Origin of the sequence: Glycomyces sp. MUSA5-2, assembly GCF_037034145.1 — a bacterium.
GTDB classification, from domain to species: Bacteria; Actinomycetota; Actinomycetes; order Mycobacteriales; family Micromonosporaceae; genus Glycomyces; species Glycomyces artemisiae.
In genome coordinates, this window is sequence record NZ_JBAGKG010000012.1 from 1 (window position 1) to 56,138 (window position 56,138).

Annotated in this window: 50 protein-coding genes and 1 tRNA gene (1 of these 51 running past the window's edge); 28 read left to right on the forward strand and 23 right to left on the reverse strand. The window is 71.2% G+C overall.

The genetic code is table 11. The features are described 5' to 3' along the window. The first annotated feature begins 238 nt into the window (after positions 1-238). Positions 239-1,090, forward strand: a complete 852-nt coding sequence (locus WA640_RS25690; protein WP_335991698.1) for a siderophore-interacting protein — start codon at positions 239-241, stop codon at positions 1,088-1,090. An 86-nt stretch (positions 1,091-1,176) separates the two neighbouring features. Here WA640_RS25690 and WA640_RS25695 read toward each other — a convergent pair whose 3' ends face one another. The 4 genes from WA640_RS25695 to WA640_RS25710 form a co-directional block, all read right to left on the reverse strand. Next, positions 1,177-2,286, reverse strand: a complete 1,110-nt coding sequence (locus tag WA640_RS25695) for an LCP family protein (RefSeq protein WP_335991699.1) — start codon at positions 2,284-2,286, stop codon at positions 1,177-1,179. A gap of 68 nt (positions 2,287-2,354) precedes the next feature. Continuing rightward, entirely contained in the window at positions 2,355-3,470 is a 1,116-nt protein-coding gene (locus tag WA640_RS25700; protein ID WP_335991701.1) for an LCP family protein, read from the reverse strand. Positions 3,471-3,551: 81 nt separating this feature from the next. Continuing rightward, positions 3,552-4,691 (reverse strand): LCP family protein, encoded by a 1,140-nt coding sequence (locus WA640_RS25705; protein ID WP_106364223.1) that lies wholly within the window; start codon positions 4,689-4,691, stop codon positions 3,552-3,554. A gap of 178 nt (positions 4,692-4,869) precedes the next feature. Continuing rightward, positions 4,870-5,817, reverse strand: a complete 948-nt coding sequence (locus WA640_RS25710) for a hypothetical protein (RefSeq protein ID WP_335991704.1) — start codon at positions 5,815-5,817, stop codon at positions 4,870-4,872. 162 nt (positions 5,818-5,979) lie between these two features. On the opposite strand from WA640_RS25710, the gene WA640_RS25715 reads away from it, so the two are divergent. After that, on the forward strand, positions 5,980-7,548 hold the full coding sequence (locus tag WA640_RS25715; RefSeq protein ID WP_335991705.1) for a GGDEF domain-containing protein: 1,569 nt from the start codon (positions 5,980-5,982) through the stop codon (positions 7,546-7,548). Here the strand turns inward: WA640_RS25715 and WA640_RS25720 are convergent. Both WA640_RS25720 and WA640_RS25725 read right to left on the reverse strand, forming a co-directional pair. Then, complete coding sequence (locus WA640_RS25720) at positions 7,530-8,447, reverse strand: endo alpha-1,4 polygalactosaminidase (RefSeq protein WP_335991706.1); 918 nt, start codon at positions 8,445-8,447, stop codon at positions 7,530-7,532. The genes WA640_RS25715 and WA640_RS25720 overlap by 19 nt on opposite strands. 138 nt (positions 8,448-8,585) lie before the next feature. Beyond that, the gene (locus tag WA640_RS25725; RefSeq protein WP_335991707.1) at positions 8,586-9,410 is read right to left on the reverse strand and encodes a P1 family peptidase; all 825 of its coding nucleotides are present in this window, start codon (positions 9,408-9,410) and stop codon (positions 8,586-8,588) included. A gap of 326 nt (positions 9,411-9,736) precedes the next feature. On the opposite strand from WA640_RS25725, the gene WA640_RS25730 reads away from it, so the two are divergent. Then, on the forward strand, positions 9,737-9,955 hold the full coding sequence (locus WA640_RS25730; RefSeq protein WP_106364218.1) for a hypothetical protein: 219 nt from the start codon (positions 9,737-9,739) through the stop codon (positions 9,953-9,955). A 301-nt stretch (positions 9,956-10,256) separates the two neighbouring features. Here WA640_RS25730 and WA640_RS25735 read toward each other — a convergent pair whose 3' ends face one another. Next, positions 10,257-11,834 (reverse strand): LPXTG cell wall anchor domain-containing protein, encoded by a 1,578-nt coding sequence (locus WA640_RS25735; RefSeq protein WP_335991708.1) that lies wholly within the window; start codon positions 11,832-11,834, stop codon positions 10,257-10,259. Positions 11,835-12,007: 173 nt separating this feature from the next. Continuing rightward, positions 12,008-13,282, reverse strand: a complete 1,275-nt coding sequence (gene glyA, locus WA640_RS25740) for a serine hydroxymethyltransferase (RefSeq protein WP_335991710.1) — start codon at positions 13,280-13,282, stop codon at positions 12,008-12,010. A 190-nt stretch (positions 13,283-13,472) separates the two neighbouring features. On the opposite strand from glyA, the gene WA640_RS25745 reads away from it, so the two are divergent. Beyond that, positions 13,473-14,753 carry a DMT family transporter gene (locus WA640_RS25745; RefSeq protein ID WP_335991711.1) on the forward strand — a complete coding sequence of 427 codons (1,281 nt, stop codon included), beginning with the start codon at positions 13,473-13,475 and terminating at the stop codon, positions 14,751-14,753. Positions 14,754-14,867: 114 nt separating this feature from the next. On the opposite strand, the gene WA640_RS25750 is transcribed toward WA640_RS25745, so the two are convergent. After that, positions 14,868-16,364, reverse strand: coding sequence for a glutamate--cysteine ligase (locus WA640_RS25750; RefSeq protein ID WP_335991712.1), 1,497 nt, complete (start codon positions 16,362-16,364; stop codon positions 14,868-14,870). A 248-nt stretch (positions 16,365-16,612) separates the two neighbouring features. Between WA640_RS25750 and WA640_RS25755 the strand changes: the two genes are divergently transcribed. Beyond that, positions 16,613-17,317: a CDP-alcohol phosphatidyltransferase family protein gene (locus WA640_RS25755; protein ID WP_335991714.1), complete on the forward strand. Its 705-nt coding sequence runs from the start codon at positions 16,613-16,615 to the stop codon at positions 17,315-17,317. A gap of 41 nt (positions 17,318-17,358) precedes the next feature. On the opposite strand, the gene WA640_RS25760 is transcribed toward WA640_RS25755, so the two are convergent. Further along, positions 17,359-18,519 carry a glycosyltransferase gene (locus WA640_RS25760; protein ID WP_335991716.1) on the reverse strand — a complete coding sequence of 387 codons (1,161 nt, stop codon included), beginning with the start codon at positions 18,517-18,519 and terminating at the stop codon, positions 17,359-17,361. 186 nt (positions 18,520-18,705) lie between these two features. Between WA640_RS25760 and WA640_RS25765 the strand changes: the two genes are divergently transcribed. From WA640_RS25765 to WA640_RS25780, 4 genes are all read left to right on the forward strand, one after another. Continuing rightward, positions 18,706-20,277 (forward strand): sugar transferase, encoded by a 1,572-nt coding sequence (locus WA640_RS25765; protein WP_106364209.1) that lies wholly within the window; start codon positions 18,706-18,708, stop codon positions 20,275-20,277. Between the two features lie 82 nt (positions 20,278-20,359). Next, on the forward strand, positions 20,360-21,328 hold the full coding sequence (locus WA640_RS25770; RefSeq protein ID WP_335991718.1) for a UDP-glucuronic acid decarboxylase family protein: 969 nt from the start codon (positions 20,360-20,362) through the stop codon (positions 21,326-21,328). A gap of 69 nt (positions 21,329-21,397) precedes the next feature. Beyond that, the gene (locus WA640_RS25775) at positions 21,398-22,558 is read left to right on the forward strand and encodes an LCP family protein (protein ID WP_335991720.1); all 1,161 of its coding nucleotides are present in this window, start codon (positions 21,398-21,400) and stop codon (positions 22,556-22,558) included. A gap of 205 nt (positions 22,559-22,763) precedes the next feature. Continuing rightward, on the forward strand, positions 22,764-23,582 hold the full coding sequence (locus WA640_RS25780) for an SAM-dependent methyltransferase (protein ID WP_335991721.1): 819 nt from the start codon (positions 22,764-22,766) through the stop codon (positions 23,580-23,582). Positions 23,583-23,696: 114 nt separating this feature from the next. Here WA640_RS25780 and WA640_RS25785 read toward each other — a convergent pair whose 3' ends face one another. Together WA640_RS25785 and WA640_RS25790 are read right to left on the reverse strand one after the other, a co-directional pair. After that, a complete protein-coding gene (locus tag WA640_RS25785) occupies positions 23,697-24,575 on the reverse strand; it encodes a helix-turn-helix domain-containing protein (protein WP_335991722.1) in 879 nt (292 codons plus the stop codon). A 117-nt stretch (positions 24,576-24,692) separates the two neighbouring features. Beyond that, positions 24,693-24,935, reverse strand: a complete 243-nt coding sequence (locus tag WA640_RS25790) for a DUF397 domain-containing protein (protein WP_106364204.1) — start codon at positions 24,933-24,935, stop codon at positions 24,693-24,695. 545 nt (positions 24,936-25,480) lie between these two features. Between WA640_RS25790 and WA640_RS25795 the strand changes: the two genes are divergently transcribed. After that, positions 25,481-25,771 (forward strand): hypothetical protein, encoded by a 291-nt coding sequence (locus tag WA640_RS25795; protein WP_335991724.1) that lies wholly within the window; start codon positions 25,481-25,483, stop codon positions 25,769-25,771. A gap of 128 nt (positions 25,772-25,899) precedes the next feature. Here the strand turns inward: WA640_RS25795 and WA640_RS25800 are convergent, their stop codons facing one another. Genes WA640_RS25800 through WA640_RS25810 form a run of 3 tightly spaced genes read right to left on the reverse strand, consistent with a single transcriptional unit; the run spans position 25,900 to position 28,657 of the window. Then, positions 25,900-26,106, reverse strand: coding sequence for a hypothetical protein (locus WA640_RS25800; RefSeq protein WP_106364202.1), 207 nt, complete (start codon positions 26,104-26,106; stop codon positions 25,900-25,902). Beyond that, positions 26,103-27,725, reverse strand: coding sequence for a hypothetical protein (locus WA640_RS25805; RefSeq protein WP_335991725.1), 1,623 nt, complete (start codon positions 27,723-27,725; stop codon positions 26,103-26,105). The genes WA640_RS25800 and WA640_RS25805 overlap by 4 nt, the downstream gene beginning before the upstream one ends. Further along, a complete protein-coding gene (locus WA640_RS25810) occupies positions 27,722-28,657 on the reverse strand; it encodes a 5'-methylthioadenosine/S-adenosylhomocysteine nucleosidase family protein (RefSeq protein WP_335991726.1) in 936 nt (311 codons plus the stop codon). Before WA640_RS25810 ends, WA640_RS25805 begins: the two co-directional genes overlap by 4 nt. 150 nt (positions 28,658-28,807) lie before the next feature. On the opposite strand from WA640_RS25810, the gene WA640_RS25815 reads away from it, so the two are divergent. Then, positions 28,808-29,503, forward strand: a complete 696-nt coding sequence (locus tag WA640_RS25815) for an NUDIX hydrolase (protein ID WP_106364199.1) — start codon at positions 28,808-28,810, stop codon at positions 29,501-29,503. Positions 29,504-29,560: 57 nt separating this feature from the next. Here the strand turns inward: WA640_RS25815 and WA640_RS25820 are convergent, their stop codons facing one another. From WA640_RS25820 to WA640_RS25835, 4 genes are all read right to left on the reverse strand, one after another. Continuing rightward, positions 29,561-30,760: a hypothetical protein gene (locus WA640_RS25820; protein WP_335991727.1), complete on the reverse strand. Its 1,200-nt coding sequence runs from the start codon at positions 30,758-30,760 to the stop codon at positions 29,561-29,563. 93 nt (positions 30,761-30,853) lie between these two features. Then, the gene (locus WA640_RS25825; protein ID WP_335991728.1) at positions 30,854-31,570 is read right to left on the reverse strand and encodes a glycoside hydrolase family 11 protein; all 717 of its coding nucleotides are present in this window, start codon (positions 31,568-31,570) and stop codon (positions 30,854-30,856) included. Between the two features lie 209 nt (positions 31,571-31,779). After that, positions 31,780-31,855, reverse strand: a tRNA-Arg gene (locus tag WA640_RS25830). Positions 31,856-31,869: 14 nt separating this feature from the next. Next, entirely contained in the window at positions 31,870-33,627 is a 1,758-nt protein-coding gene (locus WA640_RS25835) for a glycerol-3-phosphate dehydrogenase/oxidase (protein ID WP_335991729.1), read from the reverse strand. Between the two features lie 69 nt (positions 33,628-33,696). Here WA640_RS25835 and WA640_RS25840 point away from each other — a divergent pair, with 69 nt between their 5' ends. The 7 genes from WA640_RS25840 (at position 33,697) to WA640_RS25870 (ending at position 39,034) form a co-directional block, all read left to right on the forward strand. Continuing rightward, a complete protein-coding gene (locus WA640_RS25840) occupies positions 33,697-34,422 on the forward strand; it encodes a hypothetical protein (RefSeq protein WP_335991730.1) in 726 nt (241 codons plus the stop codon). 81 nt (positions 34,423-34,503) lie between these two features. After that, positions 34,504-34,869 (forward strand): dihydroneopterin aldolase, encoded by a 366-nt coding sequence (folB, locus tag WA640_RS25845; RefSeq protein WP_106364194.1) that lies wholly within the window; start codon positions 34,504-34,506, stop codon positions 34,867-34,869. Then, positions 34,866-35,387, forward strand: a complete 522-nt coding sequence (gene folK, locus WA640_RS25850; protein WP_335991732.1) for a 2-amino-4-hydroxy-6-hydroxymethyldihydropteridine diphosphokinase — start codon at positions 34,866-34,868, stop codon at positions 35,385-35,387. Before folB ends, folK begins: the two co-directional genes overlap by 4 nt. Further along, entirely contained in the window at positions 35,380-35,934 is a 555-nt protein-coding gene (locus WA640_RS25855) for a DUF3180 domain-containing protein (protein WP_106364192.1), read from the forward strand. The genes folK and WA640_RS25855 overlap by 8 nt, the downstream gene beginning before the upstream one ends. A gap of 75 nt (positions 35,935-36,009) precedes the next feature. Continuing rightward, the gene (locus WA640_RS25860) at positions 36,010-37,284 is read left to right on the forward strand and encodes a hypothetical protein (RefSeq protein WP_335991733.1); all 1,275 of its coding nucleotides are present in this window, start codon (positions 36,010-36,012) and stop codon (positions 37,282-37,284) included. A gap of 36 nt (positions 37,285-37,320) precedes the next feature. Then, entirely contained in the window at positions 37,321-38,631 is a 1,311-nt protein-coding gene (locus WA640_RS25865) for a hypothetical protein (RefSeq protein ID WP_335991734.1), read from the forward strand. A gap of 73 nt (positions 38,632-38,704) precedes the next feature. Then, the gene (locus WA640_RS25870) at positions 38,705-39,034 is read left to right on the forward strand and encodes a nucleoside triphosphate pyrophosphohydrolase family protein (RefSeq protein WP_106364186.1); all 330 of its coding nucleotides are present in this window, start codon (positions 38,705-38,707) and stop codon (positions 39,032-39,034) included. Here the strand turns inward: WA640_RS25870 and WA640_RS25875 are convergent, their stop codons facing one another. Next, the gene (locus WA640_RS25875; RefSeq protein WP_106364185.1) at positions 39,035-39,820 is read right to left on the reverse strand and encodes a DeoR/GlpR family DNA-binding transcription regulator; all 786 of its coding nucleotides are present in this window, start codon (positions 39,818-39,820) and stop codon (positions 39,035-39,037) included. It abuts the gene before it with no gap. Positions 39,821-40,008: 188 nt separating this feature from the next. Between WA640_RS25875 and WA640_RS25880 the strand changes: the two genes are divergently transcribed. Continuing rightward, entirely contained in the window at positions 40,009-41,127 is a 1,119-nt protein-coding gene (locus WA640_RS25880) for an N-acetylglucosamine-6-phosphate deacetylase (RefSeq protein ID WP_442904834.1), read from the forward strand. A 60-nt stretch (positions 41,128-41,187) separates the two neighbouring features. Here the strand turns inward: WA640_RS25880 and WA640_RS25885 are convergent, their stop codons facing one another. Beyond that, complete coding sequence (locus WA640_RS25885; RefSeq protein WP_335991737.1) at positions 41,188-41,814, reverse strand: DUF4190 domain-containing protein; 627 nt, start codon at positions 41,812-41,814, stop codon at positions 41,188-41,190. A gap of 508 nt (positions 41,815-42,322) precedes the next feature. Here WA640_RS25885 and WA640_RS25890 point away from each other — a divergent pair. Together WA640_RS25890 and WA640_RS25895 are read left to right on the forward strand one after the other, a co-directional pair. Further along, positions 42,323-43,195 (forward strand): RDD family protein, encoded by an 873-nt coding sequence (locus tag WA640_RS25890; protein ID WP_335991739.1) that lies wholly within the window; start codon positions 42,323-42,325, stop codon positions 43,193-43,195. Then, entirely contained in the window at positions 43,192-44,247 is a 1,056-nt protein-coding gene (locus WA640_RS25895) for a histidinol-phosphate transaminase (RefSeq protein WP_335991741.1), read from the forward strand. The genes WA640_RS25890 and WA640_RS25895 overlap by 4 nt, the downstream gene beginning before the upstream one ends. Positions 44,248-44,289: 42 nt before the next feature. Here the strand turns inward: WA640_RS25895 and WA640_RS25900 are convergent, their stop codons facing one another. Continuing rightward, entirely contained in the window at positions 44,290-44,631 is a 342-nt protein-coding gene (locus WA640_RS25900) for a helix-turn-helix domain-containing protein (protein WP_335991742.1), read from the reverse strand. A gap of 217 nt (positions 44,632-44,848) precedes the next feature. On the opposite strand from WA640_RS25900, the gene WA640_RS25905 reads away from it, so the two are divergent. From WA640_RS25905 to pknB, 7 genes are all read left to right on the forward strand, one after another. Beyond that, a complete protein-coding gene (locus WA640_RS25905) occupies positions 44,849-45,583 on the forward strand; it encodes an FhaA domain-containing protein (RefSeq protein WP_106364180.1) in 735 nt (244 codons plus the stop codon). A gap of 187 nt (positions 45,584-45,770) precedes the next feature. Further along, positions 45,771-46,253: an FHA domain-containing protein FhaB/FipA gene (locus WA640_RS25910; protein WP_335991744.1), complete on the forward strand. Its 483-nt coding sequence runs from the start codon at positions 45,771-45,773 to the stop codon at positions 46,251-46,253. A 70-nt stretch (positions 46,254-46,323) separates the two neighbouring features. Further along, a complete protein-coding gene (locus tag WA640_RS25915; protein ID WP_335991745.1) occupies positions 46,324-47,604 on the forward strand; it encodes a PP2C family protein-serine/threonine phosphatase in 1,281 nt (426 codons plus the stop codon). A 78-nt stretch (positions 47,605-47,682) separates the two neighbouring features. After that, positions 47,683-49,611 carry an FtsW/RodA/SpoVE family cell cycle protein gene (locus tag WA640_RS25920; RefSeq protein WP_335991746.1) on the forward strand — a complete coding sequence of 643 codons (1,929 nt, stop codon included), beginning with the start codon at positions 47,683-47,685 and terminating at the stop codon, positions 49,609-49,611. Then, positions 49,608-51,074, forward strand: coding sequence for a penicillin-binding transpeptidase domain-containing protein (locus WA640_RS25925; protein ID WP_335991747.1), 1,467 nt, complete (start codon positions 49,608-49,610; stop codon positions 51,072-51,074). Before WA640_RS25920 ends, WA640_RS25925 begins: the two co-directional genes overlap by 4 nt. Positions 51,075-51,266: 192 nt before the next feature. Next, positions 51,267-52,550 (forward strand): serine/threonine-protein kinase, encoded by a 1,284-nt coding sequence (locus tag WA640_RS25930; RefSeq protein WP_335991749.1) that lies wholly within the window; start codon positions 51,267-51,269, stop codon positions 52,548-52,550. A gap of 70 nt (positions 52,551-52,620) precedes the next feature. Next, a complete protein-coding gene (pknB, locus tag WA640_RS25935) occupies positions 52,621-54,519 on the forward strand; it encodes a Stk1 family PASTA domain-containing Ser/Thr kinase (protein WP_335991750.1) in 1,899 nt (632 codons plus the stop codon). Positions 54,520-54,755: 236 nt separating this feature from the next. Here pknB and WA640_RS25940 read toward each other — a convergent pair whose 3' ends face one another. Further along, positions 54,756-56,138: the 3' portion of an ABC transporter substrate-binding protein gene (locus tag WA640_RS25940; protein ID WP_106364173.1), read on the reverse strand. Its footprint extends 402 nt past the window's final position; only the last 1,383 of its 1,785 coding nucleotides appear in the window; the start codon falls outside the window, past its right edge; it ends in the stop codon at positions 54,756-54,758.

Consider the following 56,138-nt stretch of genomic DNA (forward strand, 5'->3'; position numbering starts at 1 on the left):
GTTGTGGATAACTTTTGTCTGTGCTGGTGGCGGGGGTTTTGGGGTGGATGTGCCTACTAATGGCTTCTGGTCGGGGAGATTGGGGCGGGCGCGGCGGGCATGCGGGTGGGGCGGCGGGGTACAACTGATGGGGTGAGGGTTAGGTTCGCCTAACCATGCTTCTCCAGGCGGGGCCGGTGTTGCGGCTCGGGGGTCCTGCCGCATGGAGTCGTTGAGCCGCTTGACCGAAGGAGCCCGAATGGCTGAACGTCGTGAGCGCAGGAGCCCCATCCTCAGGACCGCCGAAGTGGTGCGGACCGAGCGGGTCACGCCGCACATGATCCGCGTGGTCCTCGGCGGCGAGGGCCTCGCGGACTTCCAGTGCGGCGACTTCACCGACCACTACCTGAAACTCCAGTTCCCGATCGAGGGCGTCGACTACCCCGAGCCCTTCGACCTCGCCAAGGTCCGCGAGGAGCTCCCGCCCGAGCAGTGGCCCGTCACCCGCACGTACACCGTGCGCCGCTGGGACCCCGCCGTCCGCGAGCTGTGGATCGACTTCGTCTACCACGGCGACGAGGGCGTCGCCGGCCCCTGGGCCGCCAACGCCCGCCCCGGCTCGCTCCTGCGCTTCGCCGGACCCGGCGGCGCCTACGCGCCCGCCCCCACCGCCGACTGGCACCTCCTCGCCGGAGACGCCAGCGCCCTCCCCGCGATCGCCGCCGCCGTCGAGAGCCTCGCGCCCGGGGCGCGGGCCCACGTGTTCCTCGAAGTCGACGGGCCCGACGAGGAGCAGCAGCTCAAGTCCGTCGGGGACGTGACCGTGACCTGGCTCCACCGCGGCTCGGAAACCCTGGGGCGCAAGCTGGTCGACGCGGTCCGCGGGTTCGAGTTCCCGGCCGGGGACGTGCACGCGTTCGTCCACGGCGAGGCCGGGTTCGTCCGCGAGATCCGCCGCTACCTGCGGTTCGAGCGGGAGCTGCCGCGCGAGCGGATGTCGGTCTCGGGGTACTGGCGCGCCGGGCACGACGAGGACGGCTGGCGGTCGTCGAAGCGGGAGTGGAACGCCGTCGACGAGGCTGACGAGGCCAAAGCCGCCAGCCGAGACTAGGCGCCCCGGCCGGAGCGGCGCCGGAGCGATCCCGCATCGGAGCCGCAGCGCGCCGGAGTCCCTCAAGCGCTCAGTCCCTCAGCCGCTCAGTCGGTTCCCTCGGATTCCGTCTCGGTTCCCGCGTCCGTGTAGCTGTCGGGGTTCGCCGCGTCGCTCTTGACCCATTCGGGATTCGCGGCCATCCACGCGTCGAGAGTGTCGTCCTGGAGCGCCTGCCACAGGGACGCCGCCGCCTCCGCTTCAACCCCTTCGTGGATGACTTCGACGTCCCCCAGTTCGGTGCCCTGCTCGGAGCTGGCCGGGACGCGGATCGTCGTCATGGTGCTCGGGTCGATGTTCCGCAGGTTCACCGCGAGGTCGGTGACCGTGACACCCTCGGGGAGGTCGAGGGTCACCTTGTCGCCGAAGCCTTCGAGGAGTTCGGTGAGCTTCGCGGGGTCCTGGAGGAAGCCCTGCTCCTTCGCGCGCTCCAGCAGCGACTTGATGGCCTGCTGCTGGAAGTTCTGCCGCGCGTAGTCGCCGTAGAGGTTCAGGTCGTAGTCGATCGTGTCGTAGAACTGGTATCGCTGGCGCACCAGGTCGAGGGCCGCCTCCTTGTCGTAGTCGTGGCAGCCCTCCTCGAAGACGCGGTCGGTGTGGTGGGACTGGAAGGTCTTCCACGTGCAGATCTCGACGGTGCCGACCAGGTCGACCATGTCGACGAACCCGTTGAAGTCCGCGGTGGCGCCCATGTGGAACTCGACGCCGGTGAGGTCGTGGACCGTCTGGACGACGTTGGCGCGCGTGACGTCCCAGTCGTCGGAGATCGACGCGGCGTGGTTGAGCTTGTTCTGGCACGGGTTGTCGCCCCAGTCGGGGCCGCAGTCGGGGATGTCGACGAGGAGGTCGCGCGGGAGGGACACCATGGTGGCCTGGGTGAGGTCGCCGTTGATGTGGACGATGATCATGGTGTCGGAGCGGGTGGAGCCGCCCTGCTTGTCGGTGCCGAGGACGAGGATGTTGAGGGGCCCCTCGATGTTCTCCACGTCCATCTCGGCGCGGTTGTCGCCGAGGATGTCCTCGTGCTCGATGGTGTTGTTCGCCCGGTCCAGCGCGTACTGCGCGACCCCGGCGGTCGCGCCGGCGACGACCATCGTCAAGCCGCCCGCGTACATCAGGAAATGGGCCCACCAGGGCGCGCCGCTCTTGCCGGCCATGCGTCTCCAAGCGTCGTCGGGAAGTGCTCCGACTCTAGAGACGCCGCGGGCGCGCCCCGGCGTTGCCCTCAGTCGGTGGTCGACTCGGAGGCGCCGTCGCCCGTGGGCTCGTCGGTCGCCGGGCCGGTGTTGCTCCCGGTCTGCTTGACCCATTCGGGGTACTGGGCGATCCACTCGGTCATGGTGTCGTTCTGGAGGGCCTCCCAGAGCGCGTCGGCGGCGATCTGCTGCTCGCCTTCGGCGATGACCTCGGAGGAGCCGACCTCGGTCTCCTGGGACGTCGCGGGGACGCGGATGGAGGTGATGTCCTCGGGGTTGAGGTCGCGGAGGTTGAGGGCGAGGTCGATCGTGGAGAGCCCGTCGGGCATGTCCATCGTCAGCTTGCCTTCGAGGCCGTCGAGGACCTGCGTGAGGCGGGTCGGGTCGGAGGCGTAGCCGTCGGCCTTGAGCTCCTTGATGAGCGACTTGATGGCCTGCTGCTGCATGGCCTGGCGGCCGTAGTCGCCCCACAGGCCAGACTCGTAGTCCTCGGGGTCGTCCCAGGGGTAGCGCTGGCGGATGAGGTCGAGCGCTTCCTCTTTGTTGTAATAGTTGCAGCCCTCGGGGAAGACGCGCTTGTCGCCGTGGATGGACTGGATCTCGTGCCAGGGGCACAGCTCGATCTCCTCGACGAGGTCGACGAGGTCCATGAAGCCGTTGAAGTCGACGGTGGCGCCCATGTGGAACTCGACGCCGGTGAGGTCGTAGATGGTCTGCACGACGTTGGCGCGCGTGACGTCCCAGTCGTCGGAGATCGACGCGGCGTGGTTGAGCTTCTGCTGGCAGGGGTTGTTGCCCCAGTCGGGGCCGCAGTCGGGGATGCTGACGTAGAGGTCGCGGGGGAGCGACACCATGGAGACCTCGGTGAGCTCCTTGTTGACGTGCACCATGATCATGGTGTCGGAGCGGGTGGACCCGCCCTGCTTGTCGACGCCGAGGACGAGGATGTTCAGCGGTCCCTCGATGTTCTCGACGTCCATCTCGGCGCGGTTGTCGCCGAGGATGTCCTCGGACTCGATGGTGTTGTTCGCGGTGTGGAGGGCGTACTGGGCGATCCCCGCGGTGGCCCCGGCGACGACCATGGTCACGCCGCCGGCGTACATCATCAGGTGGGCCCACCAGGGTGCGCCGCTCTTCACTGCCATGCTTCTCCCAGGGTCTGGACGGCATCGACCGAATTGTTCACGCTTGGTGGGTAACGCCCCCCGGTCGCGCCCCGCCCCAGGCTAATCGGCGGTCTCGGTGGCCCCGTCGGTAGGGGGTGCCGACGTGGTGCCGCCGGTCACGGTCGAGCAGTCGGGCGCGGAGTCGCCGGAGAGCCAGTCGGGGTTCTCGCAGGCCCACTGCTCGATGGTGTCGTTCTTGATGGCGTCCCACAGGGCGTCGGAGGCGGTCTCCTCGTCGGTGCCCTCGTGGATGAGGACGTACGACGTGCCGTTGATGGAGCCTTCGGAGGACGGCGTGCCGACCGAGAGGATCTCGTTGGGGTCGATGTCGCGCATCTGCGTGATCATGTCGACGAGGTTGTACCCGCCGACGTCGACGGTGAGCGCGTCGCCGAAGGAGTTCAGCAGCTCCACGGCCTTCGCGGGGTTCGTCGCGTACCCCTGCTCCTTGGCCCGCTCCAGGATCTTCTTGATGGCCTGCTGCTGCATCTTCTGGCGCCCGAAGTCGCCCCAGGTGCCGTTGGCGTAGTCCTCGTCGGAGTCCCAGCCGTACCGCTGGCGCACCAGGTCGAGGGCGTCCTTCTTGTCGTACTCGGCGCAGCCCTCGGGGAACGTCTTGTCGGTGTGGATCGAGGTGATCTCGTGCCAGGGGCACAGCTCGATCGTGCCGAGCTCGTCGACCATCTCCAGGAAGCCCTCGAAGTTCGCGATGGCGCCGCCGTTGAACTCGATGCCCGTGAGGTGGGTGATGGTCTCGGCGGTGTTCTGGAACGACTCGCCCCAGTCCTCGGAGTACGCGAACGCCTCGGTCAGCTTCGTCTCGTCGGCGGGGACGCCCGAGGGGATCTCCACGAGCAGGTCGCGCGGCAGGGAGATCATCGACACCTGCGTGAGGTCCTCGTTGAGGTGCACGATGATGTCGGCGTCGGTGCGGGCCTCGCCGCCCGCGTCCACGCGCTCGTCGGTGCCGAGGACGAGGAAGTTCAGCGGCCCCTTGATCGGCTCGCCCTCTTCCACGTCGATGCCCTGGTCGCCCAGGAGGTCCTGCTGGTTCACCGAGTTGTTGACGAGGTTGAGGCTCACCTGCGCGGCGATGGCGCCGCCGCCGGCGACGACCATGACCATCGAGCCGGTGATGACCATCGCCTTCGCCCACCAAGGCGAGGTCGCCTTCGCAGCGTGCTTGATCGGGTCGCCCATTGCCTCTCCCGGGAACTACAAGTGGGGTGTCGCGGCGCAGCCGGGGGAGGCTGGCCCGCTCTGCGGGGAACACGCGTGGTCCGCAAGCAGGGTTGCGTTCACCGAACAGTAGTTCATGTTCATCCGGTAACCGCCTCGTGCACTCCCCCGACGGGCCTTGCGACCGGTCGAAACGGGACTACAGGAGCGAATACAGTATGACGCCTGCCACAGCGGCCGCGAGCGCGAACACGATTCCGAGCTTCATTCCGCTCCATGGGCGGTCCGCGACCACCCGGCCGGTCTCCCCGTGGACCGCGACCATCCGCCGCCGCCCCCGGTGCGGGTACGACGCCAGCCACACCGGCAGCAGCACGAGCCGGTACCCCAGCCCCGCGTACGCGGTCTCGATGACCGGCACGTGCTGCGCGTCCCCGCCGACCAGGGCCCGCACCTCCCGCTCGATCGCGGCGGCCATGCGCGCCTTCGCCAGCTCCAGGCCCACCTCCGGCTCCAGGTCGTACCGCTGCACCCACCGGCCTTCGAGCAGGCCCGGGTCGAACGCCGTCGCGTCCGCGAGCGTCCAGTCCCGCGCCAGGTCCTCCAGCATCCGCGCGTCCACGCGCACCGTCGCCGGGACCGACACGTCGGAGAACGCCCGGTCCACGGTGCCCGCCGCCGGGCTCCACCGCACGCCCCGCACCCGCGAGCCCCGCGGCGCGCCCGCCCGGCCCGCCTGCGACCACTGGTAGTCCCCGCGCGCCGCCCGGTACCGCGAGCGCGTCCACGCCCCCCACACCCAGTGCGGCAGGTACGCCGCCCGGAACGACGGCGACTCGTCGACCCGCCGGAACGCCCGCGGCGCCAGCCACCGCCGCCCGGCCCGCTCCCGCAGGAGCCGCCGCGCCGTCGCCCGCTCGATCCTGAACGGCACCACCGCGTCGGGGACGGTGATCCGCTCCGGCGTGTCGTCCGCGTAGCTCGCTTTCGCCTTGGGCGGCAACGCCGCCCAGTCGGGGTCGACGAGCCGCTTGGCCGCGGGCCGCCCGTGCAGGGACGTCCCGCAGGCGTCGCAGGCCAGCACCGTCGCCCCCGGCGCCACCGCGAGGGGCGCACCGCAGGACGTGCACGGACACGCAGGGAGCAAAGCCCACCATCCTTCCATTTCGGGCACTGCCCCAATGCTAGGTCCCCGTCCGCCCCGCCGGACGGAAATGCTTCGCGCCCATGACCATCCGATATCCCGCAGTGCGCCCCCTGCGACCTGCGGCACTGGATATATCCGCGCGGCGGTGGCAGGATAGTACGCGTGACGCCACGGAGGGAGCTCACGTCAGCGCGTGATTATGCCGACCAGTACCGGCGTCTGCGCGGACTCGTCCGGTCCGGCCAGGTAGCCGAGGCCGTCAGCGAGGCGACCTGGATCGTCTACAACTCCGAGACCGCCCAGCAGCGCGCCCAGGCGTGGCTGTTCATCCTCCAGGGCCAGATCTCCCAGCGCGCCATCGACAAGATCCCCGGCACCATCGACCAGGCCGGCACCGCCGTCGCCCGCTGCCGCGACCCCCGCCTCGACGGGAAGTACCACGCGCTCGCGGCCTGGTACTACCACCACCACATCAAGTCCCTGGACTTCACCGCGCAGCGCCTCGTGCTCTCCTCGCGCGCGCTGCGGTCGATGACCGAGGCGAGCCAGGCCGCCGTCGACGCCTGGTACGACCTGGCGGTGATCCTCTCCAACTGCGGGTACCAGCAGCAGGCGGCGGGCTCGCTCGACCAGTGCCACATGCTCGCCGAGCGCGCCGGGGTCACCAGGTCCTCTGTGGAGGGCGTGGAGATCCGGGTGCGGGACGCCCTGCTGCGCTACTACACCGGCGACCCGCGCGCCTGCACGGGCCTGCTGCGGCAGGAGCTGCGGCGCGTCAAGCCGAACCTGCACGACCTCGACACGCGGGAGCTGGAGTGGGTGCACTACGCGCTCGCGCGGCTCTCGCTGCTCGGCTTCAGCGAGCAGTGGTCGGTGGAGCACCTGCTGCCGGAGGAGACCTCGTCGGTGGAGGCGATGGACCTGCGGACGATGGCGCGCGCGTCGCGGCTCATCGCGCAGGCGCGGGGCCTGGAGGCCCTGGAGGTCCTGGAGGCGCGCGACATCGGCGACGAGACCCTCGGCGTCATGGAGCCCCAGCACCTGCGGTCCCTCGCGCTGGTGGCGAAGGGCGACCACGCGGCGTCGATCCTCGCCGCGCACGCCACGACGTACGCACTGTACAAGCAGATCAACGAGTTCCACACGATCTACCTCGCGTCGGCGGCGGCCCTCGTCGACCACGACCAGCTGCGGCGCGCGGCCGCGGGCTGGGCCGACCGGGCGAACACCGACGAGCTGACGGGCCTGCCGAACCGGCGGCGCCTCGACGCGTTCCTCTCGGACGTCGACGGCGACGGCATGATCGCCGTCCTCGACCTCGACGGGTTCAAAGCGGTGAACGACACCCACGGCCACCAGGCCGGGGACGCGATCCTCCAGCGGCTCGCGGCGCTCCTGTCGAGCGTCGTGCGGTCCGGGGACCTGTTGGCGCGCACCGGCGGCGACGAGTTCATCATGGTCCTGCCGGGCGCCTCGGAGTACGACGCCGACGCGGTCTCCCAGCGCATCCGCGTCGCCGTGGCGGCCGAGAACTGGGAGTACTCGGTGCCGGGCACGCCCGTCGACGTGTCGATCGGGTGGGCGCGCCTCGCGGCGGGAGGCAACCCCGCCCAGACCCTGTGGGCCGCCGACCAGGCGATGTACCAGATGAAGCGGTCCCGCAAGGGCGGCCTTTTAACTCCCGACGAGGACCCGGAGGACTTCGGCGAGGTCTACTGGCACGGTTCGTAGACCGTGTCGAGGTCGACTCCGGCGACGGCGCCCCAGAAGCCTTCTTCGGCGTAGTGGGCGCAGGCCGCGGCCTTGTTGGCCGGGTCGGCGGCGTAGTCGACGGCGAGGATGAGCTTTCCGGCGTCGTGGATGGCGCGGGTGTTCGCGAGGTTCTCGGCGCACCACTCCTCGTCGCACGGGGTGTCGGCGTTGAGGAACCACAGCTCTTCGATGCCGATGCCGTCGATGGCGTCGAGGTAGCCGTCCTGGTCGACGAGCTCGGGGGAGTTCTGCGGGAGGATCGCGAGGCCGTCGGCGGTGTAGTCGTCGGCGGCGATGACGAGGTCGGCCATCTTGCGGGCGAGCGTGTCGCGGGTCTCGCCGGGGACGAGGGCGAGGTCGATCTCCTCGTAGGCGTTCTGCACGTCGAGGTAGACCCCGTCGAACCCGGCCGCGGCGGCCTGGTCGAGGCGCGGCTCCATGACCAGGTCCCACCAGTCCTGCTCCCAGTACTTGACGAAGTACTCGTCGGGCCAGTCGCCCCACTGGTTGAGGACGAGACCGGAGTCCGCGGCCGCGACGGCGTCGTACTCGGGGCGGTAGGTCTCGATGGAGCCCATGGAGAAGTACGCGTAGACGGTCTTCCCGGCCTCGTGGAGGGCGTCGATCTCCTCCGCGGTCCAGTAGCCCTCGCCGCCGTCGCGCGCGAGGTCGACGACCGCGGTGGTCTGGGGTGCGGCGGCGACGGCGTCGAGCGTGCCGTCCTCGTAGCCGGAGAGCTGGTAGAGCCAGCTGCCCGCGGCGGCCTCCGTGTCGGCGCCGTCCTCGGGGAGCGGCTGGCCGAGCGGGTCGGCGTCGGCACCGGTGCATCCGGCCAGGAGGAGGAGTGGGGCCGCGATGGCGGCGCCGATGCGTCTCATGGCCCGGAGCCTAACGCGGTCCGTCTACATTGCGAGTTTTGGTCGCCTCTGCGGTGATGTCGGAGGCCGCGCGTAGCGTTGAAAACGGGGGGTCCCCAGGGTGTCCGGTTTGCGGAGAACCGCCGTGGCGCTCCCGGTTCAGGCACCCGCGCTGATCGCTTCGGCGACCGCCTCGACCGCGAGGGCCCGCACGACGTCGACGTCCGCCGGGACCGCGCCGGTGGCGGCGGCGATGAACGCGTCGCCGTCCATGCGGGTGTGGACCGGGCTGACCGCCTTCGCGAGGCCGTCGTGGGCGCCCTGTGACACGAGCGCGCACGCCACCTTGTCGAGCCGCGCGTTCGTGACGACCGCGCCGATCGTGGTGTTGCGCCCGAAGCTCCCCGACGCGAAGCCCTCCGGCCGCAGCAGCCCGCGGTCGAGCGGGCCCGGTTCGCCGAACGCGTTCACGGCCACGAGCGCGGCGACGACGACGGGCCCGGCGGCGACGGTCGCCGTGCGCAGCCCCGACGGGAGCGTGACCCCGCGCCACTGGCCGACGGTGGCGCCGCGCCCGGCGCCGATCGGGCCGTCGAGCGCGGGCTCGAACGGCGCCATCGCCGCGTCGCACGCCTCGTACCCCTGGGCGGGGCCGGGCACGGTCCCGGTGCCGTCGAGGTCGTAGAGGCCGAGCGTGGGCACGATCGGGACGGTGCCGCCGGGGGTCGGGACGCCGCGGCCGCGCTCGGCGAGCCACTGCATGACGCCGTCGGCGGCGGCCAGCCCGAACGCGGAGCCGCCGGTGAGCAGGACCGCGTCGATCCCGGCGTTCGTGCGGAGGGGGTCGAGGAGCTCGATCTCGCGGCTGGCGGGGGCGCCCCCGCGGACCTCGCCCGAGGCGAGCACCGCCCGCTCGAACAGCAGCACCGTGCAGCCGGTGTGCTCGCCGGTCCAGTGCCCGACGCGAACTCCCAAGTCCCGCATCCGGACAGCGTACCTTCAGCGGGCTCCGAAACGCCCGCGAAATAAGATAACCGAACGGTAACTAAGTGCTTTGTGGACAGTGTCCTGGACTACATGTGACCCACGCGAAATCCCTGGATTTCCCTGGACGAAGGCGCTTACCATTGATTCCAGAGGCACGGAGACGCGGAGCCGGAACGGCGAACCCGAACCGCTTCCGCCAGCGGCCTCCCGAAGCGGTCCAAGGCGATCGCGACGGTTCCCCGCCGTCGACAATGGCGTCATCGACGAGCGGTCCCCCTTCAGAAGATCCACGATCCGGCGCACCCCGCCGGGAAGGAATCACAATGTACGAGTTCGTAGGTGCTTACCTCGCAGTCGACGCCGCCAACACCGTTGCCACCTCGGCCCTGCCGAACGCGCCGGTCGTTGACGACGGACGGGCCGACAAGCCGTATGTCTTCGGCGTCACCCGCCCCGAGAAGGTCCGCCTCTCGACCGCCGGCGCCCTGCGCCGCGTGGCCGACCGCGTCGAGGGCCGCGCCCTCGCCGGCCTGGCCCGCTAGGTCCCGGAGGCGAGCGCGCCCACAAGGCGCCGCGCCCGACTGCACAACTCAACCCACCGAACGCGACGCGCCGGCCTGCGGGCCCGGCGCGTTTCGTCCGCCCGGACACGGGAGCGGGCCCCGGCCGATGGCCGGGGCCCGCGTCCTCACCTAAGCGGGATTGCACGGCGTCTTGCGAGGGCCTGTCTATGCAGGTGAACGCCGCCTCGCGAGGACCAGGAGCACCGCACCGGCCGCGAGGAGATTTGCGAAACGAGCGCCCGTCCGGCCGGACGGGCGCTCTTCCTGGTTTCCTTCGGGCCTACTCGGCCGGGTCTTCCGCGGACTCCTCGGCCGTGTCATCGCCCCTGCGGCGCCGGGAGACGGCGAACAGCACGATCCCGATCACGAGTGCGGCGGCCGCCCCGGCGAGGATCCACGTCAGGGACGAGCCGGTCTTCGGGAGCTGCCCCGAGCCCGCGCCGTTCAGCGTCAGGTCCGCGCTGTTGTTGCCCTCGTCGGCGTCGAGGCGGCCCGGGTAGTCGTGGTCGCCGAACGCGACGACCTGCACGGACCCGTCGGCGCCCGCGCCCGGGCCGGTCGCCTTCACGGTGAGCTCGAACGCGAGGTCGCTCTCGGGGCCGAGGGACTGGAAGATGCAGACGACGTCCGCGCCGTCCAGGTCGGCGGCAGGCATCGTGTCGAGGAAGAGGGGGTTGTCCGCGGCGTCGTCCTCGCAGTACGACCACTCGCCGACCGCGGCGGCCCCGACCGGCTCGACTCCGGCGGGCAGGTCCACGATGAGCGCGTACGAGCCGGGGCCGTCGAACACCGGAGGGGCGGCGGCCGTGCCGAGGTTCCGGACGGTGACGGTGGTCGTGACCTCGCCGCTCTCGATGGTCCCGTCGGCGACGGCCAGGTCGTAGTAGTGCCTGGCGGTGGCGATGTCGATGTACCCGGCTGGGGAGTCGAGGAACTCCGACTCGGGGTCGGCGACCGGTTCGATGCCGAACAGGTCCGCGGCGCCTTCGTCCCAGAAGACGCCGCCGAACCGCTCGTCGAGCAGGTCCTGGTTGATCGCCTCGACGGAGAAGGAGCAGCCGCACAGGGTCATCGGGCCCGGGGCGGCGGCGTCCACGTCGATGCCGACCGGGTCGCTGAACGTGAACGCCCTGCCTGCCTCGTCGGGGAAGTCGGTGACCACGCAGTGGACCGCCGGGTACTCCTCGGCGACGCAGTTGTCGAAGTCCGCGGCCGGCCGCGTCAGGCCGTTCGAGAGGTAGTCGGAGCCGCTGACGGTGACCACGACGGCGGCCGTGTCCGCGGGCAGCGGTCCGCTCTGGAGGAACTCGGGGCTCACCTGGACGGCGGAGCCGGGCTCGACCGGGTCGAAGGCGATGTTGCTGTGCCAGTAGGAGCGTTCGCCGCCGGGGGCGGCGACGCCCATCGTCTCGTCCACGACCTGGACGGTCTCGCCGTCGACGGCGATCGTGATCGTGTACGGGTGGGAGCCGGGGTCGGCGCCGGTCTCGGCCGCGTACCAGTAGGAGAAGTCGACGGTGCGGCCCGCGTCCTCGGCCTCGCAGTGGAGGAGAGCGGTGGTCGCGTCGGGGCCGCAGCCGCCGTACGACGGGTCGTTGTCGGCCCAGTAGTAGACGCCGGTGTCGGGCGCGAGGCTGAACACGGCGGTGACGTCGTGCTCGCCTTCGGCGAAGTCGTCGCCGAACACGATGGTGAGCGAGCCCGCGTGCTCCGAGTCGTCGGCGGTGATCAGGTGGTCGCTCGGGTGGACCACGTCGACCGGGGCGGGGGCCTGCGCGTACGCCGGGAGGGCGAACAGGCCCGCGCCGATGACGGCGGCCCCGGCCGCCGCGGCCAGGCGATTGAAGGGTGCGTTCATGACTGGGTTTCCTCGGGAGCTCGTCGGCCCCCGGCGGTCGGTCACGCTGAGGGGCTCTTTGGCTACTAGACGCCGCGGCGGCCCCGAATGATGCAGCCGAGGTGAACTTTTCCCCCGGGACGCGCGAAGGGCGCCCGTCCGGCCGGACGGGCGCCCCTGGTTCGCTTGAGCCGCTAGGCCTTCCAGCCCGGAATGGGGAACGCCTTCGTGTGCTCGCGGATCTCACCCGCGACCACGTCGAGCTCGGCCTCCTTGCCGTCCTTCGCGGCGGCGACGGCCCGGTCGATCCAGCCCGCGATGAGGTCCATGTCGCCCTCGGTCATGCCGCGGGTCGTCACCGAAGCGGTGCCGATGCGCAGGCCCGACGGGTCGAAGGGCTTGCGCTGGTCGAACGGGACCGAGTTGAAGTTCAGCTCGATGCCGGCCGCGTCCAGGGCCTTCGCCGCGGGCTTGCCCGGGATGTCCTTGCTGGTGAGGTCGACGAGGATCAGGTGGTTGTCGGTGCCGCCCGAGACCAGGTCGAAGCCGCGCGCGGTCAGGCCCGCGGCGAGCGCCTTCGCGTTCTTCACGATCTGCGCCGCGTAGTCCTTGAACGAGTCCTTCGCGGCCTCGCGCAGCGCCACCGCGATGGCCGCGGTGGTGTGGTTGTGCGGCCCGCCCTGGAGGCCAGGGAAGACGGCCTTGTCGATCGCCTTCGCATGCTCCTCGTTCGCGAGGATCATCGCGCCGCGCGGGCCGCGGAGCGTCTTGTGGGTCGTGGTCGTCACGACGTCGGCGAGCCCGACCGGGGTCGGGTGCGCGCCGCCCGCGACGAGCCCGGCGATGTGCGCGATGTCGGCCATGAGGACCGCGCCGACCTCGTCGGCGATGGCCTTGAAGCCCGCGAAGTCGACGGTGCGGGGGATCGCGGTGCCGCCGCAGATGATCATCTTCGGCTGCTCGCGGCGGGCGATCTCGGCGACCTCGTCGAGGTCGATGCGACCGGTGTCGCGGCGGACCCCGTAGGAGACCGCGTCGAACCACTTGCCGGTGGCCGAGACCTTCGCGCCGTGGGTCAGGTGCCCGCCCGCGGGCAGGCCCATGCCCAGGACCTTGTCGCCCGGGTTCAGGAACGCCATGTACACGGCCAGGTTCGCCGGGCTCCCGGAGTAGGGCTGGACGTTCGCGTGGTCGGCCCCGAAGAGGGCCTTCGCCCGGTCGATGGCGAGCTGCTCGACCTGGTCGATGAGCTGCTGGCCCTCGTAGTAGCGCTTCCCGGCGTACCCCTCGGAGTACTTGTTGGTCAGGATCGAGCCCGTCGCCTCCATGACCGCCTGGGACACGTAGTTCTCGGACGCGATGAGGCGGATCTTCTCGGACTCGCGGCGGCCCTCGGCCTCGATGAGCCGCTCGATCTCGGGGTCGGCGGCCGCGAGGTTCGCGGTGAGGGCCTCGTAGGCGTCGGACATGCAATGCTCCTCGCTGATCGGCATGATCTCGCACGGCGACCGGGCAGGTGGCCTTGACGGTCCGAGCATAGCCGCATCCCCGCCCGCCGGGCCCGCCCGTTTCCCCTCGTGTGAGACGCCGCGACCGGTCTCACGCTCACCGGATCGGCCGTTCGAGACTCCATTGCGTACACGCAGTAGCGTGCGACGTATGTCACCTAGATCCGCCGCGAAGACCGTCGGCGCCGGATTCGCGGTCGCGGCCCTCGCCGCGCTCGCGCAGCTCGGCCTGGCCTACGGCTTCGGGCTCCTCTCCTGGGCCGACGCGGCCCCCGGTGCCGCCGACCCCGTCCTCGACTACCGCTGGAACGCCAACCTCGCGTGGGTCGCCTGGTTCGCGGCGGCCTCCTGCGTCGTCGGCGGCCTCGCCTCCGGCGCGATCGGCTCCCGCGCCTCCGCGCACGCCACCCCCGGCACCCGCTTCGCCGCGGTCCTCGCGTCCGCGGCCGGGGCGTTCGCCGTCGGCCCGCTCGTCGCCCTCTCCGCCGAGCAGGGCGCCGTCTCCGACGGCTTCCCCACCGACCCGCTCATCGCCGCCGGGCTCGGCGCCGCCGTCGGGTTCGCCCTCGCCCTCATCGGCCTCTCCTCCCGCTCGGTCGCCGTGAACGTCGGCGCCTCGGCGGCCCTCGTGTGGGTCCTCGCGATCCTCGCGGTGTTCGTGGACGTCGGCGAGCGCGTCTCGCCCGTCACCGAGCTCGGCGTGTGGGGCTCGTGGGCCGCCTCGGACACGTTCCTGGGCACCCGCGGGTTCTCCATCGCGATCCCGTTCGTGACGGGCTCGCTCGTCATCGGCGCGGTCGTCGCCGCGTTCGCGCGCCGCAGCCACATCTCCTCCTCCGGGTACCGCATCGCCGCGGCCTCCGGCATCGCCGGGCCCCTCATCGTCACCGTCGCGCACCTGGTCGCGGGGCCCTCGCGGCTCGACAACGCCGAGTCCCTCGCGGTCATGCTCGTCGGCCCCTACGCGGCCATCGCCGGGCTCCTCGGCTCCCTCATCGTGTGCGCGCTCCCCAAGGCGGGCGGGCAGATCGACGACCGGCCGGAGCAGCGGACCGAGGCGCCGCGCACCGACGGGCTCACCGAGTCCGTCCCCGGCTGGACCGTCCCCGTCCCCGCCTCCTCGTACGACGACGCGAACGACGGCACCACCGCCGACCTCGCCGCCGCGCCCGTCAAGCCCAAGCGCCCCACCCGCCGCGAGAAGCAGGCCGCGAAGGACTCCGAGCGCGCCGCGAAGCAGGAGGCCGCCAAGCGCGCCGAATGGGAGCCGCAGGCCGGCGACGAGACCCCCAACCCCGACGTCGACTGGGTGCAGGAGCTCAAGGCCGTCGACATGGAGGAGGAGGCCAAGGAGGCCCCCAAGCCCCGCCGCGCCAAGAAGACCACCGCGCGCACCCGCCGCAAGATCGACTCCGGCGACGCCGAATCCTAAGCGCCGCAACGCAAAGCGGCCGGGCCCTGTCGGGCCCGGCCGCTCACGTGTTCAGACCTTTCCCATTCGCGGACGGGCCCGGCTCATCCCCGCGGGTGCGGGGCTCGCGGAGGTTCAGACCTCCCACTCGTGGACCGGCCGCCCGTCCGCGGACCGCGCCGCGTAGTCGAGGACCATGGCCCGCAGCGCGTCCCGCCGTTCGAGGCGCTGCCGGTGCTCGGCGACCTGCACGCGCGCGACCTGCCAGGTCGCGCCGTTCACGCCGCGGCGGCACCGCGACTCGATCACCCCGAGGTACCGGTCCGCGTCCCGCCCGCTCACGCCCAGCGCCGACAGGCCCTCCGCGGCCTTCGGCAGCAGCTCGTCGACCACCAGGCGCCGCACCGGGACCAGGCCCAGGCCCGGCCACCACTGGTCCGCGTTGATGCCGTGCCGCGCCGCCGACCGGAAGTTCGCCGCCGCCTGCGCGAAGTCCATCCGCTCGCTCAACGGGACCTCCGCGTCCGCGAAGTGCACCGCCAGGCCGTAGAACAGCGCCATGTTCGCGCAGATGTCCACCGCCGTCGGCCCCGCCGCGACCACCCGGTTCTCCACGCGCACATGGGGCCTGCCCCGGAACACGTCGTACACCGGGCGGTTCCAGCGGTACACCGTCCCGTTGTGGTACCGCAGCTCCTGGAGGCTCGGGACCCCGCCGCCGGACACGACCGCCGCGGGGTCCTCCTCGTCGCACAGCGGTAAAAGGGGCGAGAAGTGCCGGTAGTTCTCGTCGAACAGGTCGAGCACGCCGCCGATCCACCGCTCCCCGAACCACGCCCGCGGCTTCGCGCCCGCCGCCCGCTGGTTCGCCCGCCGCGTGTCGGTGCCCTGCTCGAACAGGATCACCCGCGTCTCGGCCCACAGCTGCCGCCCGAACAGGTACGGCGAGTTCGCGGCCGTCGCCACCTGCACGCCCGCGAACGCCTGCGCCGCGTTCCAGTACCGCGCGAAGTCCTCCGGCGCGACCTGCAAGTGGAACTGCACCGACGTGTTCGCCGACTCCGGCGCGATCGACGAGGACGTGAAGTCCACCGACTCCGCGCCCCGGATGTCGATCCGCAGGTCCTCCCCGCGCTGCGACATGATCTCCTCGTTGAGGATCCGGTACCGGCGCGCGGTCGACAGCGCGTCGACGCCCATGTGGTCGGTCGCCAGCGTCGGCATCGTCCCGATCGGGCAGATCTGCACCCCGGCCTTCCCGGCCGCCTCCCGCACCTCCGCGAGCACCGCCGCCAGATCGCTCTCGTACCAGGACAGCCCGGCCCCGTCGAGCAGCCGCGGCGGCAGGTTCAGCTCGATGTTGAACGCCCCCAGCTCGTGCTGCGCGCCGTACAGGGCGTCCTCCTCGCCCGACGTGTGCAGGTGCTCCAGCACCGCGTCGTTCGCGAACGCCGGGTCGCCGTCGGGCTCAACGAGGTCCAGCTCCAGTTCGAGACCCGTCATCGGCCTGCCCCGGTCCAGGCGCTCCTCGGCCAGCAACTGCGCGAGGGCCGCTCGTCCCGCCTGGAGTCTCGCCGAATATGCCGGGTGATCCCAGTGCTTCAAGGCAGAGCCGGTCACCTCGTCGCCCATATGTTCCTCCCCAGGAATCGAACGTCCATCAACTCTAGGACGCTTGGTCATGCGCTGGCTACCAAAGGAGAAGTTGTTTCGTCCCAAATGGTGTAGGTCGCGCTCATATTAGGGAGTCGCCCGCCGCGGCGGTGTCGGGATCTTGACACAACCGGGTTCCCTCCGGCGACGCTCCGTCGCCGTGCAGGTCGGATGCGTTGCGACCGAGGCCACCCGGTCCTGCGGGTCCTTCCCGATAGGATCGCCGCGTGACCGATCAGCGCCCGTCCCGCAGGCCCGCCGAGTTCTTCGCCGCCAACCGCGGCGGCGGCCTCGTGACCCTGCACCTCGACCAGCGCGGCGGCGCGCTCTTCGCTTACGCCGCATGGCGGACCGGCCTGCGGCCGACCCACCTGACGCTCCTCAACCTGGTGCTCGGCCTCGCCGTCAGCGCCGCCGTGATCGCCTACATCCCGGCCGCGGAGGACGGCGCGCCGTGGTGGCCCGTGGCCTTCGGCGCGCTGGTCCTGTGGCACGCCGCGTACATGCTCGACTGCGCCGACGGCCAGCTCGCCCGCGTCACCGGCACCGGATCGGACGCGGGCGCGCGCGTCGACATCCTCTGCGACGTCGCGATCCAGGCCTCGGTCGTCGCCGTCGTCGTCGCCGTCGCGGACGCCTACGCCCCTTGGGTTCCCGCGTGGTGCGGGGCGGCGTTCGCGGCCCTGTGGATGACGAACCTCGTCACCGCCGTGATGGCCAAAGAGGACTCGTCGGTGTCGATGGTGACGAGCACGAACATCGTCGTGCGGCTCGTGAAGCTCGTGCGCGACTACGGGTTCGTCGTCGCCGTCATCGCCGTCGCGCTCGCGTGGCCGGAGTCGATGGCCGCCGTGATGCTGTTCTTCGGGGCCGTCAACGGCCTGTTCCTCCTGGCGAGCATCGCCACGAGCGCGCGGGCCACCCTCCGCTGAATCCTATAGGATATAGGATATATCCTATGTGGTCTCGGCCCTTACCCCTCGGCGAGCAGCTCCTCGTAGATCTCGACGAGCCGCCGCAGCGTCACCTCCGGCGCGAACACCGACTCGTAGCGGGCGCGCGCGTTCGCCGCGTACGCCGGGTCCTTCGCGACCTCGTTGATCGCCGCGGCGAGCGCCGCGGGCTCCGGCGCGGCCACGACCCCCGCGGGCGCGGGCGTGCCCTCCCCGGCGATGAACGGCGCCCCGCCCATGCTCGTGACGACCACGGCGCGCCCCGCGGCCAGGGCCTCGATCCCGGAGGTCGGCAGGATGTCCTGCCAGATCGACGGCACGATCACCGCTGCCGAGGAGGCGACGGCGGCGTCGCGCGCGACGGGGTCGAGCTGGCCGAGGTAGTGGATCTCAGGGTTCGCGGCGGCCGCGTCCTCGACGATGCCGCGCAGCGGCCCGTCCCCGGCGATCCGCAGCGGCACCGCCGGCTTCGCGATCCTCCACGCGTCGAGCAGCAGTTCCACGCCCTTCTCGGGGACGAGGCGGGCGCCGAACAGGAAGCCCTCGCCGAGCGGCGCGACCCCGGGGTCGGCGACCGCGTTCGGCTTCACGCGGATGCGCTCGGGCGCGATGCCGATGCCCTCCAGGTACCCGGCCATGGCGTCGGTGAGGGCGATGAACCGGTCCACGGTCCTCCAGGTGCCCTGGTGGACGCCGAGGGCGACAGCCATCACGGCGCTCTGCGGGCGCGAGCCCCGGTAGCAGGCGTGCTGCACGCCGGGCGCGTTCCAGCGCTTCCCGTGGCAGTCGCGGCAGTCGTGGCCGTCCCTGAAGTAGAGCCCGTTCATGCAGTCGTGCCGGTAGTTGTGAATGGTCTGCACCACTTTGACCCCGTGGCTGTGAGCGGTCCTGACCACGGACGGCGACAGCAGCGGGTACGGGTTGTGCAGGTGGAGGAGGTCCGGTTTCTCGCGTTCGAGGAGCGCGGCGAGCTGGCGCTGCGTCCCGGCGGCGTGGATCGGCGACGCCGCCAGGAGCGCTTTCCTATGCGCAGGAAGGGAACCGATCTCGTCGGAGGAGCGCAGGAACGGGATCACCGCTACTCCCGCCTCGCGCAGCGCGCCGATCTCGTAGTCCACGATGACGTTCTCGCCGGAGGGCTGGGCCGAGGAGTACCGGTTGTGCGCGATGACGATCTTCACGGGCATCCTTCACGGACGGGGTGGCGGGAACGGCTTTCAGCTCGGCCGAAGATACCGCAGGAGCCGAATAGGTGTAGGTTGTCGGGTACCGTGTCGGCGGGCCGCCCGGTGATCAGGAGACGCAGCGTCGATCTCCGCCCGCGGACACTCACCTCCACCGTAAGCTGACGACCGCAGGGATGTGCAGTGGCTACGAGCCTGGAACGTCCAGCAAACAATATCCAGGGAAGCGGCAGTGTTCCGTACGGACGGACGGGGACCCAGGTGGCCGGTACGCGCGTAGGCGGCGACCCGCAGCTCGTCACCAACGGCGCCACCCGCCGCACCTGGCGGCGCCTCGTCCGCGCCTCGAACTGGCACCGCTACTACCAGGGCGCCCTCGTCGGCGCCGACCTGCTCGCCGCCCTCCTCGCCACCGTCATCGCCGTCAACCTCACCCACTCCCCGAGCGCCGGGTTCGACACCGACGACCAGCTCCACTTCTTCTACCTCACGGTCTGGCTGATCCTGCCCCTCGCCTGGCTGCTCGCCCTGTGGGGCACCGGCTCCTACGACCGCCGCTACTTCGGCATGGGCAACGAGGAGTTCAAGCGCGTCATCCGCGCCTCCATGTTCATGCTGGCGCTCGTCTCGTTCGCGGCCCTCACCTTCAAGGCCGACGTGTCCCGCGTCGCGGTCGCCGTCATCCTCCTCGCCGCCGCCGCGCTCGTCATCGGCTTCCGCTACGGCGCCCGGTACGGCCTGCACAAGCTGCGCCTCGCGGGCAAGGGCGTCCAGCGGGTCCTGCTCATCGGCGCCTACCCCGAGGCGCTGGAGGTGTACCGGACGGTCCGCCGCGCGCCCGCCGCGGGCCTGGTCCCCGTGGGCATATACGTCACCGAGGGCGCCTCCTCGGTCCGCAACCTCGACACCCCGGTCCCGGTCTTCGCCGGGACCGACGTCGTCACCTGCGCCGAGCGCCTCGAAGCCGACACGCTCGCCGTCTGCGGCTCGGCCTCCGCCGACGCCGCCGACCTGCGCCGCCTCGCCTGGCAGCTCGAAGGCACCGGCCGCGACCTCGTCGTCGCCCCCGCCCTCACCGACATCGCGGGCCCCCGCGTCCACATCCGCCCCGTCGAGGGCCTGCCGCTCCTGCACGTCGAGGAGCCGAAGATCTCCGGGATCGGCTGGCTCATCAAGAACATCCTCGACATCTCCTCCTCGGTGTTCGGGCTCATCCTCCTCTCGCCCCTGTTCCTGGCCGTCGCGATCGCGATCAAGACCGACAGCCCCGGTCCGGTGTTCTTCCGCCAGAACCGCGTCGGCCGCGACGGCGAGACGTTCTCGTGCTGGAAGTTCCGCACCATGTACATCGACGCCGAGGAGCGCCAGGCCGCGCTCATGATGCACAACGAGACCGACGGCCTGCTGTTCAAGATGAAGGACGACCCGCGCATCACCAAGGTCGGCAAATGGCTGCGCCGCACCTCGATCGACGAGTTCCCGCAGCTCATCAACGTCGTCCGCGGCGAGATGAGCCTCGTGGGCCCCCGGCCGCTCCCCGCCGAGAACGGCGACTTCCTCGGCGACGTGCGCCGCCGCCTCCTCGTGCGCCCCGGCATCACCGGCCTGTGGCAGGTCTCGGGCCGCTCCGACCTGTCCTGGGACGACGCGGTCCGCCTCGACCTCTACTACGTCGACAACTGGTCCCTCACGACCGACCTCCAGATCCTGTTCCGCACCGTCGCCGTAGTATTGCGACGAAAGGGCGCGTACTGACGGGCACACGGGCGTGCGTTGAGCGAATGCACAGCCTGCGCCCAGGTGAACGCCAGGCCAACCCTGATAATCTGGGATCTTGATGACTACTTACGGAACCGGCAGCCGCATCCTCGTCACCGGCGGCGCGGGCCTGGTGGGCAGCCACCTGGTCGACGCGCTCCTGGCGAAGGGCTGCGACGTGACCGCTGTCGACAACTTCGTGACCGGCTCGAAGGCCAACCTCCAGCCCCACGAGCGCCTCACCGTCGTCGAGGCCGACGTCACCGAGGGCCTCCCCGTCGGCGACGAGCCCTTCGACGCCGTCCTCCACTTCGCGTGCCCGGCCAGCCCGGTCGACTTCGCGACCCTCCCCGTGGAGATCCTCCGCGTCGACTCCGTCGGCACGCTGCACGCGCTCGACCGCGCGCTCGCCGACGGCGCCCGCTTCCTCATGGCCTCCACCTCCGAGGTGTACGGCGACCCGCTCGTCCACCCGCAGCCGGAGTCCTACTGGGGCAACGTGAACCCCATCGGGGTGCGCTCCTGCTACGACGAGGCCAAGCGCTTCTCGGAGGCCGCCGTCGCGGCCTACCACCGCCACAAGGGCCTCGACGCCGCGATCGTGCGGATCTTCAACACGTACGGCCCGCGCATGCGCCCCGACGACGGCCGCGTCGTCCCCAGCTTCATCTCGCAGGCCCTCGCCGGGGAGCCCCTGACCATCCACGGCGACGGCTCCCAGACCCGCTCGCTGTGCTACGTCGACGACCTCGTCGCCGGCCTCGTGCTGCTCCTGGAGTCCGGCGAGTACGGGCCCGTGAACCTCGGCACGGAGTACGAGCTCACCGTCCGCGAGATGGCCGAAGTGATCCTGCGGCTCACCGGCTCGTCCTCGGCCATCGAGTACACCGACCGGCCCTCCGACGACCCCGAGCGCCGCCGCCCCGACCTCACCAAGGCCCGCGAGCTGCTCGGCTACGAGCCGCAGGTCCACTATGAGGCCGGTCTCAAGACCACCATCGACGACTTCGTCGCGAGGCGCGCTGCGGGGAAGCTCACCGCCGCCTGAGCGTTCTCTGAATATTCCGCCCCGCGTGCGCGATCCGGTGCGCGGGCGGACACCACGTAAGCTGGCACCATGACGTATTCCGGTTCCAACTACCGCGGCAGCGCCTCCGTGCCCCCCGCGGGCGGCGGGGGCGGCGCGCGCGTCGCCGCCGCGGCGGCCGGCGGCGGCCCGACCCGGCGGGGCCTCATCGGCTCCGGGATCGGCCTCGTGGCCTCCATCGCGGCCACCGGCGGCGGGTTCGCGATCTGGTCGACCGCCAAGACCACCGACGCCGACCTCGACCGGCCGTTCGACCTCGAAGCGATCCCCGACGAGGACCGCCCCGAGAAGCTGAATGCGGCCCTGAACATCCTCATCGTCGGCTCCGACCACCGCGAGGGCAACGACGAGGCCGACGCCCGCTCGGACACCAACATCATCATGCACGTCGCCGAGGACGGGACCGAGGCGTACGGCGTCTCCATCCCGCGCGACCTCTACGTGCACATCCCCGAGTACGCCGACGCCAGCAACTACCCCGAGTACACCGGGTCCGACGCGAAGTTCAACGCCGCGTACGCGTGGGGCGGCGTGCCGCTCACCGTCCTCACCATCGAGGAGTTCACCGGCGTCCGCATCGACCACGTCGTCGAGATCGACTTCGCGGGCCTCGTCCAGGTCGTCGACGCCCTCGGCGGCGTCACCATCGACATCGAGGCCGCCGACGCCGACGGCTACATCACCGACGAGCCCGGCGTCGAGTCGATCCACGGCGACCACATGTTCTTCCCCGCGGGCCCCACCGAGCTCACCGGGGAGCAGGCCCTCGACTACGTGCGCCAGCGCAAGCAGTGGAACCGTGGCGACTTCGCGCGCATGCAGCACCAGCAGGACCTCATCAAGGCCATCATGGACTCGGCGCTGAGCGCGGGCGTCCTCACCAGCCGCTCGACGCTCACCAGCTTCATCGACTCCACGTCGGACGCCGTCAAGGTCGACACCGAGTTCAACGTCGTCTCGACCGCGATCAGCCTCATGGACCTGCGCAGCGACGACCTGGTCTTCATGACCACGCCGAACCTCGGCACGGACACCATCGGCGGCGAGTCCGTGGTCGTCTACTCGTACGACCTGGAGAACCCGTCGAACGACAACCCGGAGGCGACGACCCTCTGGGACGCGATCCGCGAGGACACCGTGGGCGCCTGGGTCGAGCAGAACCCGGACCTCGTCGGCGGCGGCGAGGAGTAGCGGCATCTTCAGCGCGGGGCCCGGCCGGAAGGCCGGGCCCCGCTGCGTCTCCAGGGGACTCCCGTCGTCCGATGTGCCTGGTGTGTTCACCGATTCCCTTGCGGCCATTGGTGCTCGTGCGACTTCGTGGGGTGATCCCGAAGCCCGGCATTGTGATCAAGGTCGTACGATGTGCGCAACGAACCTTCGACGAAGAGGCAGCGCCATGGCAGAGAACGATGAGTACGTGCCCGAATTCGACATCTCCAGGCCCACGATCGCCCGCGTCTACGACGCGATCCTCGGCGGCAAGGACAACTTCGCGGCCGACCGCGAGGGCCGCGACGCCTACGTGAAGTACGTGCCCAACGCGAAGGACGTCGCGCTCGACAACCGCGCGGGCCTGCGCAAGGGCGTGGAGTACATCGCAAAGCAGGGCGTCGACCAGTTCCTCGACATCGGCGCGGGCCTGCCGACCATGGAGAACACGCACCAGATCGCGCAGCGCATCAACCCCGACGCGAAGGTCGTCTACGTGGACAACGACCCGATCGTGCTCGCGCACGGCCGGGCCCTGCTCGCCACCAACAAGACCACCACGATCGTCACCGCCGACCTGCGCGACCCGCAGAGCATCCTCGACCACGAGGAAGTGCAGGCGAACATCGACTTCACCCGCCCCGTCGGGCTCATGGTCGTGGGCCTCCACATGCACTTCCACGACGACGAGCAGCCCGACGAGTGGGTGCGCGTCCTCCTCGACGCCTGCCCGAGCGGGTCCTACCTGCTCATCACCGACTTCGTCGACACCGGGGAGCCGCTCCAGAAGGCCATCGAGCAGGCCGGCCTGGAGTCCTTGGGCAACGGCTGGATCCGCACCCCCGAGCGCATCCGCGAGCACTTCCTCGGCCTGCCGCTGGTGGACGACAAGCTGGAGTTCATCCCGCGCTGGTTCCCGGGCGAGCCCGACAAGGAGGTCCCGGCCGAGGCGGACCTGGAGCCGTGGCACAAGATCATCGTCGGCGGCATCGGCTACAAGGCGTAGACCGCTCTTCGAAGGCGCACGGCCGCGGCCGTGCGCCTTCGGCGTGTCAGGGGGACTCACTCGATGGGGTGAACTTCCTTCGGACGGACGGAAACGTCCACGCCCGGAGGGCGGTCACTGGGAGTAGTGGTCGCGGATGATCTCGTGGATGATGTCCTGCGTGTCGCGCGGCTGGGCGGCCTGGACGCACAGGTGCTCCATCGCCGCCTGGTAGGCGTCCACGTCGGCGTCGCGGTCGAGGTACAGGCCGCCGGTGAGGTGCTCCATGTAGATGACGTCGTCGAGCTCCGGGTATGCGAAGCGCAGCCAGGTGAACGGCGCGCCGGCGCCGGAGTGGGCGCCGCTGTCGAAGCGCACGATCTGGATCCGCACGTTGGGGCGGTCGCAGGCCTCGGCGAGGGCGAGGAGCTGCTCGCGCATGACGCCGTAGCCGCCGAAGGGCCGGTGCAGCGCGGCCTCGTCGATGACGGTCCACAGTGTGGCCGGGTCGGTCTCGCGGTCGAGGACCTTCTGCCGCGCCATGCGCAGCTCGATCCGGTTGTCGATCTCGCGCAGCGGCGTGTGCCCGTAGCCGAGCATGAGCAGCGAGCGGGCGTACTCGCGGGACTGGAGCAGGCCCGGGACGAGCTGGACCTCGTAGGAGCGGATCGTGGAGGCGGCGCTCTCCAGGTCCAGATAGGTCTGGAACCAGTCGGGCAGGGACTCGCCGTACGGGTGCCACCAGCTCGGCCGGTTGGCCTCGCGGCAGAGGTTGACCATGCGCTCGATCTCGGCCTGGTCGGTGATCCCGTACATGACCAGCAGGTCTTCGATGTCCCTGAGCCGGAACGAGACCCGTCCCAGCTCCATGCGGCTGATCTTCGATTCGGAGCCGCGGATCTCGAACCCGGCGTCCTTGCGGGTGATGTCGGCGGCCTCGCGGAGGCGCCGGAGCTGCCCGCCGATCATCATCCGCAGGGCGGTGGCGCCGGTCGGCGTCTCTTCCTTGGCCATGTCGGCCACCTCCTCTCGCGGTGATCGGCCGGAAACGGACCCACCCTGACAGGGTAGCCCGTCGGGCCGGTCCTGCCAGGGTGAGTGTGCAGCCCTTGGGCTTCCGTCTCTCGATCCTTATGCGATCAGGTCGTCGAACTCGCCGTCCTTGGCGCCTTCGACGAGGGCCCGGATCTCGGCGACCGTGTAGACGAGGGCGGGACCCTCGGGGAAGCGTGAGTTGCGCACGGCGATGTCACCCTGCGGGAGCTCGGCCAGCTCGACGCAGTTGCCGCCGTTCGGGCCGGAACGGCTGCTCTTGCGCCATGTCAGCGACGAGGGGAGCTCCCCAGCCGGGATTCCGTTGCGTGCCTTGTCCATAGAGATTCCTTCCACCAGTGGCCGGTACGTCCGACCGGATTCTCTTCAGTTCGATCGACCGCCGGAGGCGTGGAACCGGGTGCCGCGGGCATACCAGACGGTCGCCCAGGCGGACGATTCCGACATCCCCGTAGTCGATCGGATCAAGTGTCGCACATTACACTCCGTGACTGCACGGGAGGATGGACGCGCAAATGCACGTGCATCTGCCCGGTGTCGATGCATGTTACGATGAATGTGACAATGCACATAGACACGGCCGTAGAAGGTATGCGACCGTTGTCACGGACTCAAATGCCGCTAACCGACGCTTCGGGCAGCGACAGGCGGAACGGGTCGAAACCTCCGGGTTCTCGGACCGGCAACCGCCGTCGCGAACGAGCGCTCCGCATCTCACAACCGGACAAGTGCCAGTGCAGAGCTTGGCCGGGCCCCCGCTCCGGCGAGGCCCGATCGTCGCCCGGAGAGGGGTTGGGTGCCATATGGAACGTCTTGAGGCGCAGACGTTGCTACAGGCAGCCGCGGCAGGCAAGCTGCGGAGCTCGATGTGCCAGCAGGTGATGGCGATCGAGTACGACCGCAGCGGCGCCGTGCTCTACCGCTGCGCCCGCTCCTGCGGCAAGCACACCGCGGACGCCGCCCAGGTCCAGGCAGGACTCCTGTGGCACTACCGCGGACGCAGCCTCGGCGAGCACTACGGGCTCCCCGACGAGGACATCGTCGACGACATGTTCGCCTCGCTCCAGCTCGCCTGGATCCGCGACGGCGACATCTACACGGCGCGCTTCCGCTTATCGCAGCGCGCCCCCGAGACCTTTCTCTATTTGGTGGGATAGGGCTTCGGGGAGGCCGGTGGGGGCCTCCCCGAGCTCTTCACCAAGACCAGAACACATCGCGAACAGTGCTGACACACTGAAACAACGGGCGGGACCCCAGAGGCCCCGCCCGTTCTCGCTGCCCGGGCTCAGCGGCCGCGCCCGGAGGCCGGGTCCGCCTCGCCCCTCCGGTGCCGGCCGCCGCCGGGCCCGAGGTCCTCGGCGCGGCCGAAGTACGCGCGGGCGCCTTCGCCCATCGCCCCGATCGTCACGGTCGCGCCGTCCCCGACGACGCCGATGTGGACGCTGCCGATCCGCGCGCCCCCGAAGAGGACGGCCGCGTGCTCCTCGCTCATGTCGCTCCCTTCTCGCCGCCCTGCTGCTGCTGCGGCTGCTGCCCGGCCTGGTGCTGGACGACGGAGGCGTTCGAGCCCATCGCCGTCACGCTGACGTGGCCGGACCCGAGGACGCCGGTGTTCATCTCGCCGTTGTTGACCACGTTGTAGTTGACGACCGCCGCGATCTGCTCCTCCAGCGAGCTCGCGTCGATGTTGCGCTCCTTCAGGAACTCCACCACCGCGGTGAGGACCCTGCGGCGGAGGATGCGGATGTACACGAGCGGCTTCGTCAGGTCGAGGTACTCGGCGTCGGGGTTGACGCTGAGCTCCCTGACCCCGTACTGCGCGCCGCGGTCCGGCGGCTGCCACCCGGTCAGCTCCGGGCGGCCCCGGACCGTGTTCCGGATGCCGCGGCCCGCGCGCATGAGCAGGTCGCTCGGGCTCAGCAGCAGCTCCACCGGGAGCGACGCCGCGACCGGGACCGTGCACCACAGCGCCGCGCTCCGCCACCGGATCGGCCCGTTGCGGTACAGGTGGTACCCGGGCCACGTGTCGGGGATGACGCAGGGGGAGAACCACATCGACAGCGACCCGCCTTCGAGCGTGAAGCGCGTGAAGAAGTTGGTGACCGATCCCCCTTCGGCGGTCGACACCTGGAACCGCAGCTCCCTGCGGACCACGCCGTCCAGGGACGCCGCGTCGGCCTGCGGGCCGCCGACGTGGAAGTCGGACACGAAGCACTGCTCCGTGATCTCCAGGTCGGGCAGCGCCGACGCGGACGGCGACGCCGCGGTCTGCTTCTCGACCGACGCGCGGAGGTGGCCGTGCAGCTCGTCCACGGTGAACGGCTGCATCCCGCCCCGTTCGGCCTGCTCCGCGGTCTGCGACAGCGACAGCGAGAACAGGTCCTGCGACAGCCTGAAGCCGAACCCGGGGTAGTCCCGGCGGTACTTCCGCGGGCAGACCACCGGGCCGGACCGCTCCGCGGCGCCGATGCGGCCGATCCGCCCGTTCCGGCGCCGCGGCGACGGCGTCCGGACCGGCACCGTGACCAGGCAGCGGAGCCTGATCCACTCGAAGGCGCTGCGGCACAGGACGAGTCCCACGAGCACCGCCCAGACCGGGACGCCGCCGGAGACCACGTCGATCCAGACGAGCACCGTCAAGGCGACGATCGCGCCGCCGATGTGGCCGCCCTTGATCCGCTCCTCGACCCGGATCAGCAGGCGGTCGAGCCTGGGTCGGCGGCGCATCGACGAGACCCGCAGCGAGGAGCCGACGCCGTGGAGCTTCACCGCGGGCACGGCCCAGGCCGCCAGGCACGCCAGGAGCAGGAACCGGTCCGGGCCCGGGACCGCGATGCAGGCGGCGAGCGCCGCCACGGTCGCCAGGTCCTCGGCGAGGTCGATCGCGCGGGCGCGGCGGGCGTGCAGCAGCACGGGGACCGGATCGCAGCCGGGGCTCGGGGCGACCGCGAGGTCGCGCCGCGAGTAGACGTGCTCCACGACCGCCTCGCGGAACCGGTAGTCGAGGTAGGCGCCCGCGCTCATGTGGGCGGTGGCGTCGCCGCGGAACCGCGGCCGCGGCTCGTCCTGCCGCGCGGCCGGCCTCGGCGGCGCGACGGCGGTGGCGGTCACCGGTCCTCCTCCTCGTCGCGGTAGTGGTGGTGGATGTGGCCCGTGGCGTTGGTGCCGATCGCGCCGAAGGTGGCATTGCCCCCGTCGCCCATGTAGCCGATGGTGGTGTTCGATCCGGGCTGCTGTTCGAAGTGGTACTTCGAGGACGGCGGCGTCGGCGCGGGCGCGGGTTCGACGGGGTCCGGGTCGTACCGGTCGATGAGCGCGAGGGCGAACGCGGCGGCGCGGCGGGCCGCCATCGGCTGGGTCCGCTTGTCGGTCTCCTTGTCCTTGTCGTCCAAGCGGTCCGAGACCCCGCGGATCACGGTCGCCTCGACGCCCCGGACCTGGCGGGCCGCGGCCATGGCGCCGAAGCCCTCCATGTCGATCGCGGTGGCGTCGCTGAAGTGCTTCCGGATGAGCTCCGCGGTGTCGGAGGCGCTCCCGGTGACGACCTTGCCGCCGGAGGCGATCGGCCGGTGGTGGACCTCCGGGGCGGTGTCGGCTTCGGGCTCGGCCCGCCAGATCCAGGTGCCTTCGAGGCTCACCCGCTTCGCCTGCTCGTCGAGGATCGCGGAGGTCGGGAGGGAGTCGATCCGCGGGAGGTACTCCAGGTCGGTGTCCTGGCCGCCCTCGTACCCGTAGACCTTGGTCGCGGCGACGACGTCGCCGACCGCGGAGCGGCGGAGTCCGCCGCCGACGCCCACGAGCAGGAGGACCTGGGGCTCCCAGGCGGCCAGGGCGCGTTCGACCGCCGCCGAGGTCTCGGTGTTGCCCCTGCCGGTGAGCGCCAGGACGAGGCGCCAGTCCGCCTTGCGGCCGCGGTAGTCGAACCGCTCGTAGACCGAGCCGCGGTGGTGCTCCTCGGTCGCGGTGCCGCCGATCAGGCCGCGGACGGCGCGGTACTCGAGTTCGAGCGGGGTGCAGATGACGGCGGTGGGATGGGTGGTCATGCGGTGCTCCGTGGGGTGCGGGGTCCGTGATCGGCCTGCGGGGACCGAGGAAGCCGAGGTGAGGACCAATATTGTTTATTGGACAATTGACTGCTACGATCCTAGGCACGAACATGAATTATTGTCAAGTCGTCAAGAAGGGGGAGTCCGATGCGAGACCGGAGCCCGCTCGTCCAGCTCACCGCGGACGTGGTCATCCTGACCGTCCGCGAGGACCGCCTGGAGGTCCTGCTGATCCGGCGCGGCAAGGCGCCGTTCGAGGGCATGCTCGCGATTCCCGGCGGCTACATGGAGGCCGACGAGAACCTGTGGCAGACCGCCATCCGCGAGCTCGAAGAGGAGACCTCGCTCGACGGGATGACCCCGCACCTCGAACTGGTGGGCGTCTACACCGATCCGGAACGCGATCCGCGCGGCCAGATCGCGTCCGGGGCATGGGTCGCGATGATCCCCGACCCGCCGGTCGCCAAGGCGGGCGGCGACGCGGCGGCCACCGAGTGGCTCCCGGTCGACCAGGCGCTCAAGGAGCCCCTCGCGTTCGACCACAAGCTGATCCTCCAGGACGCCGTCGAGAAGGCACGCCAGAGCCTCAACCAGTCGACCGCGGCCGTCTCCTTCTGCCGCAAGGAGTTCACGATCTCGGAGCTGCGGCGCGTCTACGAGGCGGTCTGGGGCGGGAAGCTCGACCCGGGCAACTTCCACCGGAAGGTCACCCGGATCGACGGCTTCATCGAGCCGACCGGCGAGACCACCACGCGCGACGGCGGCCGCCCGGCCGCGCTGTACCGGGCCGGGGCGCGGAGGTGGCTGCCGCCGTCGATCCCGCGGCCCGAGGTCAGCGCGTAGTCCGAGGCGCGGAGAACGGGCGGGACCCCGGAGGCCCCGCCCGTTCTCGTTGTGGTGCTAGAGGTTGCGGGATCTGCGGACGGCGATGGTCCCTCCTGCCATGGCGAGGAGGGCGGCGATCCAGAGGCCCGCTCCCGGGCCGGTGACGGGGAGGGCCGGGCGGGCGTCGTCGGCCGCGTCGCCGTCGGTGGTGTCGTTGCCCGCGGGCGAGGCGGCGGGGGGTTCGGGGGCGCATTCGACGGAGAAGGACGGGCCGGTCGTGTCGCCGTCGGTCACTTCGAGGTCCTGGACCGCGGGGCCGTCGACCGGGTAGTGCTCGTCGGTGACGAGCTGGACCTGGTAGGAGCCGGGGAAGACGGTGTCGAAGTGGAAGTCGCCTTCGTCGTCGAGGGCGGCGACCACGGGGTTGCCGTCGTCGTCGGTGACCGGGTCGCCGTTCGCGTCGAGGAGGGCGAGGCTCACTTCGCCGGCCATGTCGTCGCAGTGGCCGATGACGTCGGCGGGAGCGGACGGGTCGCCGGGGTCTCTCGGAGCGCTCACGAGGATCGGCTTGACCGGGGCGACGACCTCGTAGGCGTCGGCGGCGAGCCAGAACTGGAACATCGGGATGCCGGTGAAGTCGGTGAAGGTGAACGTCAGCGAGGCGATGGAGGCGGTCGGTTGGAACCAGCCGGTCGCGCCGACCGTGTCGCCGGAGTTGGTGCCCGTCAGCGTCATCGCGGCCGCGTCCCAGACGGGCTGGTCGGTGGCGGCGGACTTGCACCCGGCGGGGCGCGGGGAGTTCTGGCAGAGGTTGAAGGAGCTCTGGTAGCCCAGGTCGGCGGCGGTGAGGGGATTGCCGTCGGCGTCGGTGCCGGAGATCTGCACCATGTCGACGTCGATGTCGCCCAAGGCGAAGCCCCAGTTCGCGTCGGGGGTCGGCGAGTCGAACACGACGGTGGTCGTGGACGGCAGGTTCCCGCCGGTCGTGCCGATGCCGATGTAGCCCTTGTTCTGGGACGAGCCGAACGCGGCGCCGAACGGCGTGTCCTCGCCCATCCAGATCGACTTCCCCGACGGGGTCGTGACCGGGGACCCGTCGGTGGTGAGGCCCGCGCCGGGGAACCCGGTCGCGGGGCTCGACATCTGGAACGACCCGGAGCCGCCCGACCAGGCGGCGTACTCGGCGGCGAAGGCCGCCGAGGGGACGAGCACCGCTGCGGCGGCTGCGGCGGCGACGGCGCCCGTCCTGATCCATTGTGAACGTTGCTTCCACATGGAACGATCGTTGCAAACCAGGTCGGAAGAAGCATTGCGCGACACGCGGAAGTCACACGGGGGTGCGGCGTCCGGTCGCCGCACCCCGGCCGGTCAGCTCATCCAGATGTTGGAGTAGCCGCTGGACTGGTAGCCCTCGGTCGCGAGGATCATGTAGTAGTTGAACGAGCCGAGCTGCATCCCCTTGCTCGCCCACGCGTCGAAGTGGTTCCCGGTGGTGATCGCCCCGCCGGTGCTCTTCGACTGGCGCACGCTCCAGAACTGCGGGAACGTCTTCGTGCCCTCCACGGACGGCGCGTTGTACCGCATCGTCTGGTAGATGTCGTAGGTCCCGCCGTTGCTCGACACGGTGCCCTTGTGGGTCCCGGTGGGGCGGTAGGTGCCCCAGCTGTCGACGATGTAGTACTCGACCAGCGGGTTCGACGTCCACCCGTACAGGCACAGGTACCCGTTGCCCGAGGGCGAGAAGTTCCCCGACCAGTTCACCGTGCGGCGGCTGCCGTTGCTCCAGCCCTTGCCGCACACGAAGTTCCCGGTGTTGCCCCAGTTCACCGTGTAGTTCCCACCCGAGCCGAGGGTCATCGAGACGGTGCCCTGCGAGTCGGTCCAGAACGAGTAGTAGTACCCGCCCTGGCTCCCGGTCTGGTTGGTGGTGATCACGGTCTGCGCGTTCGCCGCGCTCGGCAGCAGCAGGTCCGACCCGCCGAGCGCGAGCGCCCCGGCCCCGCCGAACAGGAGCCCCCGGCGGCTGAACGGGCCGCGGGGCGCGTCGGACGGGGAACGGTCCCCGGTCGGGCGCTTGTCAGCCATGCGTCCTCCAATCGATCGATGAATTTCGATGCGATAAGTATCCGTACGCCCCTTCTGTGCGTCAATGACTTTCGGAGAACTTCCGGAATTTTCTCGGACTCAACGCCCCAGGCTATGGGTGGATGCGCGCCGAAGGACCGCCTGGAATGCGGAGATTGCGGCAAGGAGGATTTCCGAGAGTTTCGGAAGCGGCTGTCGCCGGAGTGGGATGGTGCCCCAGGCAGGATTCGAACCTGCGACGCACGGTTTAGGAAACCGACGCTCTATCCCCTGAGCTACTGGGGCGACGGATGCCGAGTCTAGCCGATCGGCCGGAGGCGGGCGAGGCGGCGCAGGTCGACCGCGGCGAGCCTGGCGGTCTCGGCGGCGTCGTCGTCGGGCTGCTGCTGGGAGCGGCGCTCGGCGCCGACGCGGTGGACGTACGTCTCGACTTCGAGGGCCTGCCGGGCCTCGTCCCAGCCGAGCACCGCGCCCGCGAGGGACGCCGCGTCCTCGGCGGCGCGGGTGCCGCGGTCGAAGGTCTCGATCGACAGGCGCAGCCGCCGGGTCAGGACGTCGTCCAGGTGGAGCGCGCCCTCGGCGCGGGCCGCGTAGACGACCTCGGCGCGCAGGTAGTGCTCGCCGCGGGCGAGCGGGCGGCCCAGCTGCGGCTGGTCGGCGACCATGCGCAGCAGCTGCGGCGCGAGGTTCCCGTAGCGGCGCAGCAGGTGCTCGACCACGGGGACGCCGAGCCCGCTGCGCGCGGCGATCCGCTCGCGCGCGTCCCAGTAGGCCGCGAAGCCGTCGGCGCCCAGCAGCGGGAGCCGCCGCGTGCCGCTCGGCGGCACCTCCGGGCCGAGGCTCACCGCCGCGGCGTCGATCGCGTCCTTCGCCATGATCCGGTACGTGGTGAGCTTCCCGCCCGCCACGAAGAACAGCCCCGGCTCCGGCTCGACCACGGCGTGCTCGCGGCTGAGCTTCGAGGTCTCCTCGGTCTCGCCGCGCAGCAGCGGCCGCAGCCCGGCGTACACGCCTTCCACCTGCGCCACGTCGAGTCGGCGGCCGAGGACCTCGCTGGCCTGCTGGAGCAGGTACGCCACGTCGCTCGCCGACGCGGCCGGATGCGCCGGGTCGAGCTCCCATTCCGTGTCCGTGGTGCCGATGAGCCAGTGCCCGTCCCACGGGATGATGAACAGGACGCTCCACCTCGTGCGCGAGATGATCCCCGCCGACCCCTCGATCGCCGAACCGGGGAGCACCAGGTGGACTCCTTTGGATGCCTGCACCGCCAGGCCCGGCCGCTCCGGGAGCGTTCGCGCGAGCTCGTCGCTCCACACGCCCGCCGCGCAGACCACGGTGCGCGCCTTGACGAACCGCCGCGTGCCCGTCTCGACGTCGAGCACCTCGACGCCGGTGATCCGCCCGTCCTGCCGCCCGAAGCCGACCGCCTGCGCCGACGGCACGACGGCCGCGCCGAGCGACGCGGCCGTGCGCGCGAGCGCCACCACCAGGCGCGCGTCGTCCACCTGCGCGTCGTAGTACCGGATCGCGCCGCGGATCTCCGGGTCCAGGTCGGGGAACGCGTGCAGCGCGCCCTCGCGCGAGAGGTGCCGGTGCCACGGCAGGCCCCCGCGCCCGCGGCCCGCACCGAGCGCCGTCGCGAGCACGTCGTAGGCCGCGACGCCCGCGCCGTAGTACGCCCGGTCCCAGATCCCCTTGAGCGGCAGGAGGAACGGCACGGGACGCACCAGGTGCGGCGCGATCGTCCCGGCGAGGAGCCCGCGCTCGGTGAGCGCCTCGTGGACCAGGCCGAGCTCCAGCTGCTCCAGGTACCGCAGGCCGCCGTGGACGAGCTTGCTCGACCGCGACGACGTGCCCGACGCGAAGTCCCGCGCCTCCACCAGCGCGGTCCTCAGGCCCCGCGAGGCCGCGTCGACCGCCGCGCCCGCGCCCGTGGCGCCGCCGCCCACGACGACCACATCGAACGGTTCGGAGGCGAGCCGCTCCAGGTCGGCGCGCCGCCGCTCGGGGGAGAGGCGGCCGGCCTGCGATCGGGACCAGGACACGGGCGTGCGCATTCGTTCACGATACGTGCAGCGAGCTGGGCTGACACCCGTCTCCGCGCACGAGACGCGTAAATTGGAAGGGTGAGCACGAATGCCCCTGCGCGCCCAGACAAGCTCACCGTCTTCGCCCGGTTCGTCCAGTACAAACTGAAGGTCCCGGTTCTCGTCGCGGTGTGCGCCTCCATCCCCGCGGTGTTCCTCACCGTCTGGACCGACGGCGGCTTCGCGTTGGCGGGCAAGGCCATCGGCTGGGCCGCCGGGGCGGTGCTGTGGTTCGAGTCGGTGGTGCTGCTCCTCGCGGCCGAGCACAAGCGCGAGTGGCTGTGGCGCCACAAGTGGATGCTCCTGGTCTGCCTGCTCACCGTCGCGAGCCTCGTGCTCGCCGCGGGCGGCGCCCAGGTGCTGCGCCTCGCCTACCTTGTCGGCACCATCCGGGCCCTGCGCGCCAAGCGGATCTTCGACGCCGCGGGCATCCTCGCCCGCCGCCTCAGCCTCGGCCTGTGGTGGCGCTCGGGCCTGTTCACCGGCGCGGGCGTCGTCGCCGCGGGGATCGCCGCGGTGCTCCTGTTCGACCCCGACGCCGAGTACCGGGAACTCCTGCACTGGTTCGACGCGAACCTGCGGCTCCTGCCGATCCTCCTCGCGGGCGCCATCCTCGCGGTCGCCACCTGGTACTTCGTGCGCTCGCGCACCGCGGCCCGCCGCGCCGCCCGGGACGCGCGCGCCGGGGTCCCCGCCCAGCGCGCTCCCGCCGAGGCCGCGGAAACCGCCGTGGAGGCCGCCGCCGCGCCCGCAGAGGGCCCCTGACCGGGCCTCCGATCGTCCTTCCTCGACCCCACCGACTCGTCGAGCATCGACTCAGCAGCCCAGTCGAGTAGGCTCGGGCGCGTGGAAACCGACCTGATCACCCTGACCGGCCTGCGCGTCCACGGGCGCCACGGCGTCTTCGACTTCGAGCGGGACGCCGGGCAGGACTTCGTCATCGACGTCGCCCTCCGCACCTCCACCGCCGCGGCCGCGGCCACCGACGACCTCAAGCACACCGTCGACTACGGCGCCCTCGCCGACGCGCTCGCCGCCATCGTCGCGGGCGAGCCCGTCAACCTCATCGAGACGCTCGCCGAGCGGCTCGCGGACGCCTGCACCGCCCTCGACGGCGTCAGCTCCGCCCGAGTGACCGTCCACAAGCCCCAGGCGCCGATCGCGCAGCAGTTCGCCGACGTCGCCGTCACCATCGAGCGGAGCGCGCCATGAGCAGGGTCGTCTTCAGCATGGGCTCCAACCTGGGCGACCGCGAGGCCGCGCTGCGGTCCGCCATCGCCGCCGTGGCGCCGACCGCGGTCTCCGACGTCTACGAGACGCCCCCGTGGGGCGGCGACGACGAGCAGCCCGCGTACTACAACATCGCCGTCATCGCCGAGGACCCCGATCGCACCGCCCACGACTGGCTCGAACTCGGCCAGCGCCTCGAAGCCGAAGCGGGGCGCGTCCGCGACCCCGAGCGGCCCTACGGGCCCCGGACCCTCGACGTCGACCTCGTCGCCGTATGGGACGAATCGGGCGCCGTCCACTCCGAGGAGCCGCGCCTCCTGCTGCCGCACCCGCTCGCGCACCTGCGGGCGTTCGTGCTGGTCCCGTGGTTCGCGGTGGACCGGGACGCGGAGCTGCCCGGGAAGGGCCGGGTGAGGGACCTGCTACGGGACGCCACCGTCGCGGCGGACGCGCGCGCACTGCGCCGTCTCCACCCGATATGGTCGAAGCATCATGAGTGACGGGAAGCACGGTCCGCAGCCGAGCCTCAGGCCGACGGCGGCGTCCACCATCGCGGTGGCTGCCCTGGTCGGGGCGGCCCTGACCCTGCTCCTCGTCGCCCGCTACTACCAGCAGGCCCCCGACCTGAACTGGTACAACTCCGCGGTGATCCTCGCTCTGGCCGCGCTCGTCGCGTGGCTGGCGTGGACCACCCGGAAGGCGCTGCGCCCCAGCGGGAAGCGGCTCCAGGAGGCTTCGCTCGACGGGAAGGCGCCGTCAGGCGCCGGGCGGCTCGACGGTCCGGAGCACGCGCTCCAGATCGCCCGCTTCGCCGTGCTCGGCAAGGCCGCCTCGATCGCCGGGGCCGCGTTCTTCGGCGCGTACCTGGGGTTCACGGTGTGGCTGGCGGTCCAGGCAGGACGCCTCACCGCCGCCGCGGACGACCTTCCCATGGCGGTGCTCGGCACCGTCGCGTGCGCGCTCCTCACCGCCGCCGCCGTCTGGCTGGAGCACTCCTGCCGCATCCCCCCGCAGGACCGCGACGAGGACCGCCGCGACCGACCCTGACCCGTCCCCCTTCGACCCGATGCTGGACCCATCCCCCCATATCCCCAATATTTCGCGCGTTTAGAGGTGCGCCCCATGAAATTCGACTCCCCATCCCAAGAGCGCGACTCCACCACGCAGATGAGCGCCGTGTCAGAGGGCGGAGGCGAGGCCTCCGCCGACCGCATGGCGGTCCACGTGGTCTGGGAGATCGGCCTGCTGCTCCTCGGCGGCGGCGTCCTGTTCGCCCTCTCCCGCTCCACCGCCGGACCGTTCGCCGACGGCGGCTGGTCGGCGTTCGGCGCGGCGCTCGCGCCCGCGATCATGCTGGCCTGCGCCATGTCCGTGTCCTTGCGCGTCGGCGCCGTGAACCTCGCGGTCGGTCCGATCGCGCTGCTGTCGGGGTGGCTGTTCGTCGACGCCTCCGGCTCCGGTTCGGCGATGGCCCTGGCGTTCGGCCTCGGCGCGGCCGCGTTCACCGGGATCGTCCTGGCGACGCTGACGGCGTGGCTGCGCGCGCCCGGCTGGGCCGCGAGCGGCGCCGTGGGCGGCGCGATCGGCCTGTGGGCCGGGACGCAGGGCGACCCCGGCGCGTTCTCGCTGTCGGAGCTCCCGACGACGGGGGTGCTCGCGGCGCTCGCGGGCGCGGCGGGCATCTCGCTGTTCCTGGGCCTGGTCGGCGCGTTCGCGGGCGTGCGCTCGCGGCTGGCGCCGATCCGCGACACGCCCGCGGGCGAGCGGCACGGCCGCGGCGGCCTGGTGTTCCTGGGCCTGCTCGTCTCCTCCTCGCTGGCGGGCGCGGCCGGCGTCGTGGCCGCGTGGACGTCGGTCCCCGACGCGGGCGCGGCCGGGCTGCCGGACCCGATCCTGCTGACGGTGCTCGCTTTGGGCGCGGCGCTGCTGGGCGGGACGAGCCTGGTGGGGCGGCGCGGCGGCGTGTGCGGAACGGTGTTCGCCGCGCTGCTCGTGCTGGCCCTGATGTGGTTGGCCGAGGCGCGCGGCTGGGGCTTCGACCCGAGCTGGATCGCGTTGAGCGCCATCGTGGCCGGGTTCCTGGTGACGCGGCTCGTGGAGGCCATGAACCAGGTCGACGAGAACGAGGCGGCCTCGACGTCCCGCGCGGGTTCGGTCGACGACCTGCGCGAGGACGACCCGCGGGACACCGGCTCCTACGAGCGTTACGACGACGACCTCGCGGACCTCGGGTCCGGCGGCGAGTCGTGGTCGACGTCCACGGGCGGCATCCGCACCAACACGACCGGCGGGATCCCGAAGCAGCCCGCCGACCCGTTCGGCGCGTCCGGGGCCTTCGACGACCTGCGCGACGGCTACGGGAACCGCTACGACAACGACCGCCGCTACGGCCGCTGACCACCGCCCTCCATCCCCCCATAGAGGACAGACGACATGACGTACGTACCATCCGACCGCGACGACGACATCATCCTGGACCAGACGCAGCGCCTCGACACCACGCCGGCGCCCGCCTTCCCGGCCGTCGGCAACGGCGTCGACGCCCAGAGCGCCCAGCCCGTCGACCCGTTCGCGGGCCGCCCCGCGGTCACCGTCGGCTACGCCGACGCCGCCCCCGCCCCGCGCGACCGCACGGTCTTCCAGTTCGTGTGGGAGGCGATCCTGCTGCTGCTGACCCTGAACGCGCTGTTCCTGGTCTACCAGCGGCAGGACGAGATCTTCGGCGGCGACGCCACCATGGACACCCTCGGGACCCATTTCGCGACGCTCACCTCGCTGCTGCTGATCGCGACCGGGTTCGGCCTGACGCTGCGCCTGGGCGCGGTGAACCTCGCCGTCCCGGCCATGCCGATGCTCGCGCTCATGCTGCCGTCGCTGTTCGTGGGCTCGAACCCGCTGGTGGGCCTGGCCTACACCGCGGGCGCGGCGCTGGCGCTCGCGATCGTGTTCACGGTGCTCACCGTGGTCTTCCGCGTCCCGCCGTGGCTCGCGGGCCTCGCCTCGCTCGTGGTCCTCGCCGGGTCCTTCCAGGCGTTCACCGAGCTCGCCGAACTCGTCGGCGCCACCGACGGCGGCACCTGGTCCAACCCCGGCGACCTGTGGGTGCTCCTCGGCGCGGCCGCGCTCGCGGTCGCGGGCGGCCTCCTCGGCCTGGTGCCCGCGGTGCGCGACCGGTTCAGCAAGGTCAAGGGCGCCGCGGACGGCACGGGCGACCGCGACGCCGCGTCGGTGTTCATGCTGCTCGGCGGGAACCTGCTCGCGCTGCTCCTCGCCGCTCTGGCCGGGTTCCTCCCGGTGGTCTTCGCGGGCGGCCCGGAGGGGGTCCAGTGGACCGCGACCTCCCCGTTCACCCTCGGCATGCTGTCGGGCCTTGACCTGACCCCGTTCGCGCTGATCGCGGTCCTCCTGGCGGGCACGAGCCCGTGGGGCCGCCGCGGTCCCGTCTTCGGCACCGTCCTCGCCACGGTCGCCGTGTGGGCGCTCCTCCTGGTGTGGTCCAGCCTCACCGGCCCGGCCTCCGACCCCGAGCTGTTCCAGAGCTGGACCGGCGCCCTCTACGCGGCCCTGCTCCTCCTCGGCCTCTTCGTCGCCTTCGGCCTCGACCGCCTCGGCCGCCCCAAGGACCCGACCCCCGACGACGACACCGCCGCCACCACCGAACTCCCCGCCAACACCGACCCCACCGACCCCGGCACCGGCCTCTTCGACCCGAGCCTCCAGGACTCCGCGACCGCGAACAGGTAAGCGGGACAAGGCGAACGGCCCGGGCGCGATGCGCCCGGGCCGCTGCCGTCCCCGGGCGCTTACGATCGCTCGCATGGATATGGACGAGTATCAGAAGGCGGCGCTGCGGACGGCTGCGACGAGGGACAAGCCGAATGAGGTGTTCCACCTGCTGCTCGGGCTGGTGGGGGAGACCGGGGAGATCGCGGAGAAGGCGAAGAAGGTCATCCGGGATGAGGGGAGCGACTTCTCGCGGTGGGACCGGGAGGACTTGAAGAAGGAGCTGGGGGACACGCTGTGGTACCTCGCGGTGCTCGCCGACCACTTCGGCCTGTCGCTGGGGGAGGTCGCCGAGCACAACATCGCGAAGCTCGCCGACCGGCAGCGGCGCGGGGTGCTCGGCGGGAGCGGGGACGACCGGTGATCAGACGACGATGACGCGGATGCCCGCCTCCTCGAAGCCGCGGAGCTGCTCGGGCGGGGCGTTGCCGTCAGTGACGAGGGTGTGGACGCGGTCGGTGGGGCAGATGCGGGCGAAGGCGTGGCCGCCGATCTTGGAGCCGTCCGCGATGACCACGACTTTGCGGGCGCGGGCGGCCATGAGGGCGTTGATCGCGGCCTCGCCCTCGTGGTGGCTGGTCGCGCCGAGCTTCATGTCGATGGCGTCGACGCCGAGGAACGCGATGTCGAGCGTGATCTCCCGCAGGATCGGGGCCGCGAGCGGGCCGATCAGCTCGTAGGACTGGGGCCGCACGACGCCGCCGACGACCACCACCTTGAGGTGCGGACGCACGATGAGCTCGTTGGCGATGTTGAGCGCGTTCGTGACGATCGTCAGCCCGGTCGAGCCGGGCGTGGCGACCAGGTCGGTGCGCATGGCGAGGGACCGGGCGACCTCGGTGATCGTGGTGCCGCCGTTGAGGGCGATGACCTGGCCGGGGCTGACCAGGCCCGCCGCGGCGGTGCCGATGCGGTGCTTCTCCTCCACGTGCCGGGCGGTCTTGTAGCGCAGAGGAAGGTCGTAGGAGATGCCGCCCGCGACGGCGCCGCCGCGGGTGCGGGTGATCATCTGCTGCTGCGAGAGCTGGTCGAAGTCGCGCCGGATCGTCGCCTGCGAGACGCCGAGCCGCTCGGCCGCCTCCTCCACGGTGATGCGTCCGGTCTCTGCGAGGATCTCCAGCAGGGTGTTCCACCGGGCGTAGCGGTCCACGTCGCTCCTTGGAAGTACTGGGCTGGGACAGCGGCGGGCCGCCGCTGCCTGCACGATAGTGTTCGAAGTATGCTCTGGGGCGCTCGGGCCGTGCTCAAGCCGTGCTCGTGCGCTCACGATCATTGTGCCGCACCGGGGTGGGCCGACACACGCCGGATCGATTGGAAGGAGCGCCGGTGGACGGCGTCATGCTGCCGGCCGTGGGCCGGATCGTCACCCCCGACGGCGTGGTCAACGGGACCCTCGTCGTCGAGGGCGACCGCTTCGAAGGCATCCTGGAGCGGGACGGCGAGCCCACGGGCTGGGTCCTCCCCGGCTTCGTCGACGCCCACTGCCACGGCGGCGGCGGGTTCTCGCTCGCGAACGGCGACGCCGACTCCGCGCGCGCCGCGGCCGCGTTCCACGCCTCCCGCGGCACCACCACGCTCGTCGCGTCCCTGGTCTCGCAGACCCACGGGTTCCTCCTGGACGCCACGAAGGCCCTGACCCCGCTCGTCGCCGAAGGCGTCCTCGCCGGAGTCCACTACGAGGGCCCCTACATCTCCGCGTCCAAGTGCGGCGCCCACGCCAAGGAGGTCCTGCGCGACCCCGACATCGCGGAGCTGACCGAGCTCATCGAGGCCGGGCGCCTCGACGACGGCGCCAGCGCCGTCAAGATGGTCACGATCGCGCCCGAGCTCGAAGGGGCCCTGGAGGCCATCGAGTTCCTCGACGGCCTCGGCGTCGTGCCCGCGATCGGCCACACCGACGCCTCCTACGAAGAGACCCTCGCGGGCATCGACGCGGGCGCGCAGGCCGCCACGCACCTGTTCAACGCCATGCGCGCGTTCAACCACCGCGACCCCGGCCCGATCCCGGCGCTCATGAACGACGAGCGGATCCTCTCCGAGGTCATCGCCGACCCCGTGCACCTGCACCCGGGCGCGATGCGGTTCGCGTTCGACCTGTCGCTGCCGGCGTGGACGCTCCTGGTGTCCGACGCGATGGACGCCGCCGGGCTCGCCGACGGCCACTACGTGCTCGGCCGCCACGAGGTCGAGGTCAAGGACGGCACCGCCACCGTCGCCGGGACCGACATCATCGCGGGCTCGACGATCACGCTCCTCGACGCGTTCCGCAACGCGGTCCGCCTGGGCGGGCAGTCCGTCGAGGCCGCCTCGCAGATGGCGTCGGCGACGCCCGCGGAGCTGCTGGGCCTGCGCGAGGTCGGCGCGATCGAGACCGGGAAGTACGCCGACGCGGTCGTCCTCGACGACGACCTGAACCTGGTGTCGGTCATGCGCCGCGGCGCCTGGCTCCAGGTCTGACGAAGACAGAGGAAAGGGCCGGGAGCGGATCGCTCCCGGCTCTTTCACATTGGGCTGCAACTACATCGGCGCCGTGTTGTACATCGAGGTGCTGGCGCTGCCGAAGATTACGATCCAGATCAGGCAGAACGTGAAGAACGAGACGATGCCGAGCACGAGCCCCGCGATCGCGAACTTCTTGTTCGTCGCCTGCCCCTTGTTCGCCCGCGACCAGCCGATCGCCCCGAACACGATCGCCAGCACGCCCAGCGGCCACACGAACCAGTTGACGCCCGGCACGAACGACAGCACGACCGCGATGATCCCGCAGACCAGCGCCGCCTTCCCGAGCCCGTTGCGCGGCTGGCCGCCGATCGCGCCCTCCGCGTTGTAGGCGGGCGGTGGCGGTGGCGGCGGCGGGACCGAGCCGCCGCCGGAGTACGGCGTGTACCCCGCACCGGGCGGCGGTGGCGCGGGCGGGATCCCGGCCGGGCCGGGCGGCGGCGGGGCGGGCGGCAGGTTCGGGTCCGGCGACGGCGGGACGCCGGACGGGTCCGAGCCGGGGGAGGGCGGCCGCGGGTCGCCGTCGGTGTTGCCGGTGAACGGCTCCTGGCCGGGCGAGCCCTCGGCGTTCGGGCTCCAGTACCCCCCGTCGTCCTTGGGCCGCTCGGGTTCGGGCGGGTCGGAGGCCGGCGGGTAGGTGGTCATGGTGCCCTCCTCGGCTCGGGTGCGCGCGCGGCGCCGATGCCCCGCAAGGTAACGCAAACCTCACTCGTCGTGTGCCGAATCAGGGGAACCGGCCAGGGGCCCTCGTCGATTCGAGAACTCCGTTCGGATTTTTTGGGGTTAGGGGTTTACTACCCGTCAGTAGACGAGTAGAAATGAGTTACGGATCCGGAAGGACTTCCCGGGGACACGGTCTCCAGAGATCGGAAGGATTCGTGCACCGCCGCCGAGCACCCACGTGCGACCTGAGCCGTCGGGAGGCACAGCGGGTCCAGCGCCTAGGAGCAGGACGCCGCTATAAAAGACTTCACGCTTGGTAACTCGGTCGGAAGTGCTGAAAGTTGCGTGCGGCCCAGTCGAGGCTATTGACCGACTGGGCCGTGTCGTTTGCCCGCCAAGCGGTCCCGCCCCCTCTCCGGTGTCCCTTTCCCAGCGACCTGTGTCCGAACTGACTGGGAACCTTCAGCCGCGGCTGCAAGAATGGGCCACGATGACCACGATCGAACCCGGCTGGTACGCCGACCCCGCCGACCCGTCCACCCAGCGCTACTGGGACGGCTCCGCCTGGGTCGGGAAGCCGATCCCCGCGGGCGCCGAGCCGCCCGCCGAACCCGAACCGGTCGACCCAGAGCCGGAGCCCCTCCCACCGACAACAATCCACGATGGACCCCGCGAGCGCGGGGTCCAGGAACTCCCGCCGGACCCGCGCTTCGGATCGGGCCCGCCCCCGAAGGTGATCCAGCGGACGCCCGGCGCGGTCCAGCCGCCCGGGACGATCCCCATCCGGTCCCTCGGCGTCACCGTCGGCTGGATCTCCCGGATCGACGTCGACCGCATCCTCGAAGGCCGCGTCCTCGCCCACCCCGGGCAGCGGTTCGTGGCCCGCATCGTCGACACGATCGCGCTCATCGCGCTGAACGCGGTCGTCAACGGCTACTTCATCTACCAGTTCATGCAGACGGTCTGGCCGTACGTGCTGGAGATGGCCGCCGCCGACGACCCCAACGACGTGCAGCTGCCCGCCCGCGCCTCCGACCAGTGGTGGGTGGTCCTGCTCATCTCGCTCGGCCTGTGGTTCGCGTACGAGGTCCCCGCGACCCTCAACTCCGGGCAGACCCTCGGCAAGCGCCTCATGGGCATCAAGGTCGTCTCGCTCGCGCCCGCCGGGCTCGGCTGGGGGCGGCTGCTGCTGCGCTGGTCGTACGCGGCCCTGCCGCTGCTGTGCTTCCCGTTCGGCGCGATCCTCTGGGTCATGGACGGGATATGGTGCATCCGAGACCAACCCTTCCGTCAATGCCTCCACGACAAGTCGCCGGGAACGGCCGTCGTCGAGGCGGGACCCCAAAAGGAGCCCGCAGCATGACCGAACCGATCCGCGACGACCTCGCGGCGATTCCCCGCTACGTCCCCGGCAAGGCGCTCCCCGACGCGCTCAAGCTCTCCAGCAACGAGGTCCCGTACGGGCCGCTCCCCGGGGTCGCCGACGCGATCGCCGACGCGGCCGCGAACGTGCACCGCTACCCCGACATGGGCGTGACGCTGCTGCGCGACGAGCTGTCGAAGCGCCTCGGCGTCGAGGCCGAGCGGATCGCCACCGGCACCGGATCGGTGGCCCTCATCGGCCACCTCCTCCAGTCGATCGCGAGCCCGGGGAGCGAGGTCGTCTACTCGTGGCGGTCCTTCGAGGCGTATCCCATCGCCGCGACTGTGGCGGGGCTGAAGTCCGTCCAGGTGCCGAACACCGCCGAGCACGGGCACGACGTGGACGCGATGATCGCGGCCGTCGGGCCCCGCACGCGGGCGGTCATCCTGTGCACCCCGAACAACCCGACCGGCCCGGCGCTGAGCGCCGAGGAGATCGACCGGGTCTTCGCGGAGGTGCCGGAGTCGGTGCTCGTCGTGCTCGACGAGGCGTACCGGGAGTTCGTGACCGACCCGCTGCTGCCGGACGGGATCGAGCGGTACGGGGACCGGCCGAACGCGGTCGTGTTCCGCACGTTCTCGAAGGCGTGGGGCCTCGCGGGCCTGCGGATCGGCTACATGATCGCGCGGCCCGACGTGGCGGACGCGGTGCGGCGCTGCGTGATCCCGTTCGCGGTCAACGGACCCGGCCAGGCGGCGGCGCTCGCGGCGCTGGCTGCCGAGGACGAGATGCGGCGCCGGGTCGCGCTGGTGACCTCCGAGCGCAAGCGGGTCGTCACGGCCGCAAGGGAACTGGTGCCCGACGTGCCGGAGACGCAGGCGAACTTCTTCTGGCTGCCGCTGGGGGAGCGCGCGGTCGAGTTCGCGGCGCACTGCGAGGCGCGCGGCATCCTGGTGCGGCCCTTCGCGGGCGACGGCGTGCGGGTGACCGTCGGCCTGCCCGAGGACAACGACGCGATCCTTGAGGCGCTGCGGTCGTTCGTCAAGGAGTGACGTGCACTGATCCGGGCGCCCCACCGGCGCCCGGAGCCGGTGCTAGCGGGCGGTGCGCTCGTTCTGGTCGCAGAAGGCCTCGTACATCTCGGTGAGGGTCTGCTTCTGGCGGGCGGTGAGCTCGCGGTCGGTGGCGATCGCCAGGGGCGTCGCGGAGCCGCCGTCCTCGCCGCTGCCGACGGAGGCGCGGAGGTACATGATCGGGGTGGTCATGCGCAGGGCCAGCGCGAGCTGGCGGAGGACCGCGCCGGAGGGGCGGCGGACGCCGCGCTCGCCCTGGAGGTAGGGGTTCGAGACCCCGGCGGAGTCGGAGAGCTCGCGGAACGAGACGTGGGCGCGTTTGCGCACGTCCCGGACGAATGAGCTGAAGTCGCGATCTGTCACCCGCGTCACCATACGCGCCTCGTCCCGCCGCCGCCACCGACCCCTGCCTGACCTTCCCGACATTCGGTACTACCGGCCGACACGGGGCTCACCCGATCAGACGATATGAAAGCGACTCGCGAGGCGGTTGCGTCTCAACCCCTCGCCGTCGCGTGAAGGCAGCCGATACCATCGGAAGTCGACGCGTAGTGCGTCCTCGCAACGCCATGACGAGGACATGACGAGGAGGGGAGAACCGGTGAGCGTTCTGCAACGCTTGGAAAAACAACTGGAGGGCCTGTTCGAGGGCACCTTCAACAAGATGTTCAAGGGCGTTGTGCACCCGGTCGAGATCGCCAGCGCCATGCAGCGCGAGGCGGAGACCCACAAGGCGGTCCTCGCCGGTGGCCGCGTGCTGGTGCCGAACCGATACGTCATCGACCTCTCGCCGCCGGACCACGACCGGCTCGCGCCGTACGCGGCCGCGCTGGCGCAGGAGCTCGCGCAGTCGCAGGCCGAGTTCATCGGCGAGAACGGCTGGACCGTCTACGGCGACGTGATCGTCGAGATCGAGCGCGGCGAGGGCCTGGACACGGGCATGTTCCGCGTGACCGCCGAGGTCGCGGCGCTGAACGAGGGCGTCGACCAGCCGGTGTCGGGCGGCGGCTACGGCCCCGCGCACCCGCAGGCCCCGACGGGCCCGGTGCTGGTGACCGCCGACGGCCGCCAGTTCACGGTCGCCCACGGCGCCACGGTGATCGGCCGCGGCGAGCAGGCGCAGATCCGCCTCCCCGACGTGGGGATCTCGCGGCGCCATGTCCGGGTGGACTTCGACGGCCGCCAGGTGTCGGTCACCGACCTCGGCTCGACGAACGGCACCCTGGTGAACGGCCAGCGGATCGCCACCGTCTCCATGCAGCCCGGCGACGTCATCCAGATCGGGACGACCTCCCTCACCCTCCAGGCGGGGTAGTCCGCGCACGAACGGCCCGCCCCGATCCTCAAGGATCGGGGCGCCGTCGTTTCCGGATATCGAGAAGCCCACGGGCCCATATAGGTAGCGGTGGGATGACCGGGCGCCTTCGGCGGCTCGCCTGCTGGGGCGCGCGCCGGTGGGCTACCGTGTCTGAGACCGTTCGTTCATCCGCTGGGAGCACCGAATGCCTGAGATAGTCCAGACCGTCGCCCGGTTCGGTTTCCTGGTGCTGCTGTGGCTGTTCGTGTTCGCGGCGGCCCGGACGATCACGCGGGACCTCCTCGCCCAGCGCCGCCCGGCCGCGGCCGGGCTGGGCGCGGGCCCGGTGTCGGCGCCGCCGGCCCCGGGGCGCGGCGCGGCCCCGCAGCAGGCGCAGGCCGCCCAGTGGCTGGTGGTGACGACCGGGGAGCTCCAGGGCCGCCGGTTCGTGCTGTCGGGGCAGCCGATCTCGATCGGGCGGGCGGCCGACTCGACGATCGTCATCCGGGACGACTTCGCGTCGAACCGGCACGCGCGCGTGCGGCCCCTGGACGGCCAGTGGGTGGTCGAGGACATGGGCTCCACGAACGGCACCTACCTCGGCCGCGCTAGAGTCACTGCACCCACGCCGGTCCCGCTCGGGGTGCCCATCCGGATCGGGCGCTCCTCCTTCGAGCTGCGCCCCTGAGACCCGAGCGAATGACGCGGCGATGTCGGCATCGATCAGCGGGCGTGCCCCGCGCTACGGCGGTTGATACATGAGTTTGCACCTGCGATACGCGGCCGTCTCCGACCGCGGAGTGGTGAGGCAAGGCAACCAGGACTCGGTGTTCGCCGGGTCCCACTTCATCGCGGTGGCCGACGGCATGGGCGGCATGGCCGCCGGTGACCTCGCCTCCGCGATCGTCATCAACACCGTGGCCCGGCTGGACGTCCCCCCGCCGCCGGACTCGGTGGTCGACGAGCTCGCGGACGCCGTCGCGGACGCCAACCGCGCGATCCGCCGCTGCGTCGCCGACGACCCGCAGAAGGAGGGCATGGGCACCACGCTCACGGCCCTGTGGTTCGACGGCGAGTGGTTCAACCTGGTGCACATCGGCGACTCGCGGGCGTACCGGCTCCGCGAGGGCGGGTTCGAGCAGGTCACCGTCGACGACACGTACGTGCAGATGCTCGTCGACGAGGGCCGCATCACCGCGGAGGAGGCCGAGCGGCACCCGCAGCGCTCGCTGCTGCTGCGCGCGCTGGGCGCCTCCGAGGTCGAGCCCGCGTTCCAGACGATCAAGGGCGTCGCCGGGGACCGGCTGCTGCTGTGCTCAGACGGGCTCTCCGGGCCCGTCTCGGACGCGGACATCGCGCGGACCCTCCAGAGCGCGGCCACGCCGCAGGAGGCCGCCGAGACGCTCGTGCAGCAGGCCCTCGACGCGGGCGCCCCCGACAACGTCACGGTGCTCATCGCCGACGTCGTCGAGGAGGACCCGGGCGAGCAGCGGCAGATCATCGGCGGTGCGGCCGCCGACCAGCGCCTCGCCGAGTCCGACACCGCGGTGCTGCGGGCCGTCAAGGACGACGGCGACGCGGGCGGCGACGAGACCGTCAACCTGCGCGCCGACGGCGCCGAGCCGTCAGAGGACGGGAAGAAGGCGAAGAAGCGCGGCCGGGTGTGGCGGACGGTCCTGTCCTGCCTCATCGTGCTGGTCCTCGCGGCCGGCGCGGGCGCGTGGTGGGCGCGCACGCAGTACTTCATCGGGGTCTCGGACGCGGGCAACATCAGCGTCTACCGGGGCCTCCCTTTTGAGGTCGCCGGGCTGCGCGCGGCCTGGCTGGACATCGAGTCCGAGCGGCCCGCCTCCGAGGCGACCGACGCGGTCGAGGCGGACTTGGAGGACGGCATCCGCGTCGGCGGCCAGACCGCCGCGGAGGAGGAGCTCGCCGAGCTGACCGACCCGTCCGCGTCCAATGCGAACCTCGACCCGCTGTGCTCCGTTTCGGACACTGAGGCGGTGCCGACCGCTTCAAAGGACTGCCGCGACGACTGAGCGTCACCGTTGTACGCTCACAGCGCAGACGGACCGGCGCGGGGGCGCCCTGATCACTTCGAGACGCTAGGGGAACCGATGGCCCAGCCCATGTCGGCCACCGCCCGGCCGGTGGCGCCGTCGGAGACGCCGCTGACGCCGCTGTCGGGAATGCCCAAGCGCATCGGCCGCGAGATCGTCATGCTCCTCATGGGCGGCATCGGGATCTTCTGCTTCCAGCTGACGATCGACATGGCGCTCGCGGGCGAGACGACGTCCGTGACGTACACGCTGCCGATCCTCATCTTCGCGGTGTCCCTGTGCGCGTGGACCGCCGTGAAGTTCCTCGCGCCCTACGCGGACCCGCTGTTCGTGCCGATCGCCGCGTTCCTCACCGGCATCGGCATCGTCTACATCCGCCGCATCGACCGGACCGCGCTGACCGACGACCCGCTCCCGCAGGACGCGGGCGTGTTCGGCGGCCAGGGCGGGAGGCAGCTCATGTACTACATGGCCGCCGTCGTGCTCATGACCGTGCTGCTCGCGGTGGTCCGCAACCACCGGATGCTCCGCGGCTACGCGTACATCCTCCTGTTCGCGGGCATCGCGTTCGCGGCGCTGCCGGGCTTCCTGCCCGCGTCCATCTCGGAGTCGGGCGGCTCGAAGAACTGGATCCGCTTCGGATCGTTCTCGGTGCAGCCCAGCGAGTTCGCGAAGCTGATGCTGCTGATCTTCTTCGCGGTGTACCTGGTGCGCAAGCGCGACATGCTGTCGGTGGCGGGGAAGAAGATCCTCGGCCTCCAGCTGCCGCGCATGAAGGACCTGGGCCCCATCGTGATCGTGTGGGCCGCGAGCCTCCTCATGCTCATCTTCGAGCGCGACCTCGGCACCTCGCTGCTGCTGTTCGCGATCTTCCTCTCGATGCTGTACATGGCGACGCGGCGCGCGTCGTGGATCCTCATCGGCCTCACCATGTTCATCGGCGGCTGCGTCGCGATCTTCCCGTTCTTCTCGCACCTCCAAGTGCGCGTGGACATCTGGCTCGACCCCTGGGACCCGGTGAAGGTCTTCGAGACGGGCACCTCCTGGCAGCTCGTGCAGGGCCTGGTGGCCCTGAACTCCGGGGGGCTGCTCGGCAACGGCCCGGGCTCGGGCAACCCGAACCTCATCCCCGCGTCCGAGTCGGACTTCATCCTCGCCGCGATCGGCGAGGAGGTCGGGCTCCTCGGGCTCACCGCGATCCTGCTGATGTACGCGATCCTCGTCGAGCGCGGCTTCAAGACCGGGATCATGTCGCGCGACCTGTTCGGGAAGCTCCTCGCGGGCGGCCTGGCGTTCCTGGTCGCGTTCCAGCTGTTCGTCGTGTTCGGCGGCGTCACCGGGCTCATCCCCATGACCGGCCAGACCACGACGTTCCTCGCCGCGGGCGGCTCCTCGCTCGTCGGCTCCTGGCTGCTCGTGGGCCTCCTGCTGCGCGTCTCCGACGACGCGCGCAAGCCCTGGCAGGCGTCCTACGGCCTCATGAAGACCGAGGCCCCGCCGGAGTTCCTCGCCGAGCAGGCCGCCAAGCGCGCCGCCGAGGAGGCCGAGAAGGCCGCCGCGGCGGGCGTCATGGACTCCGGCCCGATCCCCGGCGGCGACCAGCCCACCGAGCTCATCATCCCCGGGCACCTCCCCGGCTCCGGCGCGCCCGGACCCGGCGGCACCGTGGAGGAGGACGTCGTCTCCCCGACCCGCCAGGGCCCGTCCTCGCCTCCGGGCGGCCCGGCCGCGCCGTACTCGCCCCCGCCCGGCCCTGGCAGCCCGGCGGCCCCGTACTCGCCGCCGCCCGCAGGCCCCGGCTCGCCGCAGGGGCCCGGCACGCAGCCGTACCGGCCGCAGACGCCGCCCCCGCCGCCCGGCTCCGCCTACGGCCCGCCCGGGAGCGACCCGCAGCGGCCCCCGACGCGCCCCGCCCCCCAGACCCCGCCCCCGCCGCCGCCTTCGGCGTTCGACCCGCGAACCGAGAACAAGGAGGGCGATCGATGAACCCTGCCCTGCGACGTACGGGCATCATCGCCCTGGTCCTGCTGGCCGCCCTCATCGTCCAGTCCACGTGGGTCAGCTTCTTCCACCACGACGACTACGACCTCATCGCGGACTCGCGGACCCTCATCGCCGAGTACTCGGTGCCGCGCGGCGACATCCTCGCCGGGGACACCGTCATCGCCACCTCCGTGGAGACCGACGGCGACTTCTACGTGTACGAGCGCCAGTACCCCGAAGGCGACGCGTTCGGGAACATCACCGGCTTCAAGTCCTTCAACTACGGGTCCTCGGGCCTGGAGGAGGCCGAGAACTCGATCCTCAACGGCTCCAGCTCGCTCCTGGCGTTCGACGACTTCTGGGCCACCGTGAAGAAGGACCAGAAGCCCGGCGGGAACGTCATCACCACGATCGACCCGGCGCTCCAGCAGGCCGCGTACGACGCGCTCGCCGACTCCGGCGTCAAGGGCGGCGCCGTGGTCATCGACCCCACGACCGGGCAGATCCTCGCGCAGGCCTCCTACCCCGGCTGGAACCCCACCGACGTGTCCTCGAACGACGGCGACACCGCCACCGAGGCGTGGGCCGCGATCAACGACGACGAGGACAACCCGGCTCTCGACCGCACCCGCTCCGAGTGGTACCCGCCCGGCTCGACGTTCAAGACGATCGTCGCCGCGGCCCTCATCGAGGACATGGGCGCCGACGCCGACACGATGGTCCCCGCCGGCAACGAGTACACGGCCCCGAACACCGACCACACCATCACCAACTCCTCCGACCAGTGCCCGAACCAGGAGTACACGCTCGCGGAGGCGTTCGCGAAGTCGTGCAACACCACGTTCGCGCGGCTGTGCGTCGAGGAGCTCTCGGTCGACCAGATCACCGAGATGGCCGAGAACTTCGGGTTCGGCGAGGCGTTCGAGACGCCGCTGACGAGCCTCGCCTCGCAGACCGGCGACCTCTCCGAGGACGCGTTCCGCGCCCAGGCGTGCATCGGCCAGCAGGACGTGCGCGAGACCGTCCTCCAGAACGCGATCATCGCCGGCACCATCGCCAACGGCGGCGAGCGCATGGAGCCGCAGATCATCGCGGCCCTCACCGACTCCAAGGGCGAGACCGTCCAGAACGGCCCCGAGGACTCGGCCGGGCGCGCCATCGACGGCGACACCGCCGAGGAGCTCCAGAAGATCATGGAAGGCGTCGTCGACAACGGCACCGGCTCCAGCGCGGCGATCGACGGCTACACCGTCGGCGGGAAGACCGGCACGGCCGAGCAGTCCGCGTCGAGCGAGAACACCCTCCCCGACCACGGCTGGTTCCACGGCTGGGCGATGGACAAGGACGGCGAGCCCGCGGTGGCCGTCTGCGTGTTCCTCGACTCCTACGGCAGCGGCGCCTCCGCGAAGGCCGCCGAGATCTCCGGCAACCTGATGGAGCAAGTACTGGAAGGCAACGGAGAGTAGGGAATACGAGAAGGACACAGTTTCCTCAAGATCCCCGGAAACGGCAACCCCAAGGGCCGCCCGGACGTGGATTCTCGGAGACGGTTCGACGGCGACCGGATAACGAGCGCCCAGGTACCGGGCGACCTGCCAGTAGACTGAAGCGTCGATCCCCCCGGAGTCGATTCCGTTCCACAGAAATGAGGAGACGCCGTGTTGAGCCCCGAAATGCTCCTCGGGCAGCGCTATCGCCTGCGCGAACGCATTGCCGTGGGCGGCATGGGCGAGGTCTGGCGGGCCGAGGACACCGTCCTCGAACGCACCGTGGCCGTGAAGGCCATGCTGCCGTCCCTGCTCAGCGAGCCGGGCTTCACCCAGCGCTTCACCGCCGAGGCGAAGACCGTCGCGGCGCTCACCCACCCCCACATCGTCAACGTCCACGACTTCGGCAACGCCGACCTGCCCAGCGGCGAGACCACCGCCTACCTCGTCATGGAGTTCGTCGAGGGCAAGTCCCTCGCCGACCTCATCGCCGAGCGCGGCCGCATCGACGCCCGCGAGCTCATGCCGATCATCGCGGCCACCGCCGAAGCCCTCCACCACGCCCACGTCCACGGCGTCATCCACCGCGACATCAAGCCCGGGAACATCCTGGTGCGCGACCGCGACGGGCGCGCCGTCCTCACCGACTTCGGGATCGCCCGCTCCGGCGCCTCCGGGGACCTCACCCAGACCGGCGCGGTCATGGGCACCGCCTCCTACATCGCGCCCGAGCAGGCCGAAGGCACCGGCGTCCTGCCCGCCTCTGACATGTACTCGCTCGGCGTGGTCGCCTTCCACGGCCTCACCGGGCACCGGCCCTTCCAAGCCGAGAACCCGATCGAGCTGGCCCTGCACCACGTGCGCACCCCCGCGCCGCCGCTCCCGCAGGACATCCCGCCGGGCGTGCGCGCGTTCGTCGAGCGCTCCATGTCCAAGGACCCGCACCGGCGGTTCGCCACCGGCGACGAGATGGCCGCGTCCGCGCGCGTGGCCGTCGACGCGCCCCCGGCGACCTCCGTCATGCCGCCCGTCGGCCAGCTGCCCCGGCGCGCCGGGGTTGTCGCCATGGCCGGCCCGCCCGCGGGCGTCGCCGAGCCCGCCCCCCAGTTCCCCCCGCCCGGCCCCCCGACGACCCCTCCCGGGATCAACCTGGGAGCCCCGCAGCCCTCCGGGGCGTCCAACCCCGGACCGAACAAGACGCTGCTCGGCGTGATCGTGGGCCTGGTGGCCCTGGTCCTGGTGGGCGGTATGGTGTGGCTGGTGCTGTCCATGAACGACGACAAGGACCCCAGCGGCGGCGAGGACCCGTCGACCAGCACCTCCTCCGACGCGGAGCAGTCCGACGACGAGTCGGACCAGAGCCCCGACGACGAGACCACCCCCGAAGACGAGACGACCACCAAGGGCGGCGGCCTCGGCGACTGCCTCCCCGGGGCCAACTGCAACGACCGATAGCGGGCTTCCGGGCCTCTCGCTGCCACTAGAATCAATCCGCGATGAACGGAACACGAGGACGTAAAACGCGATGACGACAGAGCCCCGCCTGCTCGGCGGCAGATACGAGATCGGCGAGGTCATCGGCTACGGGGGGATGGCTGAAGTCCACCGTGGCCGCGACCTGCGACTCGGCCGCGACGTGGCGGTGAAGCTGCTCCGGGCCGACCTGTCGCGCGACGAGTCGTTCCTCATCCGGTTCCGCCGCGAGGCCCAGAACTCCGCGTCCCTGAACCACCCCAACATCGTCGCGGTCTTCGACACCGGCGAAGAGGCCGGCATCCCCTACATGGTGATGGAGTTCGTCAACGGCCGCACCCTGAAGGAGGTCCTCCTCGCGGAGGGCCGCTTCGACCCGGCCGCGGCCTGCGAGGTCGTCGCCGACATGTGCTCGGCCCTGGACTTCTCCCACAAGCACCACATCATCCACCGGGACGTCAAGCCCGGCAACGTGATGCTCTCCGAGACCAGCCAGGTCAAGGTCATGGACTTCGGCATCGCGCGGGCGCTCGCGTCCGGCCAGGCCACCATGACGCAGACCAGCGCCGTCATCGGCACCGCCCAGTACCTCTCGCCCGAGCAGGCGCGCGGCGAGACCGTCGACGCCCGCTCCGACGTGTACGCGGTCGGCTGCGTCCTCTACGAGCTCCTCGTGGGGCACCCGCCGTTCACCGGCGACAACCCCGTGTCCGTGGCCTACCAGCACGTGCGCGAGGAGGCCCGCCCGCCCTCGGAGCTCAACCCCGCGATCCCGGCGTCCGTCGACGCCGTGATCATGAAGGCCCTCGCGAAGAACCCCGAGAACCGGTACCACTCGGCGGGCGAGATGCGCGAGGACCTCATCCGCGCCGCCCGCGGCCAGGAGGTCATGGCCCCCGCGGTCATGGCCGCCGCCGACCGGACCGCGATCATCGACCCCGACGCGACCGCCCCGATCCGCCAGCTCCCCACCTCCAAGAGCAAGCGCCGCCCGTGGCTCATCGCCCTCGGCGTGGTCCTCGCGCTCGTCGCGGTCACCGCCGCGGCCTGGGGGATCATGCGGGCGATGAACGAGGCGGCCATGGCGACCGTGCCGGGGGTGATAGGCCTGTCCGAGCAGGACGCCTCGGACGCGATCACCGCCGAAGAGCTCGAAGTGAAGGTCGAGTACGAGACGGCGACCGACCCGAACGACACGAGCATCGACAAGGTCGTCGAACAGTCGCCGTCCCCCAACGACGAGGTCGACCAGGGCACCACGGTCACGATCACGGTCCTCCAGGCGCCCGAGAACGTGGAGGTCGCCAACGTCGTCGGCGACCAGTTCGAGGACGCGGAGGCCGAACTCAAGGGCGACAACCTCGTCGTCGAGAAGAACGAGGTCGAGGACACCGCACCCGCCGGGGAAGTCCTCAGCCAGGACCCCGCGGCGGGCGAAGAGGTTCCGCCGGGCACCACCGTGACGCTCACCGTCTCGGCCGGCGGCCAGGCCACCGTCCCCGATGTGACCGGCATGCTCGTCGACACCGCCATTGAGACGCTCCAGAACGCCGACTTCGAGTACGCGGTCGAGTACGGCACCGGCGGCACCACCGTCGGCGTCGTCTACAGCCAGAACCCGAACAGCGGCTCCACCGAGTCCAGCGGCACCACCGTCACCATCACCGCCCAGGGCGTGGTGGTCACCTGGGACGCCACCACGACGCCCCAGGCGCTCATGGACACGCTCAACGGCCTCGGGCTCTCCGCGACCATCGAGGGCGACGCCACCCTGGAGACCATCGAGTCGGTCTCCGGCGAGGACGGCCAGCTCACCAGCGGCACCGCCGTCGCCCCCGGCTCCGCGATCACCATCGTCCCGGCCGCGGACGATGGCGGCGGTGGCGGCGACGACACCACGACCAGCGAGGGCGAGACCTGCGTGCCGCCCTTCTGCGAGGAGAACGGCTAGACCGAACACTGAGGGGCCCGGTGCGAACGCACCGGGCCCTTCGTGGTTTCGTGGGAGGACGAGACGGAAGGGCCCCGGCCTGTTCGACCGGGGCCCTTCGCTTCCCTCGTACGCCGCGCTGAACCCGCCTCGGTGCTGCGCGGCCCGCGGCGGGGTCCGGTGGGACCCCGCCGCCGAGTCCTGCCCCCGGGACGAGCAGCGTTCCCGGGGGCCGGTCTTATCTCCTGGACAGGGCCCTAGACGGGCTCGATGCCGCCTTCGAGGATGCGGACCATGATCGGGTTGTCGAAGTAGATGTCGTTGAGGGCGTAGTCGCCCGCGTCGATCTTCTTCACCCGCTCGCCTTCGATGGCGTACGAGACGCGCTGGTTCAGGAACAGCGGCAGGCGCGGCAGGGTCTCGTTGAAGACGATGCCGAGCGTCTTGTTCGCCTCGGCCTGCTCCTCCTCGGTGCCCTTCTGCGACGCCAGGTACAGGTCGTCCACGTTGACCGTGCCCAGGGAGGTCGTCGCGACCTCCGCGGTGTTCAGGCCCATGCCCGGCTGGTCCGCGGTCTGCGAGTTGTCCGTGAACCAGGTCATCTGCCACGAGCCGTAGACGTAGGGCACGAACGGGTTCGCCCACTGGCGCACCGCGATGTCGAAGTCGCCCGCGCCCCAGATGCCCCACGGGTTGTCCGCGGGCACGTTCTCGTAGGACACGGCCAGGCCGAACTCGGTCAGCTGCGACGCCGCCTGCTCGCCGGTGAGCGAGAAGTCGGTCCAGCCCTCGACGCCGATGATGGTGTACTCGGCGAGCGACCCGTCCGGCTTGTGCCAGCCGTCGGACTCCTTCGCCCAGCCCGCCTCGGTCAGCAGGGTCTCGGCCTTGGCGTGGTCGGTCGTGTAGTACTCCAGCTCGACGTCGTCGAACAGGCCCTCGGCGTGCGGGTCCGGAAGGCCCGAGTAGGTCGAGGGGATGTAGTAGCCGCCCGCGCCCTTTGCGATCTCGCCGATGACCTCGGTGTCGAACACGTACATGAGCGCCTTGCGCACCTTGGCGTCCGCGAACTCGGGGAACCGGCCCTCGTTGAGCATCAGGCCGATGCCGTCGTAGCCGGGGGTCGAGATCTCCTTGAGGCCCTCGACGCCCGCGATCGTGGAGCGGTCGGTCGCGCCGAGCACCTGCGTCGAGTAGTCCACCGCGGACGACAGCAGGAACTGCACCGAAGCGGCGTTGTCGCCCTTCTGGACCTCGATCGTGGAGAACTTCACCTGGTCGGCGAAGAGGCCGTCCTCGTGGACCGTGAGCGTGATGACGGTCTCGCCGATCTGGTCGAACTTGTAGGCGCCGCAGGAGATGAAGTCCTCGTCGAGGAAGTCCTCGGCCGCGATCTTCTCGGCCAGCGCGACCTGGCCCGGCCCGCCCTGGACCTCGCCGGCCTCGACCAGGCCCTGCGCCTCGTCCATCCACTCGCCGTAGCGCGCGTACGGCAGCACCTGCGCCTTGAGCGCGCCGTGCTCGACGCCGGTGAACGCCTCCGAGTACGTCACCGTGACGGTGGTGTCGTCGTCGGCGGTCGCCGACACGAGCTGGTCCCAGCCGATGGTGCCCTGCGCGGCGTTCAGCTTCTGGAGGTA

Bases quoted from the DNA above. Each gene is read 5' to 3' on its own strand.
- WA640_RS25700 (WP_335991701.1), bottom strand. From the start codon at position 3,470: ATGGCAGTGAAGAGCGGCGCACCCTGGTGGGCCCACCTGATGATGTAC.
- WA640_RS25815 (WP_106364199.1), top strand. From the start codon at position 28,808: ATGCGAGACCGGAGCCCGCTCGTCCAGCTCACCGCGGACGTGGTCATC.
- WA640_RS25735 (WP_335991708.1), bottom strand. From the start codon at position 11,834: ATGAACGCACCCTTCAATCGCCTGGCCGCGGCGGCCGGGGCCGCCGTC.
- folK (WP_335991732.1), top strand. From the start codon at position 34,866: ATGAGCAGGGTCGTCTTCAGCATGGGCTCCAACCTGGGCGACCGCGAG.
- WA640_RS25780 (WP_335991721.1), top strand. From the start codon at position 22,764: ATGGCAGAGAACGATGAGTACGTGCCCGAATTCGACATCTCCAGGCCC.
- WA640_RS25820 (WP_335991727.1), bottom strand. From the start codon at position 30,760: ATGTGGAAGCAACGTTCACAATGGATCAGGACGGGCGCCGTCGCCGCC.
- WA640_RS25885 (WP_335991737.1), bottom strand. From the start codon at position 41,814: ATGACCACCTACCCGCCGGCCTCCGACCCGCCCGAACCCGAGCGGCCC.
- WA640_RS25795 (WP_335991724.1), top strand. From the start codon at position 25,481: ATGTGCCAGCAGGTGATGGCGATCGAGTACGACCGCAGCGGCGCCGTG.
- WA640_RS25730 (WP_106364218.1), top strand. From the start codon at position 9,737: ATGTACGAGTTCGTAGGTGCTTACCTCGCAGTCGACGCCGCCAACACC.
- WA640_RS25855 (WP_106364192.1), top strand. From the start codon at position 35,380: ATGAGTGACGGGAAGCACGGTCCGCAGCCGAGCCTCAGGCCGACGGCG.
- WA640_RS25725 (WP_335991707.1), bottom strand. From the start codon at position 9,410: ATGCGGGACTTGGGAGTTCGCGTCGGGCACTGGACCGGCGAGCACACC.
- WA640_RS25745 (WP_335991711.1), top strand. From the start codon at position 13,473: ATGTCACCTAGATCCGCCGCGAAGACCGTCGGCGCCGGATTCGCGGTC.
- WA640_RS25690 (WP_335991698.1), top strand. From the start codon at position 239: ATGGCTGAACGTCGTGAGCGCAGGAGCCCCATCCTCAGGACCGCCGAA.
- WA640_RS25775 (WP_335991720.1), top strand. From the start codon at position 21,398: ATGACGTATTCCGGTTCCAACTACCGCGGCAGCGCCTCCGTGCCCCCC.
- WA640_RS25770 (WP_335991718.1), top strand. From the start codon at position 20,360: ATGACTACTTACGGAACCGGCAGCCGCATCCTCGTCACCGGCGGCGCG.
- WA640_RS25895 (WP_335991741.1), top strand. From the start codon at position 43,192: ATGACCGAACCGATCCGCGACGACCTCGCGGCGATTCCCCGCTACGTC.
- WA640_RS25835 (WP_335991729.1), bottom strand. From the start codon at position 33,627: ATGCGCACGCCCGTGTCCTGGTCCCGATCGCAGGCCGGCCGCCTCTCC.
- WA640_RS25925 (WP_335991747.1), top strand. From the start codon at position 49,608: ATGAACCCTGCCCTGCGACGTACGGGCATCATCGCCCTGGTCCTGCTG.
- WA640_RS25920 (WP_335991746.1), top strand. From the start codon at position 47,683: ATGGCCCAGCCCATGTCGGCCACCGCCCGGCCGGTGGCGCCGTCGGAG.
- WA640_RS25750 (WP_335991712.1), bottom strand. From the start codon at position 16,364: ATGGGCGACGAGGTGACCGGCTCTGCCTTGAAGCACTGGGATCACCCG.
- WA640_RS25890 (WP_335991739.1), top strand. From the start codon at position 42,323: ATGACCACGATCGAACCCGGCTGGTACGCCGACCCCGCCGACCCGTCC.
- WA640_RS25880 (WP_442904834.1), top strand. From the start codon at position 40,009: ATGCTGCCGGCCGTGGGCCGGATCGTCACCCCCGACGGCGTGGTCAAC.
- WA640_RS25785 (WP_335991722.1), bottom strand. From the start codon at position 24,575: ATGGCCAAGGAAGAGACGCCGACCGGCGCCACCGCCCTGCGGATGATG.
- WA640_RS25810 (WP_335991726.1), bottom strand. From the start codon at position 28,657: ATGACCACCCATCCCACCGCCGTCATCTGCACCCCGCTCGAACTCGAG.
- WA640_RS25800 (WP_106364202.1), bottom strand. From the start codon at position 26,106: ATGAGCGAGGAGCACGCGGCCGTCCTCTTCGGGGGCGCGCGGATCGGC.
- WA640_RS25705 (WP_106364223.1), bottom strand. From the start codon at position 4,691: ATGGGCGACCCGATCAAGCACGCTGCGAAGGCGACCTCGCCTTGGTGG.
- WA640_RS25865 (WP_335991734.1), top strand. From the start codon at position 37,321: ATGACGTACGTACCATCCGACCGCGACGACGACATCATCCTGGACCAG.
- WA640_RS25915 (WP_335991745.1), top strand. From the start codon at position 46,324: ATGAGTTTGCACCTGCGATACGCGGCCGTCTCCGACCGCGGAGTGGTG.
- WA640_RS25905 (WP_106364180.1), top strand. From the start codon at position 44,849: ATGACGAGGAGGGGAGAACCGGTGAGCGTTCTGCAACGCTTGGAAAAA.
- WA640_RS25910 (WP_335991744.1), top strand. From the start codon at position 45,771: ATGCCTGAGATAGTCCAGACCGTCGCCCGGTTCGGTTTCCTGGTGCTG.
- glyA (WP_335991710.1), bottom strand. From the start codon at position 13,282: ATGTCCGACGCCTACGAGGCCCTCACCGCGAACCTCGCGGCCGCCGAC.
- WA640_RS25790 (WP_106364204.1), bottom strand. From the start codon at position 24,935: ATGGACAAGGCACGCAACGGAATCCCGGCTGGGGAGCTCCCCTCGTCG.
- WA640_RS25825 (WP_335991728.1), bottom strand. From the start codon at position 31,570: ATGGCTGACAAGCGCCCGACCGGGGACCGTTCCCCGTCCGACGCGCCC.
- WA640_RS25695 (WP_335991699.1), bottom strand. From the start codon at position 2,286: ATGGCCGGCAAGAGCGGCGCGCCCTGGTGGGCCCATTTCCTGATGTAC.
- WA640_RS25720 (WP_335991706.1), bottom strand. From the start codon at position 8,447: ATGAGACGCATCGGCGCCGCCATCGCGGCCCCACTCCTCCTCCTGGCC.
- pknB (WP_335991750.1), top strand. From the start codon at position 52,621: ATGACGACAGAGCCCCGCCTGCTCGGCGGCAGATACGAGATCGGCGAG.
- WA640_RS25860 (WP_335991733.1), top strand. From the start codon at position 36,010: ATGAAATTCGACTCCCCATCCCAAGAGCGCGACTCCACCACGCAGATG.
- WA640_RS25870 (WP_106364186.1), top strand. From the start codon at position 38,705: ATGGATATGGACGAGTATCAGAAGGCGGCGCTGCGGACGGCTGCGACG.